Here is a 57,024-nt window from a genome sequence, read left to right on the forward strand (position 1 = left end):
ACCAGTAGGAATGATGTTGATGTAGATATCATTATGTCCGGAGCAATACCTCCAAACCCGGCCGAGCTTTTTATGAGCGACCGGATGGGGAACCTGTTAAAGAGGGCTAGTGAGATCTATGATTTTGTGATAGTAGATACTGCACCTACCATGATAGTTACCGATACCCTTTTAATTAGTCCTTTGGCAGATACTACACTTTATATTGTGCGGGCAGAGCATACCGATAAAAAACTCTTGGATTTTCCTAAAGGATTGAAGCAAGAAGGAAAGCTCAAAGGATTGGCAGTAGTACTCAATGATATCGATTATTCTAAATTCTCTTATGGAGCTAAATATGGCTACTCTTATGGTTACGGCTACGGTTATGGAGCCGATAAACAAAGTAGGTGGAAACGTTGGATGAGAGGATTAAAATCTTAACGGAATAAAGCCTTGCTTCTTTCTATAACAGGTTCAATTAATTGGACCTGTTTTTTATTTAGTTTGATCTTTTCAAGTTTTTCAAGATGCTCCAACCGGTGGGTGTCGCTGCTAATGAAGTCTATCATGCCGGCCTCCAGGAGTTGGTTCGCTGCTTTCTGCATTCCCGAACCATAATGTGGAGTGAGAGAGAGCATATTCATTTGAAAGCTGCAGCCCCGATCTTTTAGATCTTTATATTTTTCCAGATTTTTTGAGTGGTAATAAGCATAACGCTCAGGATGAGCCAGAATAGGTTTTTGCCCGTTGGTGAGGATATTAAAAAGAATCTCCTTTAAGTTTATGGGAGCCTGGAAATAGGACATTTCCACCAGAACGTTATTTCCCGTGATGGGGAGCATTTTTTCTCCTTCCTCCAGGGAATCCATCAAATGCTGGTCCATCATATATTCTCCGGCTGCGGTAATTTGAATATCTGAAGGCAAAACTGCTTTCAATTCTTCCAGTGCTTTGCCAATGGTTTTTCTGGTATTAGGATAGTATTCTCCCATTACATGCGGAGTACAAACAAAAGCTTTTACCCCGAATTGCCCGAACTTCTCAATCATCTCGACAGAAGCTTCCGGGTTTGGAGCGCCATCGTCTATGCCCGGCAATAAATGATTATGGAAATCGGTGAAACCCTCTAAAAGATCGACGAAGAATGTTTTTTTCTGAAAAAAAGAGATCATTTCGGAAATTTTGAGTGGTAAAATTACAGAATTTTAATTCATTTTAAGCATCTTTGGTGTGGCTTTAATTATCTGCGTATGAGATTGATCTTTACTCTTGTCTTCTTATTTATTTTTACTGCTGAAAGCATTTCTCAGGATCTTGAATATTCTGCTGAAATAAATGCTTCCGGCCTCATATATACTCAAGATGAATCGCCCTTTTGGCTGCATAGCAATCAGCGGGGAAGAATTGACGAACTCACTAATTTTTCAGGATGGATAAGCGCAAATGCCACCTATGGGCTGGGAACCCGGGCTTTCATGGAAATTGGCCTTGGCGGGCTATATCAGGATGGGTATACCGATAAATTTCAGCTGGATGAAAGCTATTTGAGTTTTCAGAATTCCTGGCTGGAAATCACTGCGGGAAGAAAACAAAAAAACGAATTATATCGCGGCATAAGTGCTTCTAATGAAAATATTCTTTGGTCTCTAAATGCGCGACCACTCCCAGGAATTCAAATTAAAACTAAAAAACCTGTATTTATTTCGGGCAGCAAAGGAATTGGGTTCACCGCGGCTCTCGAGGAATATTTGATGGATGATGCGCGTTATGTGGAAGATACACGTTTACATCATAAACGCTTCAGTTTGGTTTATCGACATTCAGAGCGCTTCGAATTTTCAGCCGGGTTGCAGCATTTCGTGCAATGGGGTGGGGTTCACCCCGAGTTTGGCCAACTCCCTGATTCTTTTTCAGATTACCTGGATGTTTTTATGGGGAAAGAAGGGGAAGATACTGTAGGAGGACAGGAAGCCAATGCTTTGGGAAATCATCTGGGAAGCTACGAAGTGAAACTTAAAACCCAGGTTCAAAATTATAAGCTCGAACTAATTTATAATCACTTATTTGAAGATGGTTCCGGTCGGGTACTTAGAAATACTCCTGATGGTCGCTACGGCATCTACCTGGAAGATCAAAACCCCGGAAAGTTAGTGGAGGCCGTGATATATGAGTTCTATTATACCAAAAATCAAAGTGAAAATAGCCCTTCTACTGATTGGATTGATAATTATTTCAATAATAACCTTTACCGATCGGGTTGGACCTATGAGAGCCGAATTTTAGGTGTACCATTTATAGGTTTGGATGAAAACCGCTTCAGAATCAATAATAATAAGCTTATCGCGCATCATTTGGGAATAACGGGCCTGGCTTTTGATACTCTGCCTTATAAATTCCTGGGAAGCTATCGCAAAAACTATGGCGCCAAAGCTGGAGGGAATATCCCTCAACATGATATCCTGTCTACCTATATAGATGTGAAGGTTTATTCCAATATTTTTGATGTTAATCTGCAGCTTGGAGCCGATTTCAATACGATGAAATCACCAAATTACGGGGCCGGGATTATTTTAAGTGCGAGTCTTCTTTAGACCAGTTTTTTACTAACCATATAAAGGATATTCTTGATAAAATCGTCCGCCATATTTACTTTAAACAGCAAGCTTAATGTATTAAGCAGTAGTCAAAACGCCTTGTCTCTATTTCTAGAAATGGATTTCCCGGAAAATGAAACAGATGATTTTCTGGGTTATTTTCCTGAAAACTTACACCAGAGTATCAGGGAATGTGCAAAAACTACCTTTGAGGGGCGCCTTACCCGTTTTGAAACCGAAGCCCAAAAGAATAAAAAAGTCCTGACATTTAGTTTTTCACCGATACTCTCTGAAAAGGGAACAATTGACAGTCTCAGCTTGGTGATAGAGAAAGATTCTGGAATTATAAATGAAGTTGAACATCAGTTGCGTAATGTTATAGAACACTCCTCTTTGGCAATTTTTTTAGGCAAGCCTTCGGGGGAAATAGTGGATATGAATAAGACCGCCTGTAAAATTTTCGGATATAGTCCGAAAGAGTTTCAGGAACTTGGAAGATCAGGTATTTTTTTGGAAAATGAGGAGTTTTTAGATGGTCTGAAAATTAGAGCTGAAAAGGGTGAAGTGGAAAGTGAATTAACAGGAATAAGAAAAAATGGGGAGCACTTCCCCTGTGAGGTTCATTCTGTAGTCTATAAAGATCACCGGGGTGAGTTGAGAACCAGCACAGGGGTTCTGGATATTTCAGAAAAAAAGAAACAGGAACAACGGGCGGCAAATAATCGGAAGGCTTTTGAATCGCTTTTTCATCATAACCCGGACGCCGTATATGCTTTTGATCTCGAAGGGAAGTTTATTAGGGTAAACCAAAGCTCTTTAAATTTAATTGAAAAGACGGAAGAGGAGCTGCTTAACAGTAGTTTTATTCCTTTTATTGATGAAAGAGATGTTCAAAAAGTTTTGCAACATTCCAGGAAAACAGCAAAAGGAGAAATTCAGCATTATAAAACTCATTTTATTGGCGCTCAGGGGACTAAAAGAGTGCTGGCTGTAACGAACTTTCCTATTTATGTGAATGAAGAAATTACAGGAGTGTATGGGATAGCAAAAGATATTACCGAACAGGTAAAGGCTGAAAAAATGCTGCGTGAAGAACGCAATATGCTAAAAGCTATTATAGATAATATTCCTGATTATATTTTTGTTAAGGACCTAGAACATCGCTCTATTCTCGCAAACCGAAAATTTCATCAAAATTTTCTTAATGTCAATTCTGAAGAGGAAGCTCTTGGTTTAACCCCCTTGGATTATTTTGAGGAGACTAAAGCCAGGGAATTAATTGAAGATAATGAGCGTGTAACTAAATCGGGAGAGTCTGTAATTAACCGGGAGGATGTTGTTATTAATAAAGATGGAAGCCGGGAAACCGTACTCCTAACCAAAGTCCCTTTAACTGATCGTGAAGGTAATATCACCGGTCTGGTGGGCATTGCCAGAAATATTACCTCTTTAAAAGAACAAAAAATAGAGTTGGAGAGACTCAATGAGGAATTGGAAGAGAGAGCAAAAGAACTTTCGGTTTCCAACCAGGAGCTGGAGCAATTTGCTTATATCGCCTCTCACGACCTGCAGGAACCCTTGCGAATGATAACAGGGTTTTTAGACAGGCTGAAATTAAAATATGAAGATCAGCTTGATGATAAAGCTTTGCAATATATTGATATAGCTCACGACGGGGCTTTAAGAATGCGGCAGTTAATCCTTGATCTTTTAAAGTTTTCACGTGCAGGTAGATTGGAGCATAAGCTGCAAAAAATTGATCTGAATCAACTTTTAGATGGAATCCTCAACCTTCAGCAGGAAACTATCCGGGAGACGAAAGCCAGAGTTATTTTTTCAGAATTACCTGTGATAATTGCTGAAAAAACTCCGCTTAGGCAGGTGCTAACCAATTTGATTGGGAATGCGCTAAAATATCAGGCTCCTGAGGTTATTCCTGAAGTAGAAATTAAAGTGCAGGAAAAAGATAAGCACTGGCTTTTCCAGATTTCAGATAATGGTATTGGAATTGAAAAGGAATTTCATCAAAAAATCTTTGTGATCTTTAAGCGCCTGCATAGCCGCCAACATTATTCCGGTACAGGTTTAGGCCTAGCGATCTGTAAAAAGATTGTTGAAAATATGGGCGGGGAGATCTGGGTGGAATCCAAACCTGGGATAGGTAGTAGTTTTTATTTTACGATCTCTAAATAAAATTAGTAATTTTATAAATGCCCTAAATATTTTATATAAGACTTTGATTATATTTCGAGGTCTGCTTTTTGCATGCCTTCGACAAGATTTAAACTAAGACCCTAAGCTTAACCTATGTTTCAAGAGAACGAAGACTTAAAGATTTTAGTAATTGAAGATAACTACGGTGATTTCGTTCTTATCCTGGAATATCTTACCGAGGAGTATTCAAATTTTAAGATTGAAAGAGCTGAAGATTTTAAAAATGGACGCAAACTCCTGGAGAGTAACGAGGAGTACAGTGCTATTCTTCTCGACCTTTCTTTACCCGATGTAGATAGTCCCGAGAAACTGGTTAAGGAAGTATTGAATCTTGCTATTTCATTGCCTGTAATTGTATTAACGGGATATGCTGATAAAAGTTTTGGTATGAAAACCCTCTCTTGGGGAGTTTCAGATTATTTACTGAAGGATGAAATCACTCCCTCTATTCTTACCAAAAGCATCCAGTATAGCCGGGAACGTAAGCGGGTTAGACGGCAACTGGAAGAATCTGAAAAAAAGTATCGAAATCTTTTTGATGCCAGTCCATTGCCTATGTGGGTTTTAGATAGGAATAGTCTTGAATTCCTGAATGTAAACAATGCGGCTATAGAGCTCTATGGGTATTCCCGAACTGAATTTTTAAAAATGAATATTCGGGATCTATGGGCAGAAGGGGAAACTATTGGCGAGGAAATATGGAGGGAAAATAAAGACAATTTTCTTTCATATAAAATTAAGCATCGCAAAAAAGGAGGAAAACTTCTTTATGTAGAAATAGAATCAAATCCTATATCCTTTAATGGTCAGGATGCCAGGGTGACCTTGGCCACTGATATTACCGGTAAAATGAAGGCTGAGCAGGAACTTTATCATAGTCAACAACGTTTTAAAGCCCTGGTGCAAGAGGGCTCTGATATGATTAGTATTATAGACGAGCAGTATCGGTATTCTTATGTTAGCCCTAGTGTAAAAAATATACTGGGTGTTGACACAGAAAAAATGGAAGGTAGAAATGTATTTGATTTTATACATCCCGATGACGAAATAAGTATTAAAAAGTACCTTAAATTTATTGGTGTTAAAAAAACACTGCAATTGCCATCCTATCGCTATAAAAACGGTTCGGGTAACTGGCGTTGGTTGGAAACCATAATGAGTGATCTAAGAGACGATCCTGCCGTTGGCGGGTTTGTCGCTAATTCAAGAGATATAACCCAGTTTGTAAATCAGGAGAAAGAATTAAGAGAGAGCCTGGAACGCTATGATACCGTTGCTAAGGCCACTAGTGATCTTATTTTGGATTACGATATTGAAAGCGATGAACTCAAATTCAATGAGGCAATTTCAGAAATTTTCGGGTATTCTCCCGATAGTATTGAACTCAATGGAAGCTGGTGGGCTTCAAAAATTCACCCTGAAGACTTTGGTCGAGTCAAAGCGCATGGAATAGAAATGATGAAAAAGAAACGAAAATTAATGCCTGCTGAGTATCGCCTGGCCTGTGCGGATGGAAGTTATAAATATGTACTGGACCGAAGTTATTTTTTAACCGATAGTTTCGGTAAACCTAAGCGTATTATTAGTTCAATCCAGGATATTACCGAACGCTATAACTATATTAAAGCAATTGAAGATAGTAATGAGAAGCTACGTGAAATTGCCTGGACCCAATCCCACGTGGTAAGAGCACCACTTGCGCGTATTATGGGTCTGATAGATTTGTTGAAAAATCATAGAGATAATATCGAAAACGTTGCCGAAATTCTGGATAATATCTTAATTTCATCAAAAGAATTGGATAAAGTTATCCGGAAGATTGCTAATAAAACAGAAAAATAAATTTCATTAAGCCCCAGGCTCCCAATCCTGCCCCCTATGAATTTAAAAGTACTTATTATTGATGATGATGACATAGTTGTTTTTATTGAGAAAAAATTAATGGCTAACAACAATATTTCAGACTGCCCTTTGGTTTTTAAAAGAGCTCGTCCGGCATTGGATTTTATTGCTGCTGAAGATCAAAAAAAGGAATATTTGATTCTGCTTGATATCAATATGCCTGGTATGGACGGCTGGGATTTTTTGAATGAATTGAATAATGAGCCCGATAAAGACAGGTATCACGTAATTATGGTGACTTCCTCTGTAGAAAATAGAGATAAGGAAAAAGCTACTAAATATTCAATGGTAAAAGGCTTTCTGGAAAAACCGATTTCCAATGATTGCTGCAGAATGATCAAGGATATTCCTGAAATAAGTCATTTTTTTGAAAAGGTTTAAACTTCCTTTTTTCGCGGATTAGAATCATCAATTTTTTTCTGGGCCCATTCCTTTTCTTTTTCTCCGGCATCGGGCTCTTCCTGAAGGATCTCCGCCCTGGGTTCATAGTTGAGTTTTATATACATAGGGAAATGGTCTGAACCAATTGGACGTTCACGTTCAATCTCCACAAGCGTGAAATCATTAGTGTGAAATACATGGTCCAGGGGCCAACGAAGTAGCCAGTAATCGGCATGGAAGGTATTGAAAAACCCCCTGCCAATGCGCGGATCAAGTAAACCACTCATTTTCTGAAATAACCTGGTAGTACGGGACCAGGCCACATCATTTAAATCTCCAATTACCAACACACCTTCTTCACTGGTCTTAATATCTCTTCCCAGCATCAGTAATTCGGCATCCCGGTTGGTAGAGGTTTTGCTTTCTGTAGGGCTTGGTGGTTTTGGGTGCAGGCAATGTAAATGAATTCGGGATTTATCATCTAACCTGAAGTAGGTATGAATGGAAGGAATATCATCCTGTACCAGGAACTTCACTTCAGTATCTTCCAACTTTAATTTTGAATAAAGATGCATCCCGTAAAGATTATCCTGGGGAACTTTCTCGGTATATTTATAAACGTCTTCGAGTTCTTCCAGGGCTTTCTCCCATTTCTTGTCAGATTCCAGAGTTAAAAAAATATCAGGATCACGATCTCTAACCAGGTCGATGAATCTCTGGTAAGACCTGTTTTCAGTTAAAACATTACTCACCAATACAGAAACCAAATAATCTGAATCACTTCCTTTGAATTTTACAACTTCTTTTTTAGCAAGAAAGGTGTAGGGATAGATCTTTTTGAACTGGTAGCCCAAACTAAAGATTAAAGCTGCGGTTGCTAGATAATGCCAGGTTTCCGAATAATCATAGTATAAAACTGAGGCCAGAAGCACGATCCCTACCAGGAAACAGATCTGGATTCTTGGGAAATCAAAGCCTCTTATCCACCATTGGTCAAAACGTGTTGCCGAAGCCAAACTGGGGAGCAACATCACCAAGGTAAAAAATAAGATAATAATATCGGTGATATTCATATTCTAAAAAGTATAAGAAAGGCCTAAGCCACGAGAGTTTAAACCAGTTCCATTAATATTAAAAGCAGCTGTAGGATACAGGTTCAGGCTTTCATTAGTTTTCTTGTGAATTTCGGGAACAAGAATACCTGTAGCGGCACCTACACCAAATGCCATCAAATTATCGGTTAGAAAATGTTTTCCACTTGTTGTTCTCAAATAGCCTACAAAAGCCGGAATAACCACAGCACCAGTCCAAACATACGGAATAGCTCTTGAATTTGGATTAAAATCCTGAAAAACCTTAGCAGTAAAAAAGGCCGCAGCCGAGGTTGCTGCTACATGCCCACCAAAAAAAGATCTTTGGGCATCGTTATCTCTGCGTTCTTTCATTGGTATACTTTCATTATAAACCAAAGGCCGACTTTTATGAACCGCTCCTGCTGTTATAGTAAACATAGCGCCTACCGTAGCCATAGTTTCCAGGTACAGCACAGATATTTGACCAAAATTATTTCTTTCAGCATCGCTGGGTAAAAAAGCTATAGGTAAAGCAAAGGAAGCATAAAAAGGAAAGTAACTCAGTTCACCGTCTGCTTTTGAATAATTCCCGGCTGCCCATCGGTCTATTTTCCAAATGTCTTCTTTGTCCAGCGCTTGCACTTCAGCTTCTGTTAATCCATCTTTGTTCTGGATCATAGTGACACCCACTGCATTAAGTCCGAGCCCCGTGGCTATCCATATTCCGTCTTTCAGAAGATCGGTTTTATAAGGGGATTCTTTCTCTTGTGATAGCGCAGAAGTACAAAAAATAACAACACAAATTATTAGCGTTAGCTGTCTCATAGAAATTCAATTTCTATTCAAATCTCATAACTATGTTCTTAAATTTAAAGCATTTAAGAAAATAATAACATGAAAACATAAGCTTTACTGAGAATAGTTTAATTGCAGCTGTCTATTAACAAAAGTTTAATTTATGTTAATCCTAAGGTCTTTTCGTTTGTGTTTAAAATGCAGTAATTTTAGAATATGAAGAAGCGGGAAAAAATGCAGAGGCGGGGCTTTGTCTTTAGAAAATTTGAAGAAGAGACTAAAAGTCCGTTTGAAAATCTTTTTGAAATATTCAAAGAACTTATTACTCATACCTCCGGAGACCTGGAGGAGGCTCTGGATTGGCTAAAACAGCTGGATGAGGAGTATAAACTCACCACAGAAGATTATACTTTGGATGATTTTGTGGAAGACCTTAAAAAGAAAGGTTATATCAGGGAAGAAGCTGAAGATGGGGGCGGGATGAGTATCACAGCTAAAACAGAACGGGCTATAAGAAAGCAAGCCCTGGATCAAATCTTCGGAAAGCTTAAAAAAAGCAGCTCCGGGAATCATCGTACCAACCATACCGGAAGGGGAGATGAACATACCGGAGATTTCAGAGATTATCAGTACGGGGATTCCCTGGACCGCATTTCTATGACAGAGAGTTTGCGCAATGCCCAGATCCATCATGGAATAGGTGATTTCAATATGACCGAAGATGATCTGGTGGTGGAGGAAACTCATTTTAAATCGCAAATGAGCACGGTACTCATGATCGATATTAGCCATAGTATGATCCTTTATGGAGAAGATAGAATAACTCCCGCCAAGAAGGTCGCTATGGCCCTGGCAGAGCTCATCACTACTCGCTATCCAAAAGACACCCTGGATATTATTGTTTTTGGAAATGATGCCTGGCAGGTTTCTATTGCCGATCTGCCGTACCTGAAAGTAGGACCTTATCACACCAATACCGTAGCCGGATTACAGCTGGCGATGGATTTGCTGCGCAGAAAACGCAATACCAACAAACAGATTTTTATGATCACCGATGGTAAACCGAGTTGTATTCGTCAGAAGGACGGCACCTATTATAAGAACCCTATGGGGCTAGATCCTTTTATTATTGATAAATGTTACAATATGGCACAACAGGCAAGGAAATTAAAAATCCCCATCACCACTTTTATGATCGCTCAGGATCCTTACCTGATGCAATTCGTGAGGGAATTCACCTATGCCAACCAGGGAAAAGCCTTTTATACCGGAATAAAAGGTTTAGGGGAAATGATTTTTGAAGATTATGAAACGAATAGGAAAAAGAGGATAAGGGGCTAATCAAACTCCCCGTTTTGGGTTTCAAAACACCCCTCTTTGAAGCTTTTGAAAAAAAATAGTTATGCTAAGGCAGCATAGTATTGGGAATTATATAGTGGATTTCTACTGTGCTTCCGAAAGGTTAATAATTGAGTTCGATGGACAAGCACATCTAAATAGCACCGCAGCAGAGAAGGGTCTTAAACAAACAGAATATTTAGAAGCTTTAGGCTTTAAAGTCATACGTTTTGAAAATAAAATGGTGTTTGACTTCCTGATTTCAGTATTAAAGGAGATTATAGATAACTTCAGAACTAAATAAAGCTCCTCCCTTTAAAGGAAGGTGTATAAATTTCGATAGAAATTAATAAGGAGGGTTTGAGCAAACAGAAACGCTAAACAGAAAAATGATGAAAATAGAAAACATAAAAACTTTAAGAGAATTAAAAGAATCTGGATATAAAAGCAAGAGCATTAAAGAAGAGCTCAGGCAGAATCTCAGGGAAAAGATAAAAAATGGAGAGCCTGCTTTTGAAGGGATATATGGTTATGAATATACTGTTATTCCTGAATTAGAGCGTGCTATTCTGTCAAAGCATAATATAAATCTTTTAGGTTTGCGGGGGCAGGCAAAAACCCGTCTTGCCCGGTTGATGGTTAACTTATTGAATGAATGGATGCCAATTGTGGAGGGTTCAGAAATAAACGATGATCCCCTAAACCCGATTTCAAGATATTCCAAGGAACTTATTAGGGAGAAAGGAGATGAAACACCTGTGTCCTGGGTGCACCGGGATGATCGTTTCTTTGAAAAACTCGCTACTCCTGATGTTACCGTTGCCGATTTGATAGGTGATGTAGATCCTATAAAAGCAGCGAATCTAAAGCTAAGCTATGCCGATGACAGAGTAATACATTTTGGGATGATTCCGAGGGCCAATCGCAGTATTTTTGTGATCAACGAACTGCCCGATCTGCAGGCACGAATTCAGGTTGCTTTATTCAATATTTTACAGGAAGGTGATATCCAGATTCGTGGTTTTAAGCTGAGATTACCGCTTGATATGCAATTTGTTTTTACCGCTAATCCCGAGGATTATACAAATCGCGGAAGTATAGTAACGCCCTTAAAAGACCGAATAGGTTCGCAGATCCTTACTCACTATCCTGAGTCTATTGAAGTGGCTAAGGCCATCACAAGACAGGAGGCTGGTTTTGAAGAGGAGCAGGAAAAAATGGTGCATGTACCAGAGCTAGCTAAAGATCTTTTGGAGCAGATTAGTTTTGAAGCCAGAAAAAGCGAATTTATAGACGAAAAAAGCGGGATTAGCGCCAGGATGAGTATCACTGGTTATGAAAATCTGTTGAGCACTGCAGAACGTCGCAGTTTAAAGATTGACGAAGATAAAACCACGCTGCGTTTTAGTGATTTTATGGGAGTGATTCCGAGTATTACCGGTAAAGTTGAACTGGTGTATGAGGGGGAACAGGAGGGAGCAGCGGCAGTCGCGCTACAGTTGATAGGGGAGGCGGTAAAAAGCCTTTTTCCTGATTATTTTCCGAAAATTGAAAAGCTTCAAAAGCCAAATGAAAGTAGTCCATACGATGATTTGGTGGAATGGTTCTTCGATCAAAGTGGTTTTGAGCTCCCGGATGAGCTCCCGGAAACCGAGTATAGAGAAAAATTAGATTCCATACCTGCTTTAGAGGCATTGATAAAAAAATATCAAGCTGAGATCGCAGAGGAGGATAAATATTTTCTGAAGGAATTTTTATTATGGGGTCTGGTAGAATATAAAAAGCTTAGTAAACAACGTTTCAGAAAAGGGATGCAATTTAAAGATCTCTATGGATCCTATATTAGTGGAATTTAATTGAATTAAACACAGGGAGTTGAATTCGTTTTTTGTTAATTCACTCCCTTTTTATTTATCAATAACTCAGAATATTCTCCTAATTATGGAATATCTGTATTTCTTGCTCTTAAGTTTTGTTTTCATTTTTCTTTCTTGTAAAAACATGTACATTTATCAGCATATTGAATGATTACATGCCAAAAATAAACCGCTATCATAACAGTTTTTCTTTTCTCCCCATGGGGGCTGTTATTACTATGATTGCCGGTATTACCCCGTTTGGGGTCTTCAGTATATAATTTCCGCCACAAGTACCTTCGTACATTTTCTAAATAACCTATCTTTTAATTTAAAATTTCAACAATGAATGTCCTGAAATTCGGGGGATCCTCCCTGGCATCACCGGAACGCATAAAACTGGTCGCCGAAACTGTAGAAAAGCATCTTAAAAATGATTCCACCTTGGCTGTTTTTTCTGCTTTTGGTGGCGTAACAAACGATTTGCTCGAAATGGCCGAAATGGCTGTAAAAGAAGATTCTGACTACAAAACAGTTCTTGAAAGAAATGAAAAACGCCACCTCGATGCGGTTAGAGAACTCATTCCTGTAAATGACCAAAGCGCTGTTTTAAGCAAAGTAAAGACCGAGTTCAATCGTCTTGAAACTTTGTATGAAGGGGTATATTTACTCAATGAGCTTTCTAATAAGACCAAACATGTAGTTTCAGGCTTTGGGGAGATTTTATCTTCCCTTATCATCAATGCCTATTTCAAAAGTAAGGGAATTGAAACCAGTTATGTCGATTCACGGGAGTTGGTGGTTTGCCGCAATACCAATGAAAAGGTACAGGTAAATTATACTAAAACCAACAGGAATATTAAGAACTATTTCTCGGGAAAATCAAAGGGTTTATTCGTTGCACCGGGATTTGTGGCCAAAAATGATGAAGGCGTGCCCAGTACCCTTGGTCGTGGTGGCTCGGATTTTACGGCAGCGATTTTTTCCGCTGCCCTGAAAACAAAACAGGTATATATTTATACCGATGTAAACGGGATGTATACCGCTAACCCTATGATCGTGCCCCAGGCGTATTCGCTGGATAAGATTTCATACGAAGAGGCGATGGAACTGTCACATTTTGGGGCCAAGGTCCTGTATCCGCCTACACTTCAGCCTTTGCTTGAACAGCAAATAGAAATTCATATAAAAAACACTTTTAAACCTGAAGAGCCCGGCACTATAGTGTCTAAGTCCAGTAAGGAAAATTTTCGTTGGGTCACAGGGATTACTCATATAGATTCCATTAAGCTGCTTAATATCGAGGGTAGTGGGATGGTTGGTATTCCGGGATTTTCAAAACGGTTTTTTGAGGTACTTTTTCAGGAGAATATAAATGTAGTGTTAATTACCCAGGCTTCTTCAGAACATAGTATTTGTGTAGCCGTTAAAGCTGATGAAGCCAAAGCCGCCAGGGAAGCCTTAAACGAGGCTTTTGAAGTCGAAATTCAGAATAAAAAGATAAAACCGGTTACCATAGAAGAAGATGTAGCAATAGTAGCACTCGTGGGAGATCGGATGAAAAGTCACCACGGACTTAGCGGAAAAATGTTTAGCGCCCTTGGGAATAATAATATCAATATCAGGGCGATAGCCCAGGGATCTTCCGAGAGAAATATTTCGGCGGTTATTGCGAAAAAAGACGTGAAAAAAGCGCTGAATACGCTACACGAACAATTCTTTGAAGTACCTTCAAAAGAACTCAACCTGTTTATCACGGGAGTAGGAAATGTAGGCGGAAAATTGCTAACTCAGCTTGAAAAGCAGGAAAAATATCTATTAGAGAAACTCCGGCTTAAAGTACGGGTTTTAGGGCTATCCAATTCCCGGAAGATGCTTTTCAATGAGGAAGGAATAGATCTGCAGAACTGGCAGGAGGCATTGAATAACGGAGAGCCAACCGATAAGAAAAACTTCTTTAAGAAGGTTCAGCAACTTAATTTGCGCAATAGTGTTTTTGTAGATAATACCGCCAGTGCTGAAATCTCCTCCTGGTACAGGCATTACCTGGCTAATTCCATCTCGGTGGTTACCTGCAATAAGATCGCCTGTGCCGATGATTATGTGAATTACCAGGAATTGCAGGATCTTTCCAGAGAGTATGGAGCATCCTTTCTTTATGAAACCAATGTAGGGGCAGGTCTACCTATTATTGATACCTTAAAAAACCTTGTGGCTTCGGGAGATCAGGTTAAAAAGATACAGGCAGTGCTTTCAGGAAGTTTAAATTTTGTTTTTAATAATTACAATGCCAGCTTTCCCTTTTATAAGACCGTTGAAAAGGCAATGGAAGAAGGCTACACCGAGCCGGATCCTAAAATCGATCTAAGCGGGGTAGATGTCGCGAGGAAGATTCTTATCCTTGCCCGTGAGACCGGGTTGAAACTGGAACTGGAGGATATTGAAAAGAAGAACTTCCTTTCTGAAGAAGCTCTCAACTCTGAAGACAATGAAGAGTTCTTTAGCTTGCTGGAAAGAGATGAAGAAAAGTTTAAAGAGATTTATAACAATGCTGAAAAGAATAATGCTCAGCTAAAATATGTAGCCCAGCTTGAAAATGGAAAAGCCCAGGTTGGTTTGCAGGAAGTGGGCCCAGAGCATCCCTTTTATAATTTAAGCGGAAGCGATAATATCGTTCTGTTTTTTACTGAACGATATCCGGATCAACCTCTTATAGTTAAAGGTGCCGGGGCCGGTGCCGATGTTACAGCCTCAGGGATATTCGCTGATGTGATAAGAATAGGAAAAAAATAGGTGATGAAAGAACTTAAAATTTTCGCTCCGGCAACAGTCGCCAATCTCTCCTGTGGCTTCGATGTGCTGGGATGTTGCCTGGAAAACGTGGGTGATGAAATGCTTATCAGGAAAAATAATCTACGGAAAATAAGAATCACTAAAATTACCGGCCAGGAATTACCCGTGGAACCCGAAAGAAACGTCGCCGGTGTTGCTGTCCTGGCATTATTAAAAGAAGCAGGAAGTAATCAGGGTTTTGATATTGAAATTGATAAAAAAATCAAAGCCGGAAGTGGGATAGGGAGTAGTGCAGCCAGTTCTGCCGGTGCGGTTTATGCCGTAAATAAACTACTGGGTGAACCATTTAGTAAAAATGAGTTGGTAAAATTCGCGATGGAAGGGGAACGCCTGGCCAGCGGAAACGCCCATGCAGATAATGTGGCACCCGCACTGCTTGGTGGTTTTAGTTTGGTGAAAAGTTACGAGCCCCTTGAAGTCTTACAACTTCCCAGTCTGCCCGAATTACGAATGGTGATACTCCATCCTTTAATAGAGATCAAAACCAGGGATTCACGAGCGGTGATCAGACAGACTGTGAGTTTACAAAAGGCAATATCGCAGTGGGGAAACCTGGCAGCCCTGGTAAGCAGTCTTTATACTGAAGATTATGATTTGCTGGGTAGAAGTCTGAAAGATGAAATTATAGAACCTTTTCGGTCTATTCTTATTCCGCATTTCGATAAATTAAAATCGATCGCTTTAGAAAATGGAGCTTTAGGTTTTGGGATTTCAGGGTCCGGCCCATCGGTTTTTACTATGTGTAGAGGAGAAGAAAATGCCGAAAATGTCAGGAAAAAACTAGAAGTCTTTTATGCCGATAAAAATATCGATTTCGAACTTCACCTTTCAAAAATTAATACTCTGGGAATAAAAGAATTATCATGAAATATTTCAGTTTAAATAACAGGGGAAACACCTCAAACTTTGAAAATGCCGTTGTAAAAGGACTCGCGCCAGATAAAGGTTTATATTTTCCTGAGGAAATTCGACAGTTACCGCAAAGTTTCTTCAATAAGATTGATGAATTATCACAAGCGGAGATCGCTTTTGAAGTGATAAAGGATTATGTAGGAAAAGAGATTCCGGAAAATGAGCTTAAAGAGATCATTGAGCAGACACTGGATTTTACTTTCCCTGTGGTTCCTATAGAAGATAAGGTTGGGGCCCTGGAACTCTTTCACGGCCCGACTCTGGCCTTCAAAGATGTTGGGGCCAGATTTATGGCAGGTTGTCTGGGCTATTTTGTAAAAAAGGGGAATCTTGGAAATATTACAGTGCTGGTTGCTACTTCCGGTGATACTGGAGGGGCCGTGGCGCACGGTTTTCTTGGGGTTGAAGGAATAGACGTGGTGATCTTATATCCTAAAGGAAAAGTCAGCGGTATTCAGGAAAAACAGCTTACTACGCTTGGGCAGAACGTTCGCGCCCTGGAAGTAAACGGGAGTTTTGACGATTGCCAGGATATGGTAAAACGAGCTTTTTTAGATGGAGAAATTCAGGAAAAAAGACGATTAACTTCGGCTAACTCTATTAATGTAGCACGCTGGTTACCCCAAATGTTCTACTATTTTCTGGCCTGGAAACAATTAAAAGACAAAAAGAAAGAATTGGTATTTTCTGTGCCTAGTGGAAACTTCGGTAACATCTGCGCCGGACTGATGGCCCGGGAAATGGGCTTGCCTATTAAGCATTTTATTGCAGCTAATAATGCAAATGACGTGGTTACCCGGTATCTGGAGACCCAGGATTTTCAGCCAAAACCTAGTGTGCCCACAATTTCTAATGCGATGGATATTGGAAACCCCAGTAATTTTGTTAGAGTGCTGGAGATCTTTCAGAACGATTTCAGTAGTTTAAAGCAGGTCCTTTTTTCTTATAGTTTTAGTGATGAAGAAACCAGGAAGGCCATCAAAGAGGTTTATCAAAAACATAATTATGTAATGGACCCACACGGGGCTGTGGGATATTTGGGACTTCAGAAATTTTTAGAAGTGAATGCTGAATATTATGGGGTTTTTGTAGAAACAGCTCACCCCGTTAAATTTTTGGAAACTGTTGAAGCAGCAATAGGGAAAAAAATAGAAATTCCTGATAAGGTCAAAGTCTTTATGAACAAAGAGAAGCATTCTGAAGAGATCAGTAATTATGAGGATCTAAAGAGTTATTTAATGAAATAAAAAAATCCCGGAAATTTCGATCTCCGGGATTCTTTAAAATTATATCGGTTCTTTTAATATTTGGCGGGCTCTCCTTCTTTTGGTAAAGAGTTTTCAATAAAATCTCTGATGTCGTCATTGGCGTTCCTGAGGTCTTCAGCCCGAAGATACATCATATGCCCGCTTTCATAGCCTTTAAAACTTAGCCGATCTTTCATTTTTCCGCTTTTATCGAGTTGCCACATAGAATATTTTGCATTGAAATAAGTAGTAGCTCCATCAAAATATCCGGATTGGATCAATACGTCTAAATTAGGATTCTGGGCCATTGCCTGTCTCAGGTTCTCCCCGGTATTGTCTCCGCTGCGGTCCCAGGGATGCACGGGGCCAAACATAAAGTACTTGAGATCTGTTTTGAAATTAAGTTCTTCCCTTAGGTAATGGTTTATTGCAGGAGTGAAAGAATGCAACCAGGAAGTGAGTTCAGAGTTATAATCGGGAGAATCGCCGGCTTCCCTCTCATCAAGACCGAGGTATCGGGAATCCAGTCTTCCCACCGTGTAACCGCTGTCTTCTCTTAAAAGTTCTTTCCAGAAATAACGGATTGGCACTTCAAGATTATTCTGCAGGATCACATTTTCAGAAATACCCGAATAATAAGCCATTTTTTCTGCGGCTTGTTGTTTTTTACTGGTTTCGGTAAAGCCACCTTTTATTAACACCGGCAAAAGTTCATTAATGGAATATTCTTCTACCTCGGCCAGTAGGTCGTCCAGTTCCTTGTCTTGTAATTCCTGCGGAAGGGCATTATGATACCAGGCGGCTGCTGTAAAGTATGGCAGGCGATTGGCAACTTCTACCGGGCCTTCCCGGTCAATGCCTATTTCGGTAGGAGACACCAGGATAACCCCGTTTAGGTACATCCACTGGCTGTTTTGCAATTCCAGGGCAAGGCCTGAAACCCTTGTGGTGCCATAGCTTTCTCCAATAAGATATTTTGGAGACAACCAACGATTATTTCTGGTGACAAAGGTATTAAGCCATTCTGCCAGGTATTTTATATCAGCCTTTACTCCAAAGAATTTTTCACGTTCTATTTTTCCTTCCTCATCTGGGATAGGGCGCGAGTAACCGGTGTTTACAGGGTTTACATAAACGATGTCGGCAACATCCAGGATAGAGTGTGGGTTATCTTTTATGCCATATGGCTGAACAGGAAAACCTTCATTATCTATCTTTAAAACGCGTGGACCGGTATAGGCGATATGCATCCAAACCGAAGCTGAACCGGGACCGCCATTAAAAGAAATAACCAGGGGCCGGTTTTCGGTATTTTGAATGTCATTACGCTTATAATAAGTATAATAAAGGCTGGCAATAGGATCTCCGCTTTCGTTCCATACGGGTTGAGTTCCCGTGGTGGCGGTATACTTAATGTTTTGGCCCTTAATACGCACCGAATGTTCAGTAATTACGGTGGTGTCTACAGGAATCTCAACTTTTTGAGCATAAATACCGAGGGTAAAAAAAAGAAACAGAATTGTAGAAATATATTTCATGAAATCAGGTTTTAGTTGAATTTATACCGAAAATACACTGATTCAATGAATCCTACAAAAACTAACTCTATTAAAACTTAATCATCCTTTCTGGAATTAAGGTTATCATCTTTAAAAATGATGATATAGCTTAAGTAAATGCCCATCACCGCAGCGAGTAGAAAAAATACCATAGCCAGGCCGGGGTAACCAAAAATTGTGAAGTCTGAAGGAACCTGCATAAGCATTGAAGCTCCAATAATCATCGCAGCGATGATGAGCCCAAGTGTGATACGGTTGGCTACTTTTTGAAAGCCATCGGTAACCCTTTGTTCGTCTATGGCATCAATATTTAATTTAAACCTGTTATTGGCCAGGTTATCTGAAATTTTATTAATTCGCTCGGGTAAATTTTCCGCAAGTTTTTTAGTTTCCAGCACAAAGGAAAAAAAGTTCTCAGGTTTTAATTCTTCATACATTTTCTTGCGCATAATTTCATTCACATGCTTTCTGATTGCTTCTTTCAAATCGAAATCAGGGTCCAGCACTGCGATAATCTGATCCATATTCAGAAGTATTTTTCCGAGGATATTGACCTCTACAGGGATATGGATATTATTACGTGCTGCCTCCCGGTTAAGCTGAATTAGCAGTCTCCCGGTTTGCATATCTTTAGCGGTACTGGTTTGGCTATCCATCACCAGGTCGCTTATCTTTTTATTGAAATTTTTTACGTCGGCCTTATCCGGATCATATTCACTCATATTCAGTAAGACATGTGCTGTGTCCTGGCCGTTACTCCGGCTTATTGCAATTAATAGTTGAAGCAAGTCTTCCTGAAGGCCAGGGGTGAATTTAGCCACCATTCCCAGGTCTATAAGTGCAATTTTATCATCACTGGTAAACTGGATATTTCCCGGGTGAGGATCGGCATGAACAAAACCATCGTTTATAACCTGTTGTAGATAAGCTTCAACGAGTTCATCAACAATAGGACTATAATCCACTTCCAGTTGCTTTAAGGGTGATATGGAAGTCACCTTCCGCCCGTCTATGAAATCCATCGTCAGCACTTTGGAGGTAGAATAATCTAAAATAGGTTGTGGTACGATGAGGTTTTTGAAGTGTTTTAAATTTTTACCAAGGCGAAGAAGATTTGTAGCTTCCCGGTTATAGTCAAGTTCCTGTAGCAGGATTCGCCTAAGTTCTGCAAGTACATTATCAAATGCATAACGCTTGGCTACCTTACTGTGTTTTACCGCCATTTCTGCCAGTTCCTCCAGGGTGTCCAGGTCTTCCAGAAACTTTTTTCTTATCCCAGGACGTTGGATCTTTACCGCTACCGGTTTTCCGGAACGCAAAACAGCCTTATGGACCTGTCCAATAGAAGCACTGGCCAGTGGTTTTTCTTCAAAAGTTTCGAATGCTTTTGAAATACGGGTTCCAATTTCCTGCTCAATAATTTTATGAACATCTTCATATGGGATTGGAGGAACGTCGTCCTGGAGGCTTGCAAGGGCCTTTAAATAGTTGTCTGGAAGCAGGTCGGGTCGGGTAGAAAGTAATTGCCCCATTTTAATATAGGTTGGCCCCATATTTTTGAGATCTTCTACCAACTCTTCCGGAGTTTGTTCATAGTCTGTTTCCTTTTCCTCATCATTGGGTTCATCCTCCAGAGCTGAATTCGCTGTTTGGTGGAATAATTCACTATTCCAGTATTTCAGCATAAATCCAATGAACTTTCTATAGCGTTCCAGGTTGTCGGGGAGTACAGACATAAGTTTTAATTAGTTTGATTGTAGATTAAAGATATCTATTTAAAATCTTACCCCCAATAACAAGGCTTTTCAATTATGTCTTTTTGGGAAATATTTAAAATATTAAGGCATAATTCTCTACTATTTTCCTTCAAAACTTAATAAGAAAGCTCTTTGTTAAGTTTGTAGATACTCTGTGGATGTCCAAAAATATATAGCAGGTCGCCTTGCTCAATAACAGTTTCGGGTCTTACTTCCGTAAGATAGTGGGTGTCACGTTTAATGGTGAGGATGGTTAAATGAAATCTTTTTCCAATTCCAGCTTCCCGAATGCTTTTACCTACAATACTGCTGTTTTTTCGCTGAACGCTTATGGTTACAATTTCTTTATTAGGAATATGTAAATGCTGCAGGAATGGTCTGTGTGGTTTTTCCTTAAGGGAAGTTAGCATCTCATAATCTGAAGATCGAATGTTATTGATAAAATCCTGAATCTCGTTATAAGGCACCAGATATTTCTTTAATACCCTGGTGAATATCTCTATGGAAGTTTCAAACTCCTCCGGGATTACCTCGTCGGCTCCTAGTTTCAGGTTTTCTTCTATTTCTCTTACGTAGCGGGTTCGCACGATTATAAAAGCAGTATTAGTAAAACTCCTTATATTACTGATTATCTTTTTGGTCGCACCAGGATCAGAAATTGCGATAACAACTACCCGGGCTTCATGAATATTCAGATGTTTAAGAATTAAGGGGTTAGTAGCATCGCCGTAAATTATGGGTTCCTCTTTTTGTTTTGCCTTGTGAAAAGAATCGGGGTCTATATCAACTATCAGATAAGGTATTTCAGCTTTCCTGGCGGCTTTAGAGATATTTTCACCGTTAATCCCGTAACCCACGATAATCAAATGGTCTTCCAGTGGTTTTTTTGATTCTTCTTCAGAGACAGAGATCTTCTTTAAATGTTCTAGCCGTCTTCTCACCGCTGCCGGTATAGGCGCCTTCAATAAAAAATACGTTATGTCAGGGGAGGCCGAAATCAGGAAAGGTGTTAAGCCCATACTTATTATTGAAATTGCCAGGAAATACTGGTAAACATTATCTGGAATGAGATTGCTTTCCACCCCAACCCCGGAAAGTAATAAAGAAAACTCCCCCACTTGAAAGAGACTGAACATCGTCATCAAAACAGTTCGGGGAGGATATTTTAAAACTAATACGGTACCAGCGATTACCATCATTTTTAGCAACACCACGCCAATAACAAGAAGCAGGATATAAACAATATTTTCAATGAAGAAATTAAGGTTTAAAAGTGTTCCTACCGAGATAAAGAAAAAACTGATGAATATCTCTCTGAAAGGGAGCACGTTCACCGTAGCCTGGTGACTATATTCAGATTCTGAAATAATAAGTCCGGCAAAAAAAGCACCCAGAGCCAGGGAAAGACCGGCAGAAGAAGTAAGCCAGGCAATAGCGAAAATAAATACTACAACTGTTAAGATAAAAAGTTCCCGGCTTTTGGTTTTAACCACCATAGAAAACACTTTGGGAACTATATATTGGGCAAGTAGATAGATCACCACTCCTAAAATTAAGAATTTAAGGATAAGGATTCCTACAGTTTCCATGATGTTATCGTCCCCCCCGGCCAGTAAAGGTGTAAAAAGCATCATGGGCACCACAATAATATCCTGGAAGATCAGGATCCCTAAGCTTATGCGTCCATGTGGGGCAGTGATCTCCCCTTTTTCCTGAAGTATTTTTAGAACTATGGCCGTACTGCTTAGGGAAAAGAGAAAACCTACAAATATTGCTGTATTTAAGGGTAATCCCATAAGATAAGCAAGAGCAGTGGTAATAATAATGGTACCACCTACCTGAATACTTCCACCCAGAAGTACCGTGCGTTTCATGGTAATAAGTTCCTTTAGCGATAACTCAATACCAATAATAAACAGCAGAAAAATGATTCCGATTTCTGAAAGCAACTCTACCTCATGCTGACTGCTGATAAGGTTAAAGGCATACGGTCCGGCAATAATCCCCGCGATAAGGAATCCCATTAAGGATGGTACTTTCATTTTCTGAAACAAAAGTATGATCAGAATTGAAAGTCCAAGAATGATGACAATATCCTGTAAAATTGGGATTTCCATTGATCTCGGGAATTGGTTGGTGTTGAGGGTCTAAGTTAACAGATTTAGGTGTATATCTAAAATAAAAAAAGCGGCAGGAAAACCTGCCGCTAAATGCTTAAATTAAAATCTATTAACCTTTTAACCAAGCTTCACGCAGTTTTACCTGCGCTTTATCATCGTCTTTTTCTATAATTCTTGTAGAAGTAGTAGTGGGTTGATGAGTGGTGGCAGTTAAGGTAATTTCTTTTCCGTCACGCATCACCACAAAAGTAACCTCTTCACCTTCTTCCCAGGATTCGGCAGTCATTACCATATTATAAGCGTTCTGTATATTGTATTCCTGGCCGTTTATAGATTTAAGAATATCTCCCCCTTCGATGCCTAGTTCATTCAAAAAAGAATTAAAGCCTATATTCTCTCTGAAGAAAAGCTCTCCGGTGTCTGGATTCCCATCGATATAAGGAGTTTGCCCTGCAAGGAAATAACCGGTGGTGGTTTCATACTCTTCTTCAACCAAGCCAACTTTTTCTAAAAATTCGTTGTAGGGAATAGGAGTGGAGCCAGTGATATACTTGTCAAAAAACTCCTGGATTTCAGGATAGGATAAATCAACAATCACCTCTATTAATTGGTTATCATCAAAAGGTTGATTTTTCCCATATTTTTCAGAAAGCTTTTTCATAAGATCAAGCAGGCCGATCTCGCCATTACTTAATTCCCTTAACCTTATATCCAGGGCCATACCTATCAGGGCTCCTTTTTGATAAACATTATAATAGCTGTCTTTATACTCCGGCTCAAGTATATTTTTACTCATTTCTGTAAAGGGCATAGTATCATCAAAATTCTGAGAAATCTCAATCTTCTCAGAGATCCGCTTATAAAATGCTTCGTTATCGATAAGTCCCTGGTTTACCTGAAATAAATTTGCAAAATATTCGGTTACACCTTCATACATCCAAAGGTGTTGTGACATTTCAGGATTGTTATAATCGAAATAATGAATTTCTTTAGAATGAATATTTAAAGGTGTAAGGATGTGAAAAAATTCATGGGAAACCACATCGGTCATGGTTTTCTGCAATTGTTCCGGTTGCATCATTTCTGGAAGCACTACTACCGTTGAGGTATGGTGCTCCAGGGCTCCAAAACCGCGTGCATCCTGTTTTTCGGTATCTGAAAGGTAAAGTAGGATCGCATATTTCCCCGTATTGTCTATCTCACCTAAAAACCTCTTTTGAGCTGAAATCATTTTTTCAATTCCCGGTTTAATGTCTGCTGAAGTATATTTTTTGTTGGGGGAATAAACATTTACCAGCACTTCCATATCTTCAACCTTAAAGGAAGTGGTATCGGGAAGAGAATACATTATTGGGTTATCTATCACTTCAAAATAACGATCCAATAGGAAGATGTCAGTTTGATAATCTGTTGTTGCAAGCCCGTTGGTTATATCGGCAATTCTCAAGGCAGTTCCCGGAATTATGCTTTCAGGACGCTTAATTTCGAGTCGGTATGGTTCTTCATTTAAATCCTCGAAGTAGCCAACAAATCCGTGAAGGTTGAGTACAAAATTTTCATCCTTAGCGATATTGGTTCCGCTGGGAGAGAACACCCCTTCTTCGCCTTCAATATCGTAGGTGTCGTTTACAAAATAGATGAGCTTATCTAAATCTGTCGCATTCAAAATAACCCAGGTGTTTTCATCTTCCTGGCGAAATTCCATCTCATTGCCTTTATAATCAAGTGCCGTGAAATCTACAATAAGTTTTCCATAATCGTCATTGGAGTAAGTCCCGGGAACGGTTTTAGGGATGTAGAATTTTATTTCCTCTCCGGTTAATCTATCCGGGTCAACACTTACTTTTACCTTATCATCTTTTACGTTAACCAGATCCAGGCTTGCAATGATTGGTTGTTTGGCTTCGGGTTCTATTTGAGTGGTCTTACAGGAAATCAAAGTACCCAGCAGGGCAAAGGTGTATAGAATCTTTTTCATTATAAAAGCTGACTTTTTTCAATTAGACTAAGAAAAACCTAAAAAGTTACATTTAAAGGCGATTTTATTTAGGAAAAGCATAAAAAAAAGCCACCATAGTCAAATGGTGGCTTTTATTCAATAGGGAAAGGTGATTATTCTCTTATATGACCATCCCCTAAAACATAATATTTATTAGTCACCAGTTGTTTTAAACCAAGGGGACCACGGTGATGGAGTTTGTCGGTGCTAATTGCCAGTTCTGCACCAACCCCCATTTGTCCACCATCGGTAAAACGAGTAGAGGCGTTATGGTATACAGCGGCACTATCTACCTGCTCCATAAAAGTTTTGGCTTCTTCTTTATCGGTGGTAATGATTGAAGCAGAATGCCCTCCAGAATATTTATTGATCTTGTCAATAGCCTTATCTAATCCGTCAACACTACCGAGTACGATTTTCATTGCGAGAAATTCTTCATACCAGGTATCTTCGGAAGAAACTTTTTCTTCGTCGGAGAGGACTTTAGAAACTTCCTCGTCTACAAGAATAGAAACTTCATTTTCCCTGAACATTTTCTGAAGCTCTTTCAGTTTATCTTCATAGCCTGGGATGTTTTTGTCTACCAGTACCTTATCAAGAGCGTTGCAGCCTGAAATCTTATCGATCTTAGCGTTAAGCATAACCTTTTTGGCAGTCTCAAAATCGGCATTTTTAGAAACATAAAGGAAGTTGTTTCCCCGTCCACTAACGAGTACGGCTCCTGTGGAATGTTCTTTAACGAAAGCGATCAAACGTTCGCCACCACGCGGTACAACAAGATCTATGTGTACAGGGGGATTTTTAAGAAATTCCTGGGTTTCGGTTCGGTCTAATTTTAGCATCTCGATCCAGCCAGTATCCAATCCATTTTCCTGCAGGGCTTCGTGCCAGCATTGTTCCAGGATCTTGTTGCTGTGGAATGCTTCTTTTCCTCCTTTTAGATAGATCTTATTATTCGCTTTAAAAGCCAGCATAGCAGCTTCGATAGTTACATCGGGCCTTGATTCATAAATGATCATTATAGTACCGAATGGAGCTGTTTTATTGGTAATATCCAGGCCGGTATCCAGGCGACGATGTTCTATGGTTTTACCCACAGGGTCTTCCTGTTCCATCACCTCTTTAACAGATTGGATCATAGAATCAACTTTTTTCTCATCTACGATAAGTCTGTCATACATAGCCTGATCGCTTTTTCCAAAAGCTTCAAGATCCTTTTTATTAGCTTCAATTATTTCTTTGCGCTTTTTATCCAGAATTTTCATCATGGATTGCAGCACATTATTTTTAGTTTTTGTGTCTATCAACTTCATATTGAAATTTTTAAATTTTATTATTTCTTATTAACCGGGAAATTATGCGGTGAACTTTGTTCCCACTGGTTTTCCGGCAATTATATCGAGTATAACATTAGGGCGTTTACCGTTAGCGATATATGTGGTGATATTCTTGGCGGCGGTACCCTTAGCGATTTTGATTTTGGATTCCATTCCGCCACGGCCTTCACCTTCACCTTTATCAGATTCCTGAACGTATTTTTCAACGTTTTGGTCGATTTGTACCTTATTGAGTTTTTCTGAATCTTCATGATCAGGATGACCGGTATAAAGACCCTCTGTATCACTAAGGATGATAAGTGCATCTGCCTGAATCAATTCTGCAACAAGACTTGCGAGTTCATCATTATCAGAAAACATAGACATGGTTACAGATACTGCATCATCTTCATTAGCAATAGGAATAATTCCCTCAGATAATAGTGATTCATAGCAGTTAATCATGTTCTCACGGTGAATTCCAGGGCTGAAATCCCTTTTAGTAGCAAGCACTTGCGCACAACGCATTCCGAAATCGTGGAATATGCTGTAATAGTGACGCATCATTCGTGGTTGACCTACCGAGGAGAACACCTGTCTTCTTTTGGATGGATCGGTGATTTTTACGTCTCCCAGAATTTCTTTACCTGCTATTGCAGATCCTGAGGACACAAGCACTACCATAATATCTTCCTCATATAAGGTGGCGATTTGTTCTACTAGATTTTTTAATACAGGTTGTAGAATTCTATTGTCTTTGTTGGTCATTACATTTGTTCCAACTTTTACAACTATTCTCTTTTTTTCCATTTCTATAATTTTGAAATAAAACTTATTGTTACTCTTTCCCTAGTTCAACAGCTCTGTCAAAGGCAGCATAAGCAGCATCTTTAATAAGCTCTTTAACGTTGTTGTCTTCCATAGAATCAAGAGCGGCACGGGTTGTACCTCCTTTTGAGGCTACGCGTTCCATCCAGGTTTCCGGAGAAAGATCAGATTCGTTAAATAATTTAACCGCCCCTTCAAAGGTTTGGCTAACCAGTACTTTAGAATCATTTTTAGAGAAGCCCATTTTAAGAGCTGCTTCAAGCATAGACTGCATGAAGTAAAATACATATGCGGGACCACTTCCTGAAATACCTGTGGAGGCATCTATAAAGTTTTCAGTTTCTACATGGATGGACTCTCCGGTAGTATCAAGTAAATTCCTAACCATAAGTAGTTCTACCCGGGTAACTTCTTCAGATTCGGTATAAGAGGTCACCCCTTTTCCTACCTGTGCTGGTAGATTAGGCATTGACCTTACCACCTTTTTAACCCCAAGACCTTCCTGGATTTTAGAAAGGGTAACTCCTGCCATAAGAGAAACAAAAATTTGTTCATTATTTACCATTGGCCGTATTTCTTCGAAAAGACTTTCGCAGTGATATGGTTTTACCGCCAGGAAAACGACATCGGCATTGGGTAGGCATTCTTCAATATCGTCGTAAACATCAAAATGGTCTAATTTGCTTAAGCTGGTAATAATATCAGCCGATTTATCGAAGATCATTAAGTTTCTGCGGTTTAATAAACTGGACTTTGCCATTCCTTCGGCATAAGTTAGTCCCATATTTCCGGCTCCAATAAGTAATACTTTCATGTATTGTTTTTTTGGTTAATTTTTATGTGGCTTTACAGCCTGTTATTATTTCAACGATCAATTATGGCACAAAGACTATGCAAGCTTTCGGAAGATCTCCTTCATTGAAAACTTTACTGATAGTAATTTAGAGTATTTTGAGCGCTTTTGGTCCTGAAGAAAGGTTAAAACTAATTTAAATTTTGTGGAAATAACCGGTGACTTCTTGCCAAATCTGCTGTTTATCCCAGGAATAGTAATGATTTATAAAAAAGTTAGAATTTAAGTGCTTATACTAATTCCTGAAGTAAATGCCGTAAACCGGAATTTCTAAGTTTCTGTCCATCTATGTTATTGAGTTAATCGATTGATTATAGAAAAAATCTATTCATAGGGATGAACTGCAATAATGGCAGATTTGTATTACCTGAAAAGTCACGAAAAGGTTTTCGTTTTGTTTTTTTATTGAGGAAGAACGCCATCCCATTTAAGCCTGGAAATTAATAAATCTACATATTGCCTAATGGTCTTTCTTACTCTTTTCGGGTTTTTAAGGTCAATCTCTCCCTGCCATAAAAGTTCCCTTTGGCGGTTTTCTGGGAGGGTGTAAATAGAAGTTTCAGTATGATAGACCTTTGAATCGCCGTTGATATTATCGCCATGGAAAATTCCCTGGTTGGCATAGTAGTCACTCTTAAAACTTCGATAACTTCCTCTTAAATTGTGAAGACTGCTGCGTAAATCCTTATGTGATTCAACCTGGATTATTTTGCTTAACAAGACAGTATTGTAACCTTCTTCCAATAAATGTTTCTCCAGGTTATTTAGCTGTTGTTCAGTGCTTTCCCCCGGTGCAAGCTTTCCATTTAATACAGAAACACTAGCCACCGCTTCCACATTGTTTTTTTTAAACTCTTTCTGAAGTCTGGTCTCAAAGGATTCCCGGAATTCTGTAAGAGGAGTCATCCCTATGATCAATATTTTTTCAATTTTTGGTTTTTCAGCTCGATAAGGGGAATGGCTCTCCACCAGGCGTGCTGTGCTGCAAGCTGTGAAAAAAACAAAAGAAAGAATTAAGGGAATATATCTCATCGAGGTTTTTTTCTTATTAAAGTTACTAGAATATTTTGGTCCCTAATTCAGAAGCCTTTTTTGCTTCTGTTTTTTTAAGGCACCGGAAACATTCTGGAAAATATCTTTTTTTAATTGTTTATAGGATTCAGAAAAGCTATTAATCTCTTTTAAAAGAGTTCTATGTTCTTCCTTATACTTTTTTTCTTCTTCCGGTTGATCTATTCCATCAACTAAAATGTCCAACCCGTTTTTATGTTTTGATACTTTCTCAATAAGGGTCTTCATCTTCTTTTTTGATTCGGTTAATCTATCAATTAAGGTCTTAACCTCCTCAATTAAGTTAGATTCAATAATCGGTAGGGTATACTCTCTAAGCATATCTTCAAAAAAAAGATGCTCATCTTCAATAAATGCAAGGCTGGAGCTCCATTGCTGTGCACTATAGTGCATTTCTTCAGGGCTTTTCCATTCGATATACCTGAATTTTTTTTGATCCTTCATGACTTTTAATTTTAGGTGAATAATTACTCTTTTGTGATCAAGAGATCTCCGGTATAATTAAATATTTGTGATTGCAAATCTTTAAATCCGGCAATGAATTTTGTGAAATTTTCTTTTAATTCTGAATGTTGCTCACGGTAAAAACTCTCACAACTAATATCATCGCAATCCTTCATGCCATCAAGGTCGTTTTTATGATTGTGGGCCTCCCGGTTTAATATGAAAATAGCCTTACGGTAGGCATCCAGTTTTTCTTTAAAACTTTCGAACATTTCAAACATATTGGGTTGTCTGGCTTCAAAAATATCAGCCTGGAGAAATTTTGTAAGAAAACGAATATGCTCCGTTGTACTGAAGATTTCATAAAGCCAGGCATCGGTTTCCTTTTGCAGTACCTCCGTGCTTCCTTCCCTGTCGTTAAATCGTTTTTTGAAAGAAGTTGCCATAAGATTCAGAATTACATACTTCTAAATTTACAACAAAAAACAGCTTTGTAAAATGATAATTATCAAAAGATTATAAACTTTCAGGAAGCAGAAAAACTTTCATTTAGTTTTGGGATTGAAGCATTCCAATTGTATACATCCTTGAGTTTAACTCTTAAGGCATCGCTGGAATGTGGCTCGCCATGAACCAGAAAAACCTGCTCGGGAATATTTTTGATTTCGCTTGTCCAGGCCAGAAGTCCAGATTGATCAGCATGCGCGGAGAGACTGTCTATATGTTGTATTTTGGCCTTAACCTGGCAGTATTTGCCAAAAATCTTAATCTCCTGGCTGCCTTCAAGAAGCTGTCGCCCTCGTGTGCCTTCAGCCTGAAAACCAACCAGCAGCACAGTGGTTTCAGGTTTTTCGAGGTAATATCTCAGGTAAGTAAGCACCCTGCCACCTGTAACCATTCCACTTCCGGCAATTACAACTTTAGGGTGGTTATAGTCTATGGTTTTCCAGGTATCTTTATAAGAGGTGATTATTTTAAAATGCCTCTTCATCTCCCGGAATTCATTTTTATCCAGCTTATGCCATTGAGGGAAACGTTCAAAAACATCCAGTACTTCATTTCCCATAGGGCTGTCTATAAAGATTGGAATATTGGGGATTTTATTCTTCTTATAAAGCTGCCATAGTTTATACATCAGGCTTTGGAGACGTTCAACTGCGAAACTTGGAATAATAAGACTGGCGTTGTTGTTAATTACATTATCAATTTCTGAACTTAAAATTTCATCTACGTCTTCCTCAGGATGCCGGCGGTCGCCATAAGTGCTTTCCAGAATTAGATAATCTGCCCATTGAGGCCTTCCAGGGGGTTCGAGCAAAAGATCTTGCTCTCTGCCAATATCACCCGAAAAAACCCATAATTTCCCAAATACATCTAATTCTATGAAAGTCGATCCAAGAATATGCCCGTTTTTTATAAATCTAACCTTTATGTTTTCTGAAAGCTTAATCCAATCTTCAGGTTCCACTTTTTCGAATAAAGTGATCGTCTTTTCGGCTTGTTCCATATTATAAAAAGGGAGGGCCGGAGAATGGCTGCTGAAACCTTCTTTATTGGCCTTTTCAGCATTTTCTTCCTGAATTTTGGCGCTGTCCCGTAAAATAATTGAGGCGATTGCCAGGCTAGGAGAAGTTCCCAGGATTGGTCCTTTAAATCCTTGCATAAGCAACCGGGGTAAATAACCCGAATGGTCTAAATGTCCGTGAGTGAGAAGCACGGTATCAATATTTTTTGGAGGAAAAGGAAAATCCTCCCAGTTTAATTTTCTTAATTCCTTAATGCCCTGGAACATCCCGGCATCTATCAGGATGTTATACCCAGGGGTTTCCAACAGGAATTTTGAGCCGGTAACCGTTCCCGCTGCACCATAAAAGCTTATCTTGACTTTATTGCTCATATTCAGGCTTTACATAAACTTTGCATTTCTTCTAGGATGTGTTTTTTTCGGTTTGAAGAAATTCCCAGATGATCGAGGTAAAAATCATCGTTCACCAGGTCACGACATAGCACCACATCCCGACTGAGCAGGAATTGTTTCTCACGTTTATTCAGTAGAACAGATACGGTGATAGGATATAACCCAGTTTTATCTATACGTTCTTTTAAGCTATTTCCCTTGGGATAATCCCAACTTAATAGCTTTAAGCCTACACATTTAGCATATCTGGTGGCATCTTTAGTAAACCTGGTATTGGTAACTACCCAGCCTTCAGAAAAGAAAAATGGATGGTTCTTTTTGTTCTTATTGAATTTCTCAATATCTCTAAATCGGGAATGTATATATAGTGGAACCTTTACATCACAGCTTTTTCCAGGCGTACTGTGAAACTTACACTCCATTAGTAAAGTTTCATTCTCCCGGTTAGCGATAACATCTACTTCGTGGGTTACACAGGCGCCTTGAAAAATATCGCCAACTTCCACATTGTATCCACTATATTTTAGGACTGCTCCTACAAATTTTTCAAAAGGGAAACCGGTTGGACCAAGCTCATAAATGGCATTTTTTAATTTATAGCGGGAAGCCAGAAGGTGGTCCTTATTTTTTAATAAGCGGAAAGCCCGGTTATAGATCTCTTTAGTTGAAATTCCTGGATAGAGCTCCTTCCTGAGCTTAGAAAGGACCTTTTCAATCACTTCCTTGCCGGCACCGGTACGGCCCAGAGAGGCGGCAACCTTTTCTTCAGAAAAAAGTGCTTTCTGCCCAGAGGCTTTTATTATTTTTAATTCAGAAGTATCCATAGGCTAGGAACCCGGCATTAATTTATAAAAATTAGAATAAGCGCGGCAAATACCTTGTTTCCGGAAGCACTAAAATTGGAACTTTCGGTTTTTTTGAAATCTCGTGTAAGATTGACCTGGAGAATATCTTTTTGAAAAAGCCTGGTTTCTCCCTATTCAGTATCAATAATTGGCTGCCACGACTTTCGATAAAGGTAATAATGCCTTTTGTGACAGAAATATTGGTTAAGGTATGGAAACTGTGAGAGATATTCCGAAGCAGATCCTGGAGATGTTCCCTATTGTTTTCCTGCTCTTCGTCTAAATGTTCATGCTCCTGAATGTATAATATTCTTACCGCCGCAGAAAACCTGTTGGCAATTTCATTAACATAATTCACCCCGGCCTGGGAACATTTGTAGCGAAAATTAGTAGCAAATACTACCTCCTTTTTAATTTCGGGAACAAAGAGGGCATTCTCCGGAACAATTAAAACAGGGCAGGTATTACAATTATCTGAAACGTGAATGGTGTTGCTTCCAAAAATACGATTTTCAGGATCACCTGAACCTTTGGTGCCCATGACCACCAGGTTGATATTATATTTTTCTATACCCCATTTAATAGCTTCGGTAACACTATTATACATGGAAACAATCTTGAAATGATGATTTGGATTTTCGTTCATAAGGCTAAGACCATCAAGGAGTTTTTCCAGACCATCTTTAGACTGTTCATGGGCGAGATCGTAGGCAGGTTCACCGGGCTCGGGAACCATTATGCTGGTTGTTGTAAAATAGTCTGTCTGAAAAGCATTCAGCAGGTAAAAGGTACAAACATCTTTCTCAAACAAATGAATACTATACTCCAGAGCCTTCCAGGCATTTTTGGAGAAATCGGTGGGGACAAGGACATTTTTCATAGTTAAGAAGAATATTTTCCTGAAGGGATTACCAGAAAAGGAACTTTTATATGAAATCCAATTTTATTGATCACAGGCCTGAAAAGCAGGTTTTCAAAGAATGAATGCTTGTTGTTAATCATTACCAGCATATCTGTAGGATGCTCATTCTGAAAGTTATAAATTGCCTCTGTAAGCGCTTGTTTTTCTTTGCTGTAGAATTGATGCTTAAGCTTTTCCATATGGGTGGCCAGCTTTTTCTTATTCTGCTCTTTTTCCGGAGATAATTCTTCTTTGGTCAGCACATGAAGGATATTCAGCCTGGAATCATAATTTTTAATTATATCCTTTAAGAGCTGAAATTGCTGGCTACTATAATCAAGCTCATAGTCTGTAGGAAAAAGAATATTGTCTGGTTTGGTATATTCATATTCTGAAGGGATTGCCAGGATAGGGCATTTTACCTTTTTTATAGCCTGAACGGTATTGGTTCCCATCAAAACCTCCTGGGCTCCCGTAGCACCTTGTGTGCCCATTACTACCAGATCTATGTTTTTTTCTTTTACCTGGTCTTTTATTTCCTCGATCAATAAATTGAAAGCAGAGATTAATTCAAAGTGGTGATTTGGATTTTTATCTACTGCGGTAATGCGCCTTTTTACCTTTTGGAGACCCTTTTTTGAATTGTCCCGATAAATTTCTTCTAATCCGGGTTGGGTAGTGCTATATAGGATATATTCTGTGTCGTATAAAACCGGAGTAAAGGTGTTTAACAGATAGAAGGTACATTCTTCATCCTTGAACAAACTCACCGCATATTTCAAGGCGTTTATGGAGTTTGTAGAGAAATCGGTTGGCATTAAAATTTTTTTCATCTCATGAGGTTTTAGGAGTTAAACACTTTCCCGGTTAAAATTCTGCAGAACCAGTAACGGTATTTTAGGATTCAGACTGATCTTGTCTAATGTTCCTTCAAAAAGTATATTTTCCAGTTCGCTGTGCCTGGAGTTAACCAACACCAGGATATCTATTTCTTGTTTTTCAATAAATCCCATGATAGTTGATACTTTATCTGCTCCATCTACCTGATGAGTTTGGAATTTTATATTATGAAACTGCTCTTTCAGAAAGTTCAGATTATCTTTTTGTCTAAATGACTCTACAGGATATTTAGAGATATATAAAGAGTGAATCTCTGAACCAAAAACCCGGGCGATTTCGCTTACGAGTTTTAATTCTCTTCTTTGATAGGGAACGAGGAAATTTGTAGGGAAAAGAATATTCCTGGGAGTATTGTATTTATAACCTGCAGGAATTCCAAGTACCGGGCACTGTACATATTTCATCACCAATAAGGTGTTTGTGCCAAAATTTATATTGCGATCGTCTGATTTTCCCCGGGTTCCCATTATACAGAGATCGGCATTTTCAGAATCTACAAGATCATTCACCTCGTCTACCAGGGCGCCAAACGAAGCCACCTTATGATAAGTATGATGGGGATTAGGAGATATTTTCCTGATTTTTTTAAGGGTCTCTTCGAGTTTTATCTCGGCGTGGCTTAAAACTTTCTCTTTAAGCTCATCCATTAAGCTTCGGTTTAAAACCTTTTCATCGTTATATACCTCATCGGCATAGGCATGCAGGAGAAAAAATTCACAGGTTTCGTATTTCAGCAACTCTGCTGCATATTGAAGTGCATTGAAAGCATTTTCTGAAAAATCGGTTGGAAATACTATTTTTCTCATGTTTTCCTGGATTTGTATGTACTCAAATTTAACAGAATTAGGTGCCGTAAACTATGACGAAAATCAGTAAACCCCCCTGTTTATAAAATCATTAAGAAAAGAATGGAGGATTTTAGATGATGTTTATCATTTTTTAATTTAAGTCTGTTCGGTATCTTTAGTTATTAACTCTTAAAATAAACACGATGAAACCTATTCGCCTAATCCTTATTCTCCTGGTACCATTTTTTATGGAGGCTCAGGAATTAAAAGACCTTAGTTATGTTGGCTCTCTCCATGAGGGATATGCACCGGTGAAAAAGAATAACCAGTGGGGTTTTATTGATGCCTCAGGAGAATTAGTGGTTGACTTCAGAAATGATCTTATTGAAAACGAAAAAGTCTCAACAGCCCGTGATCTGGGGGTTGCTACTCAAAAAGTACCGGTAATGAAGGAGAACAGAGCCATAATTAAAAAAAATATCGAAGGGATAAATTACTATGGTTTTATAGATGAAACCGGAAAAGTGGTAATAGAACCTGAATTTCTAAATGTGTCTTTATTCAATGATGGGAAGGCCCTGGCTCTGAAACTTGCAGAAGAAGAATTGGGGAAAAATCCAGTACTGGGAAAAAGAATGATTTCTTATAAATATGATGTAGTATTTATTGATAAGGATGGAGAAGTTTTACAATATTTATCGGGCCCATTTCCCGTTTCGGTTACTAAGAGGAAACTCCGGGAAGCGCCTCCAATTACGGCCAGAATCCTCACAGATAACCTTATAAGTGTTCGGGGGCCTGATAAAAGCTGGCAAATATTTACACATTAAAAAAAAAGGGCGAAAATTTTCGCCCCTTTTTTCTGTCCATTTTGGTCTAAGAAACTTTAATGGTCTTTTGTTTTTTAGAAGCTTCGGTTTCTTCCTTTTTCTGAAGGATCATTTTAAGGATTCCGTCTTTATAACTGGCCTTCACTTCCTTTTCTTCATCAATACTGTCGGGTAAGCTCATAGATCGGGAAAAGCTGTTATAACTGAATTCCTTTTTTACAAATCCTTCTTTCTCTTCTTCAGATTTCTCTTCTCTTTCTGCAGAGATTGTCAGGATTCCATTTTCCATTGTTACTTTGAAATCATCCTTTTCAAGTCCGGGGGCAGCCAATTCGATTTCATAATCTTTTTCGTTATCCTTGATATTCACTGCAGGACTGAAATCGAAATCTTCTCCATTAAAAATGCGATTTAAATTATTCAGTTTCCTGGTGTCCATCAATTCAGAAAAAAACGGATCATCAGTAAATAATGAGGTGCCCCACATTGGGCGCCGACGTTTGTTGGATTTAATTAGTGACATAATATTAAAATTTTAGGGTTAATAAATCATATCCCTAATGTATTTAATAGTAGGGGTTTGGGTAATGATAAATATCAATCTTTAAAAAATAATGAAATTTATATTGAAATGGATAATACTCCTTGAGTAGTAAAAATAAAAAGCAGAAAACTGAAAATTTTCTGCTTTTTATTGGAGTACTATGTTCACTTAGGTAATCATTAAGGAAAATTTATTCCTCTATGAATGCTTAAATTCGCGATTAAACTGTGAATTATTAACTCCAGAAATTTGATCTTTTTAGTTCTATAAAAACCTCAAGATCAGATTTGTTTTTTGTTGAGCACTAAGATAACAGACTTGTAATTTATAAAAAATGACAAATCTCATCTAATTAAAATTTAACATTTCATCAGTTTCCCGTGTACTTAATTTTTTTGATTAGTCTAAATACTTAGGTTTTGTTTAATCCATTGTACCGATTAACCATTTAAAAAAATCTAAAAAACGCTCATCTATTTATTTTCTTTTATTTCACCCGCCTTCTTGAGCGCGAACCTGGTGAAAAAAGGTGCGGTAAGTTCAAAAATAATGGTGGAGCCCAGGATGATATTGAGCAGGAGCGCTGCTATTTCCTGCATTCCTGGATGATCTGAAGCCTTGATGGCAAGGCCAATAGCTACGCCAGCCTGTGGAAACAAACAAAGACCTAATAGCCTTCGCGGCTGTTTTCCTGCCCCACCAATCAGCATTCCTATATAACTGCCCGTATACTTTCCGGCAGTTCGTAAGATCATGTAGGTAAAGACTAAAAGAGCGGATGAAAACATTATTTGCAGCTCAAAATGGATGCCGGCAAGTGTGAAGAAAAAAATAAAGACCAATTCTTCCATATGTTTAAGAGGAAGTATCCATTCTGCACGTCTTTTTGGATAAAACATGACGGAAACAAAACCAAGGCTCATACAGCTTAGGAGCATTGAAAATGCAAACAATTCAGATAGCCCCAATACCAGCAGTATAAATCCTAATATAGTTACCAATCGAAGCTCTTCTTTTTTTAATCTATTTCCCAGGTACCCTAGTAAAACACCAAGTATACTTCCCAATAAGAGTGCGCCACCTATTTCTTTTAGTCCTTCCATGAGGCTACTGGAAAATCCTCCTTCGGTCACTGTTCCTAAAACAAGGGTAAATAGAATTACGCCAATAGCATCATCTATAGCTATCACACCTAACAAAGTATTGGTTAATTTACCTTTAGCTCCATATTCTTCTATAATCCCAAGACTGGCGGCAGGGGCTGTTGCGGTGGCTATTGTACCAATTATCAATGCCATGGTAAAATCGATCTCTTTGAGAAAACCAAAGGCCGAACCAAGAAACCAAAGTCCCAGCGCAACAAAGATGATGGCTCCTAAGGACTGTCCCAGGACAGCTGCCATTATAGTACCTTTTTCTTTTTTCAGGCTTTGAAGGTCAACCTCAGATCCAATAATATAGGCGATAATCCCTAATGCAATATTTGTGAGAAAAGGCGACCAACTCGCAGTGGAAAAATGGAGCATATCTCCCAGAATGCCTGGAGAAAAAATGACTCCAATAAGAATGTAAGCTACTACTCTTGGGAGATTCACTTTTTCGGCAAGAAGTCCGGCGAGAGATCCAATACTAAGCAGAATCCCTAATATAATTATCGGAGAAAAGTTTTCGTACATCGCTAAGCTTTTTTCAATTTTTAAAAGCTATTGTACTAAAGTTAATCATTTGAAGTGATGATTCCTTGTAGCTTAGCTGAAAAGGTAATTTAGTAAAAACAGAAACAGGAGACCAAAGTCTCCTGTTTCTTTAAGAAGGTATTAAAATTATTTCTAATTCTATTGTGATACCAGTGATCTTACCCGAAGTAAAATTTGTGTATCGATTAGATAATATCTTTGATACCTTCTCAATTTGATTTTTAACATCAATCAAGTACTTAAAAATCAAATTTCATTTTATTTAGATTGGCAGTTAACTGCTGCTTTCTGTGGTCTAAATTATTAATTATGAGTTGCGTAAAAAATGACATTTGTCATTTCCGGTATATTTAACAATTTATTAGCATACAGGTTTTTATGCCCGGCTTTATTAGCGTAAAAAGAAACAGGAGAACAAAGTCTCCTGTTTCCTAAGAAGGTATTAAATATATTTTCCAACTTTTTGATCGACACCAGTGATCTTACACGAGGTAAAATTTATGTGTCTAGTTGAAAATATCCTTTGATACCTTCTCAATTTGATTTTTAACTCCAATAAAGTACTTAAAAATCAAATACTGTTATTTTTTAAGAACGGCAGCTAATTCTTGCTTTCTAAGGTCTAAATTACCAAATCATTGTGTCGGGAAAAATGACAATTGTCAATTTTAATTCTTTTAACAAACAATTAATAATCAGGTGGTTCTATTTTATGCTGTTTAGTTTTTGCATATTCAGGATCTTAATATTCCGGCCCTCAATGTCTATGATCCCGCTTTTTTTCAGACTTGACAAGCTGCGAATAAAGCTTTCGGTAGAAATACCTGCTACACTGGCAAGATCGGTTCTGGAGACTCTAATGCCTTCTCGTGCGCTTTCGGGAATAAGTTCAGCAAACTGTCTTATTGTGCTGGTGGTTTTTCTTAATACTGAAGCATAGGCCATTTCAAGAAGATGATTTTTTATAAGGGAGAGGTTATCAGATAGTAACTGGGCAACTTCCAGGGTTAAATGTTGACTGGAATTAAGGATTTCCTGGAATTTAAGGCTGGAAAGTCGGTAAAAAAAACTGTTTTCCAATGCAGTAGCGGTTTCCGGGTAAAAAGAAGTATCCATAAAGTAATAAATTCCAAAAATATCTGAATTTTTATACAACCCGGTTATTAGCTCCTTACCATATTCATCCATGCGATGGGTTTTTATTAACCCATATTTAATAAGGTATACATAATTTGCATTTTTGGCTTCCCTGTAGATTTCCTCATTCTTCTCAATTTCAAGACTTTCCCCCGCCTTTTCAAAATAGGTCTTTAATTCATCTAAAGTATTAATCTTATTATTTTTGGGAGTTTCGTCTTTCTTTTTCTTTGACTTTTCATGTTTTGATATGCGTGTACTTATTGTGCGCAAAAGGTCTTTTTCGAGAAAAGGCTTGGTAAGATAATCATCGGCTCCCATGTTCATCCCCAATCTTACATCTTCTGCTTCAGATTTAGCCGATAAAAAAATAAAAGGTATCTCCCGGGTTTCTCTATGCCGGTATAAATTTTTTAGAAGTTGATAGCCATCCATAACAGGCATCAAAATATCACTGATTATGAGATCGGGCTTAAGGCGTAACGCTGTTTCCATTCCTTCCCTGCCGTTTTCGGCAGTGAAAACACGGTACTTCTCCATTTCCAGGAGTTCCCGGATGTTTTCCCGAAGTATCTTGTCGTCTTCTATGATAAGGATTTGTTTCATTACAAAAGATATTATTCAAATGAACAGCAATTACATAAATTCGGGTACGAAATACGTTGGGGGCGAAAGAACAGCTTATACTAAATATACTGAGTATCAGAGTATAATCCTGGACATAAATATACACAGAAAATATTATAAAATTCAGTAGAAATTAAAAATTTCTGTTTAACGAACCTACCAGTTGAGCTTAAGCTATAACTGGGTTTAGCAATAACTCAGCTTAAATTACATTGGTAACCCGTACCAGCCTTGATTTTTATCATTTTATAGATAAACTTAGAGCAGTATGTTTATAGGTTTTAAGCTTAACTAATATAGAATTATTTTAATTAAGCCAGGTTCTTTAATCAAAAGCTTTTCGTAAATTTAGGAGGTATAAACACCGTAAACCATGGGAAGAGATATCCATAGCTATACCGCCGATTCTTTTTATATTCATTTGGGAAAATTGTTCTATGCCATTGCAGCAGCCGATAAGGTGGTGAGAGAACAGGAAATAAAGACTCTCAGGGAGATCGTTGAAAAACAATGGCTTAAATACGATGAATTTGAAGATGAGTTTGGGACCGATGCCGCATACCAGATTGAGATATTTTTTGACTGGCTGGATGAAAACGATCCCGAACCGGGAGAGGCTTATTCTGATTTTGAAGATTATTATAAAGAACATCAGCGATTATTTACACCTGAGGCGAAACAAATGATTTGGAAAACCGCCGATGCTATTGCTGCTTCTTACTCTGGGAAAAATAAATCTGAGCTCATCCTGCTCTCCAAATTAAAATCACTATTAAAATAGTAATAAGATGATTGTCAATACCTGTCAAAGCTGTGGATTAGCCTTTACAAAAGAAAGGAGTGGTACAAACAGGGATAAAACTTTAAATAGTGATTATTGTATAGATTGTTTTAAAGATGGTGAATTTACAAATCCTCACTTAAGCTTGCACCAGTTGGAAATTCAACTTTTGGAGATGGCTGAAATACATAACGATATCTCCCTGGAAGAAGCGCAGCAAATTATTAGAAAGCTGCCTGAACTTAAACGCTGGAGAATGGAGAATATCTAAGGGTTAATATTCTTAAAGCCTACCTTACTTTTCGGGATGGGAACTTCCCATTTTATCATTTCTTTTAAAAATTCATCTATTTTTTCCACTATCAGATGCTCTGTAATAGCTGAGGGGGGATAGACTCCCATTTCAACCATGTCATTTTCTACAGGCATCCAGGTTTCCGGAAGAGGGAAGACGGTGAGGATCTCAATATCTCCATTATACATTTGGGAGAATACCAGGGCACCCCCCTGCAGAAACTGGTATGTGGGAATTTGATTTGTTTTTAGCAGTAATTCCGGCGGAAAGGAATTGAAACTTATATTAATGGCTTCATTGGTATGTATCCAGCTTAATCGCTGTACTTTCCATCCGATATCATATTTTTTTTCTACTTCGTTTAAAACTTTATTGATAAGATCTTTTACTTCAGTGTCCCATTGTATGCGCTTGTTTACAAGGGTGTCGATGGAAGCTTTATATTCGTTTACCCGCTCCTCAAGATGTTCAATCTTCATTTCAGAACATTTTAAAATTTCTCGTTGAAGCTTAATAATGGTACTTCAATACAGGATTGCATACGTTTTACCAGGTCTCTGTGAAACAAACCACCTTTTTTTGCTTCGGGCTTTCGTTCCAGCATTACAACCATATCAGCATCCAATTTTTCGATATTTTCTTTCAGAGACTTCAAAATATTATCTGAGAAAATTATTTTAAACTCTATATCTGAGTATTCCACTTTTTCAGCCAGGTTCTTTTTAAACCATTCCAGTAAATTATTTGTCATTGTCTCATCCTGATCGCTTACATGTAAAATGATTAAGTTTGGTTGTTCGGGATCCAGGAGACTGAGTAATTCTTTTAAATTAATTATATCTCTTTGTTCAAAATCTGTTGTGTAAACCACATTTTTAAGTCCGGTAAACACATAATTTGGTGGCACCGCCAGTAAAGGATAGGGAGAGATTTCCAACATATCCTTTGTAGAGCTTCCCAGGAAAAAATCTTTAAAGTTGCCCGAGCCACAAGCGCCCATTATAAGCATTCTTATTTTCATATCCCGGGTGAAATCCATGATGCCTTTTGTTACTGAAGAAGCTACCGTAACTGCTACCGTTAGGTTTAAATCTGAAAGGTCTTCATCTAAATTTTCGCTGCAAAATTCTTTCAGTTTAGCCTTAAGTGCAAGTCTTGCTTCTTTTTCGTTATTTCTCTTGGTCACTTTCAGTTCAGAAAGGGTGGCAACGTGTAAGGCGATCACATCGGTATTGAATACTTCACCCAAAGCCACGGCATATTTTAGTGCAGCTACCGAATTTTTGGAAAAGTCTGTGGTGTAAACAATCTTTTTCATCTCAAAATAAGTTTACATTAAATTTAAGTCCAGATATTTACATAAATTATGATATTCCTCAGCTTAATTAAGGTTCATGGGTTTCGGCTTCTTTTTCTTTTTGCCTTTCCAGTCTGCGAAAATAACCTCTGAAAAAGAAATTATGTTTGAGCGCTTCCATATTCTGATCGAATTTATGGGTGGCATCCTCGATATTCTCAAGACTTCCATCAAGATGGTTTACAAAAGAAGTGTCGGTAAGCATAAAGTTTATCACCCCTTTTCCGGTCTTTATATCTGATGTAAAAGCACTGATGTCCCTGGTTATTTTGTTGATCTCAACAGAAGAAGAATCCAGGTTGGACAGGGTGGAAGCGAATCTTTGAGCTGAAAGGCTGTCATTTAACAGAAGTCCGGCGAGATTTTGGTCAAAGTTTACCCGGGACAACAAATTGTTAAGCCTGTTGACACTAGTAATGGTCGATTTCGTGGTTTGTCTTAAATTGCTAATACTCTCTTTAAGATCTTCAGCCATCTTATCATCCTTGATCAAAGAACCGGCCACGCCTTCTCCGCTGTTGATAGCATTAGTGATCTTCAAAAGATCTGAAGTGAGCAATGCGGCATTTTCATTGGTTCTGTTCAAGGTAGATAGCATATCGGCAGTGGCAACCTGGCTAATAGATTCGAGGGTGTCTCCTTGTTGTAATGGTCTGGTTCCAGGGCCTTCACCAGGTATAATGTTTACTATCATACTTCCAACCAATCCGTCTGAATTGATGGTTGCCAGGGCATTTTCCCTCATTTGTTTTGCCGTTTCTATATCCAGGAACATGTTTACTGCAATACTGGTGTCATTCATCATAACAATTTGTTTTACCGTTCCTACATCCAGCCCGGCAAACCTCACGTTATTTCCTACCTGTAAACCATTTACATTTTTAAATACCGAAGTAACCTGCAGGCTATCTCCAAACAAATGTTGGCGATTTCCAATAAAGAAAATTGCCAGGGTGAAAATGATCAATCCGCTAATAACGAAAATCCCAAGGCGCAGATATGTTGATGATTTTGTTCTCATATTTTTTCTATTTAAAAAAGGCCATTATTTTAGGGTCTTTAGATTCTGATAATTCTTCAAAACTACCTTCGGCATAATTAACTCCATCGAGTAATAGAATCATACGGTTTGAAATTACTCTTGCACAATCTACATCGTGAGTAATGATTAAAGATGAGGTCTTATATTTTTTCTGAATATCCAGCATAAGCAAAATAATTTCCTTAGCCGTAATAGGATCCAGTCCTGTAGTGGGTTCATCGTATAAAATTATTTTTGGTTTAAGAATAAGTGCCCGTGCCAGTGCAATACGGCGTTGCATCCCTCCGGAAAGTTCAGCAGGCATCATGTCTATAGTATGAGGTAGCCCTACATTTTTCAAAGCTTCCAAAACCAACTCATCAGTATTCTCAAGATTAAATTTATGCGTATGCCTTCGTAGCGGAAACTCCAGGTTCTCCCTAACCGTCATCGAGTCGTATAAGGCGCTTCCCTGAAACAGAAAACCAATATCGGCCCTTAGCTCATCCAGCTCCTGTCTTTTCATCTTTGAAATATCTCTTCCCAGAACTTCTACTTTTCCCTTATCTGGCTCCATAAGTCCTACCAGGCATTTGATCATAACCGATTTCCCTGAACCCGATTTTCCCATAAGTACCAGGTTTTCTCCTTCTAAAAGCTCGAGATTAAAGCCGTTAAGTACCTTGGTCTCACCAAAGCTTTTATAGAGGTTGTGGATATTGATTACCGTATCTTTAGCTTCTTTCTTCACAGCGCTTATTGATAAAAAATGTCGGTTATAAAAACAGCTATAAAATCTATAATGAACAAGAGCATGGAAGTGAAAACCACTGCCGAATTAGATGCTTTTCCTACCCCGGCCGTTCCTTTCTTACTATTATAGCCCTTAAAACATCCAACCAGGCCTATGGCAAATCCAAAAAAGAAGGTTTTTATAGTTGCCGGAAAAAGGTCGCTAAATTCCAGGGTATTAAAAACCTGGTTAAAGTAAAGGGTAAAAGAAACATTCCCTTTTAAATTTTCAACAAGAGCTGAACCGAGGAGTGCAATAAAGTCTCCCAGAATCACTAAGATCGGGACCATTAGGGTAGTGGCAAGAATGCGGGTAACTACAAGAAATTTAAATGGATTGGTTCCCGATACTTCCATCGCGTCTATTTGCTCGGTCACTTTCATAGAACCTAATTCGGCACCAATTCCGGAGCCTATGCGTCCTGCCAGAATTAGCGCGATTACAACCGGGCCAATCTCCCTTACAATAGAAATACTTATCATTGAGGGCATCCAGGAAACCGCTCCAAATTCCATTAAAGTAGGCCTGGACTGAAGTGTAAATACAAGACCCAAAATAAAACCGGTAACACCAACCAAAAGCATAGATCTGTTACCCATGTTATAACTCTGGCGTAGAAATTCCCTGAATTCAAAAGGCCGGGAGAATAACTCCTGGAAAAATCTTCCGGCGAAACCAGTTAGTTCTCCAATCTCTATAAAGAAAGCAGAAATATTTTTTCTGAAACTATAATTGCCGTCCATATAAATATATTGCAGCTTAAAGTTACAATAGAAAGGCCAATTTATCTATGATTTTGGTCAGTTTAGATGATGAAGATGATTTTCGGAGAAGAAAGGAGTAATCAACTCTGAAGATAATCCTACAATTTTTAATTCGGGTTAACCTGGTATAATTCCATCTTAAATTTTAAAGGAAGTTTGAGATAAATGCAAAATAGTGCTCTTATATAAGCATAATCAGAAAAAATATTGATGATTTTTAAGGATATTTGTAGATTTTTAAATGTTAATTGTTGTGAAAAAGTTAAAAAACGTCAGTAAATATGGCATATGGTGCCATATTTTTTAATTTTAACCCTTATTTTTGATTTTTTGTACAAGTTTTAATTAACCTACTCCTGCTATTTTAAGATGACAAAACCTATTGATTCCTCCCAGAGTGGTGCCTTTCCCCCTGTTGTAGAAAGTCAGGAACCCAGGATTATAGCCATTGGCGCCAGTGCCGGTGGGTTAGAAGCTTTAAAGTCATTTTTTGACAATATCTCTGAAACCGACAAAAATGCCTACGTGGTAGTTCAGCATTTATCCCCCGATTATAAGAGTATGATGGGGGAGTTATTGAAGAAAAACACCAATCTTCCTATAGTAGAAATCTCCGATAGTTTAAAGCTGCACCAGGGACATATCTATTTAATTCCTCCGGTTAATAATCTTGTTTTGGAAAACGGGAAACTTCATCTGGTAGATAAGCCTAAAGATCAAAGCCTTAATCTTCCCATTGATAAATTTTTTGAATCACTGGCAAAATTCAAAAAGGAGAAAGCTATTGGAGTAATTTTAAGTGGTACGGGGAGTGATGGAACCAGGGGAGTAAGAGCTATAAAGGAGAATGACGGGATGATTATGGTGCAGGATCCTGAAGAAGCAAAATTCGACGGGATGCCTCAAAGCGCCATAAATACAGGGCTTGTAGATTATGTGCTTCCTGTAGAGAAAATGGGGCAGGAACTTAAGAATTTTATTTCGGCACCTTCAATTCTGAATTTTAAAGATGGAGATGTTTCTTTGGATGAAAATAAGCTGGATGCGATCCTGCGATTTGTAGACGAAAAAACCGGCCTTGATTTCAGAGAATATAAACGGGCTACCCTGGCACGGCGAATTTCCAGAAGGATAAATGTGTGTAAATGTGAATCCCTTTCAGAGTATTATGCCTATTTACAAGACAACCCTGAGGAAGTAGATATTCTATACCGGGAGTTTTTGATAGGAGTTACTAAATTCTTTAGAGACGAAAAGGTATGGGAAATACTTATAGGTAAAGTGATTCCTGAATTGGTTGCCAGAAAAGAAGATGGTGATGTGCTCAAGGTATGGGACGTTGGTTGTAGCAGTGGGGAAGAGGCCTATTCTTTCGCTATGGTTCTGAATGAAGAGATTGAAAAGCAGAATAAAAAAATAGACCTTAAGATCTTCGCTACCGATATTTCTGAAAAACATCTGGAAATTGGTAGTAGAGGCTTTTACCCCGAAAGTATTGTTGCAGATATAGACAATGCGTTACTTCTAAAATATTTTGTAAGCAAGGCTAATGGGTACCGGGTTGTGGATAAACTACGGAGCATGGTTGTTTTTTCAAGACATAATATCATTAAAAACCCTCCCTTTAGCAAAATGGATATGGCCGTTTGCCGTAATCTGCTTATTTATTTTCAGCCGGGAATTCAGAATAAAGCCCTGAACATGCTTCATTATTCTCTGGTTAAGAATGGTGTCCTTGTTTTAGGCACCAGTGAAAGCGTCTATAATCAAAAGAATAATTTCACAGTAGTAAACAGGGCCGCTAAAGTTTATAAAAACCTTCACCCGAGTAAACGTTTGAAATCTGATATTTCTCAACCTGAGCATATCAATAAGGTAAAATCTCAAAAATCTGTACCACCTCATTCCAGCCGCCCTGCTACGAACCCTGTCAAAACCAGGCTTAAAGATGAGCTGAATGATGCCATTATGGAGAATTTTGGAGGGGCTTCTGTACTCCTTGATTCCAACTATAACGTCTTGCAAGCTATTGGTGAATTCAGGAAATATGCAAAGATGCCAGAGGTAGGTTTTACTATAAACCTGCTGGAGATGTTGGAAGGAGATCTGAAGTATATCCTGCAGACTACCCTTAAAAAAGCAAAAACCATCAACAAGAAGGTGAAGTATCCAGCCGCGCTATTTGATGATAATGGCGAGAAAAAATCGGTGGATATTATTATAAAACCTAATACTGATAAAAAACTTGAGAACCATGTTAACTATGTGGTAACTTTTATAGAAAAGGAAGTTTTTGAAGAGGATTTAGAAAAACTTGATAAGATTACCCTTACCAACAGGACGAAAGAGTATGTCTCCAGTCTTGAGGAAGAGTTAAAACAAACCAAAGAAGAACTCAATATTTCGCTTGAGGAAATTGAAACCAGTAATGAAGAATTGCAGGCCGCCAATGAGGAGTTGCTTGCCAGTAATGAAGAGCTGCAAAGTACCAACGAGGAATTACAAAGCGTAAACGAAGAGATAAACACGGTTAATGCTGAAAATCTTCAGAAGGTAGAAGACCTCGCGGCACTTAATGCAGATATGAATAACCTGCTGGAAAGTACCGAAATAGGTACCATTTTTCTTGATAAGGAATTAAAGATAAGGAAATTCACCCCAGCCATAAAAGCCCATTTCAACCTTATTGCTGCCGATGAAGGCCGACCTATAAACCACTTTACCGTTAGTATGGGGAAAAATAACCTCATTACCCGTTGTAAAAGGGTTTTAGAGACTGGTAAAACTCTGGAAAAACACGTGGTAACTGAAAACGGACGTCATTACCTAAGGCGAATTTCTCCATATATAAATTCAAATGAAATTATTAATGGGGTGGTAATCACCTTTATTGACATTAGCAGTATTGAGAAATCGAGAAACAGGCTTGTAGCCAGTGAAAAACGCTTTAAAACTTTCTATGAAGAAGATCCGGTATTGCACATTAGTGTAGATCCTCAGAGTTCAATTATTTTACAGTGCAATAACACCGCGGTTCAGGAATTAGGTTACGAATCTAAAGAAGACCTTATCGGGAAACTGGTTTATGATCTTTATGATGAAGAGGCCCAAATAAAGGCTTTAAAATCCAATAAAGAATTTCAGGAAACCGGAGAATTGAAGAATATCGAGCAGGATATGCTTAAAAAATCCGGAGAGCTTTTACCGGTAATTCTCAGTGCCACTGCCGAAAAAGATGAAAAAGATAAAGTTGTTACGATAAGGTATACCTGTGTCGATATTTCGGCTCAGAAAAAAGCCGAAGAAAAACTTAAACGACAAAAATCTGATTTGGAACGTGCTAATTACGATCTCGAACAGTTTGTATCTATTTGTTCTCATGATCTTCAGGAGCCTTTGTCTACCATAAAATTTGGTAGTGATGTCTTAGGAAAGATCTATTCCAAAAACCTCGATGAGAAAGGGCAGAATTACCTTTCCTACATCAAAGGTGCCTCCACCAGGCTCGCCGGCCAAATCAAGGCACTCTTGGAACATTCACGCATCGGCCGAAATGGTGAGAAAAAACTGGTGGATATAAAGGAGATGGTTGAAGTAGTAAAATATGATCTTGGAAAACGAATAAAAGAGACAAAAGCCAGGGTTTCTTCCGGAAAGCTTCCTAAACTTAAGGTTTATGAAATTGAATTGCGATTATTGTTTCAGAATCTAATCGGCAATGCTATAAAATATACTCCTGAAGACCGAAATCCGGAGATACGAATCTCAGCCTTTAAAGAAGGTCAATTCTGGGTTTTTTCAATTATGGATAATGGGATGGGTATTTCAGAAGAGGATCAGAAAAATATCTTTACCATTTTTAATAGGGTAGAAGCCAATGATACCGAAGGTACCGGGGTTGGTCTTGCTCACGTAAAGAAAATCATAGAGTTACATGAAGGTTCCCTCTGGGTAGATTCTCAGGTTGGGATTGGAAGTACCTTTTATTTTAAAATTAAGGAGTAACCCCAAATGCTGGAACACCAAAATCCATCCACAGAAAATAGATATTCCAGCATGCTAATAAGCTTCCTCCCATTTTTATTTACAATGAAATAATGATAACGACTCCCTTACGAATTCTCCTGGTTGAAGATAGCGAAAACGATATTTCCCTAATCAAGAAAAATATAAATAAAATTGTAGAAACAGCTGAATTTGAGGTAGTGGATAACCTTTCGGGCTACCAAAAGAAGCTTTTGAATTTTGTTCCCGATGTTGTGATTTCAGATTACAACTTACCCAGCTGCGACGGTTTCGAGATCCTGGAACTAACAAGGTCTATAGACCCGGAAATGCCATTTATTTTTTTAACCGGAACAATAGAGGATGAAAATCTTGCCGCACATACCTTCCTTGCCAGGGCAAGTGGATTTATTTTAAAAAAACATATCCATTCCCTTGATGAGAAATTAAAGCCGCTTCTTAAAAAAGTTGTTTACAATATGGTGGTCCATGATGATCTTCGGGAACAAATAAGGAAAAATAAGATCGCAGTAAACCAGATTTATAATTACCTTGATAATCTTCATAATGATAATGAAGAACAACAAGGAAATATAGACACCCTCAAAAAGAATATAGAAGACTATAAATCAGGGAAAGAAGATGCTGAAAAATCTTAGGGAGGCAACCAGGCAATTACATGAAGAAATAGAACAGGATAATCTTGCCGCAAAAATAATGTCTCACGAGATAAGTCTTGGTGAATATAAACTCCTTTTGCTTCAGAATTATATTGCTTATAAGATTACCGAAGAACAAATTAGTAGCCATTTGGATAATTGGAAATCTGATAAATCCCTTCGGTTAAAGAAAGATCTTGAGTTTCTGAATGTTGATACTTCGGTTTTAGTTGGTTTCAACAATCGGTTTAAAATAAGTAATAAAACCGAGGCGCTAGGCGCGACCTATGTGGTGGAGGGCTCAGCTCTTGGCGCACTGCAAATTTCAAAAGAACTACCACATTGCCAATCCGTGGCTAAATTAGATAAACCCCATTATTTTAACGCAGAAAGAAACTCTATGGAAGCTTGGAACAGCTTTCTAAAACGCCTGCGTAACTCAGAATTTTCAGAAGAAGAAAAGAGTATTGCTGCTCAAAAAGCACAGGAAACTTTTAGGTTTTTTGGCGAGGTTTTCAAACTGGATATAACAGCGGTAAACTTCCAGGAATAACTTTTTATCTTGGTTCATTTGGGCTTTTTACTTAGGTTTACCAATCTTTAAATTTAACGCCCTGATAATGATTGTACAAAATCTTCGGGGGCTGATTTGCTTAATTCTGGCCCTTGGTATTAATTTTAGTTTTTTTGCCCAAAATGGGCGTATTCCTGTGCGTGCCGAAAATGGGATGGTGGTCACAAGCCATCACCTGGCTTCAAAGGTAGGAAATGATATTCTTGAACAGGGTGGAAACGCGATCGATGCCAGTGTAGCTACAGCTTTTGCCCTGGCCGTGACTTTGCCTTCAGCAGGAAACATTGGAGGTGGTGGCTTTTTGGTTTACTACGGAAATGATGGGCACAAAACTACTTTTAACTTCAGGGAAAAAGCACCGCTGGCAGCATCAGCAGAGATGTTTCTGGGAGTAGAAGGAAAGGTTAAAGATAACTCCAACCATGAGGGAATACTCTCAGTAGGGGTGCCGGGTACAGTAGCGGGATTGTATAAAGCCCATCAAAAAATGGGTAGTCTTCCCTGGGAAGACCTGGTAGCTCCCGCGATTAAGCTGGCTGAAGAGGGATTTCCTTCCACTTATAATATGAACTGGTTTCTTAACTGGGCCAGGGAGCATAAAGATGAAGATATTTATAAGGCTACTGCAAAAGCTTTTTTGAAGAATGGGGAAGAGATATATAAGCCGGGAGAAATTTGGATACAAGCCGACTTGGCTGAAACCCTGAAACGAATTCAAAAGAATGGCGCCGATGGATTTTACAAAGGAAAGACGGCCAGGCTCATTGTGGACTATATGAAAAAACACAACGGACTTATCACAAAAGAAGATCTGGCCCGTTATGAAGCCGAAGAACTGGAGCCGATAACAGGTACCTACCGGGGTCATGAAATTGTCTCTATGCCGCCACCAAGTTCCGGTGGAATTGCCCTAATAGAAATGCTCAATATTATTGAAGCTTTTAATATTAAGGAGATGGGACATAATTCGGCTGCTTCCCTTCACTTGCTAACTGAGGCAATGAGACGTGCATTTTCTGATAGGGCTTTGTACCTCGGCGACCCGAATTTCAATCCTGATATGCCTGTAGAGAAGATTACCTCCAAGGATTATGCTGCGAGATTACGATCAACTATTGAATTAGATAGAGCTTCGGTGAGTGATTCAGCTAATTTTTCAGAAGCTCATATAAAATATGAGAGTCCGCAAACCACACATATTTCTGTTGTAGATAAAGAAGGTAATGCAGTTTCCTTAACCTACACCTTAGAATATAGCTATGGCTCTAAAATTACTGTGGATGGTGCCGGTTTTCTTCTGAATAATGAAATGGGGGATTTCAATCCTATTCCCGGCTACACCGATACTACAGGGTTAATAGGAACCAAACCCAATCTCGCTGCACCCGAAAAAAGAATGCTCTCCAGTATGACACCCACTATTGTAGGCAAAGATGGTAAACCTCTTATAGTAATTGGAAGCCCCGGTGGACGGACCATTATTAATACCGTATTTCAGGTTATTGTTAATGTGATAGACCACGAAATGAATATTGCCCGGGCAATAGAAGCACCAAGGATACATCACCAATGGCTTCCTGATATCACCTCTTTTGAACGCTATGGGATCTCACCTGATACCCAAAAGCTTTATGAAGAAATGGGACATAGGCTTAGATACCGAAACAATCAGGGACAGGCTATGGGTATTTATATAGACGAGGAGGAAGGCGTGATCTACGGCGCAGCCGATTCCCGAAGTTATGATTCAAGGGCGGTGGGCCACTAAATTATTCAGAAATAAAAAAAGCACCGCGGAATTATTCCTGGCGCTTTTGCATAATCTATGGCCTAAAGTTTATAATAATATTAAAATAATTGGTGCTTTAATGTTTTATCTTGAAAGGAAAGAATTAACCAAAAAAGATAAAGCTATGAGTAAAGTGAATTTAGCTGTGATTTATTACAGCGCGACTGGAACAAATCATCAACTAGCCAGGTGGGCAGAAGAAGCGGGCAAAAACTCCGGAGCCGGGGAAGTGCGCTTTCGGAAAATAAAGGAAACAGCACCAAAAGAAGCAATCGCACAAAACAAAGACTGGGAGAAGCATGTTGAAGCAGCAAAAGATATTACCGAAGCCAGCTTAGACGATCTGGAGTGGGCAGATGCCATTATCTTTAGTATCCCTACCCGTTATGGAAATATGCCATCACAGGTGCAACAGTTCATCGATACTACCGGCGGACTATGGTCGCAGGGAAAGCTTGCCAGTAAGGTCGTTAGCGGAATGACCAGTGCAAGTAATCCCCACGGAGGGCAGGAAACTACCTTAATGTCTTTATATAAAACAATGTTTCACTGGGGAGCCATCGTAGTTGCTCCCGGCTATACCGATAAATGTTTATTTGAATCGGGGGGAAATCCTTATGGGCTTAGTGTCACTGCCGGAAAGGATACTCTTGACGATAAAATTAAAAATGCTGTTTCACACCAGGTAAAAAGATTGGTGGAAACTACCGGGAAGTTAAAGTCTTAAATTTTTTTGGTCTCAATAATAAAGGCGGTTCCTAAAGGGCCGCCCTTTTTATTATATTTAATCCAAATTGAATCTCTGATGAAAAAGTTTCTTCTCTTGCTGTTCCTGGTGCCGGGTCTTCTCCTGAGCCAAAACGATCAAATAGTTTATGATTTATTAATTGAAAATGCCACAGTTATTGACGGTTCGGGAACGGATAAATTCAGGGCACATGTTCTTGTTCATGAGAACGAAATTGTTCAGATTGAAAAGAATACCAGCCTGGAATTTACAGCGCAAAGAACAATTGATGCCGAAGACCTTATCTTGAGCCCCGGGTTTATTGATAGCCATTCTCACGGGGATCCTTTGAAAACTCCCCATTTTAAGAATTTCCTCGCAATGGGCGTCACTACCATCACCTTGGGCCAGGATGGATACAGTCCCAGTGAAAGAGATCTTGGTAAATGGGGAAATAAGGTTAAAAAGATCCAGCCTGCAACAAATATCGCGATGTTCGTCGGGCATAATACGCTAAGGCAGTTATCAGGGGTTAATTATGACTCTGTGCCCGGGGAGCAGGGGTTGAAGGAAATGGAAAATCTCCTTCAAAATGCGATGGATGCAGGAGTTTTTGGAATGACCACTGGCCTGGAATATAATCCCGGGAACTTTTCCGGAGATTTAGAGCTTGAAAGATTGGCAAAAATAGTAGGTATAAACGGCGGCTTAATCATGAGTCATATGCGGAATGAAGATGATACTGAGCTTGAGAATTCCATTAAAGAGCTACTTGCCCAGGGAAAATATTGCCCGGTTCACATCTCACATATCAAATCGGTGTATGGAAAAGGGGAACAGCGCGCTAATGAGATACTCAGCCTGCTTGAAGAGGCTAGGGTAGATGGTATTGAAGTAACAGCCGATCTTTATCCGTATTCTGCGAGTTATACCGGAATTGCCATTGTATTCCCGGATTGGGCCAAAAAGCCGAATGATTATAAAAGCGTCTTAAAAAACCGCAAAGCTGAATTACAGGAATTTCTTCGGAATAAAATTGCTGAACGTAACGGGCCCGAAGCGACCTTAATAGGGTCCGGAAAATTTAAAGGGAAAAGCCTTGAGCAGATCGCGAAGGAACTCAATAAGCCTTTTGAAGATGTGCTTATTGAAGATATTGGCCCATACGGGGCGGGAGGAGCATATTTTATTATGGACAATGAATTACAGGAGACACTAATGCAACATGAACTGGTGAATATTTGTAGCGATGGAAGTCCAACGATGAGACACCCCAGGGGTTATGGCAGCTTTGCTAAGATCATCGAAACTTTTGTTGTAGATAAAGGGACCTTCTCCCTGGAAGAAGCCATTTATAAAATGACCGGGATGCCCGCGGACCTTTTAGGATTTAAAGATCGCGGACTTATAAAAGTAGGCTATAAAGCCGATCTTTTGCTTTTTGATCCTTCAGAAATAAAGGAAATGGCAACTTACGAGGAACCGCATCAACTTGCCGTTGGCTTCAAATATGTTCTGGTTAACGGGAATATTGCAAAGAATGATTCTGAATTTTCAGAAGAAAGAAATGGAAGACTTCTTCGAAGACCTTAATAATCAAATTGATCTAATTCAATCACCTGGCCTGCATCCATATTTGAAAGTTTTTCGTTTCCCACCCGAATTCTTACCAGCCTTAAAGTAGGAAATCCTACCGCGGCCGTCATTTTCTTTACCTGACGGAATTTGCCTTCGGTAAGGATTATAGAAACCCAGGTTGTGGGACCGTGACGCTCGTCCCTTATCTTTTTAGCACGTGGAGGAAAAACCGGTCTTTGCTCTAATTTAAAAGCCTTACAGGGAAGACTTTGATAGTTTTTACCGTTAATGCTTATCTCTACTCCCTTGCAAAGCTGTTCTATAGCTGCTTCGGTGATCTCACCATCAACCTGCACATAATATTCCTTTTCAACTTTATTGCCTGTAATGGTGGCGCTTGCTTTACCATTTGTAGTAAGCAGTAAAAGGCCTTCTGAATCCTGGTCCAAACGTCCCACAGCCATGGTGCCTTCAGGAAAATCATATAAATCCCCTAAAAGCTTTTTCTTTTTCCTTGGCTTTTCGTTGGTGATAAACTGGCTTAGATACCCGTAAGGCTTGTAGATCTTGAAGTAACTTTGCAAAGCTGTAGAGTTTAGCGTAGGACGAGTTTTTTTACAAGCTCGCGTCCCAATTCCTCATTGAGCATTTTTATGATCCTGGCTTTTCCATAGCTTAATTCTTCCCGTAAAACCGAAGAACTCAACTGCACATATAAAGTTTCATTTTGCAGTTTTAAGCCCGTGGTATATTTCTCGATGGCTGGGCCCATTTCACGGTTCCAAACATCCCTTACGTTAACCTTGTCAAGCCCTGATTGAAGTTTATTCTTGTCTACAAAATCTTTTAGCACCTCGCCTATGCTCAAATTCTCATTATTTCTCCGGTTATTCTTTTTCATCTTCTTCAGCAAATAATGGGGTGAATTTTTTATAATGGTAAATGATTCCATCCTTATTCAGGATACTCATTTTTTCTTCGTCTGCTTCTAACAGCGTTTCTTTCCATTCATCGAAAGGAGTCTTGTAGTAAAGACGTAGGCTGTCGTTTTCAATTTTTATTCTTAGCTCCTCGGCGTGTTCACTGGTTTTATAACTTCCATCAAACTGAGGCTGTAATTTTTTTCTGAATCCGGTGCTATCTGTTATCTCGAAATAATCAATATTTTCATTTATTGAATATTTCCTCACCGAATCACCAGGGAGCTCAACTTTATCGATTTCCCAATAGCCTTCGATATATTTTATCTGCTCTTCGGGATTCTGATTTTTACAGCTTAAAAGTACGATTCCGATAAGAGAATAAAGAATTAATTTATTCACAATTTGAAGATTTTATAGGTTTGGTTACTGTTCTGTACGACTTTCTCTGTCCTGTCGGCGTGGGTGTCACTAATAAAGATCTGTCCTAATTCTTTTGTTGCGACCAGGGCCACAATATGAGCAACACGTTGTTCATCGAGTTTGTCGAAAATATCATCCAGCAATAAAATAGGATTTACTTTGCTTAGCGCCTTTATGAAATCGAATTGAGCCAGTTTTAAAGCAACCAGAAATGATTTTTGCTGACCTTGTGAACCGAATTTTTTGATAGGGTGGCCTTCTATCTCAAAACTGAGATCATCTTTGTGCGTGCCTACACTGGTGTATTGCAGCGCCATATCCTTCTGAAGATTTTCTTCAAGAAGATTGGCTAATGGTTTTTCAAAAAGCTGACTCTTGTAACTGATATCTACTTTCTCCTTGTTCGCAGTGATATCGTTATATCGTTTATTGAAGATTGGAATAAACTCTTTAAGGAATTTCTGCCTTTTCTCAAATAGATATTGCCCTAGCTCACTAAGTTGTAGGTTATAAACCTCCAGCGTGTCCCGGTCAAAACTATGATTTGCCCCAAAATACTTCAGCAGGGAATTACGCTGGGCCAGAATTTTCCCATACTGAATCAACTTGTTGAGGTAAAGCTGGTCACTTTGGGAGATAACGCCGTCTATAAATTTTCTTCGGGTTTCACTCCCTTCAATTATAAGGTCGCGGTCGGCAGGAGAAATAATTACGGCCGGAATAAAACCTATATGGTCACTAAATTTCTCGTAGGGTTTATTGTTTCTTTTGATCAACTTTTTCTGGCCGCGTTTGGCACTTACTACTATTTGTTCGGTTTTGTCAAGCTTTTCAAACTCTCCTTCTATCACAAAAAAGTCGGCATCGTGGTTTATATTCTGGCTGGTAATAGGGTTAAAATAGCTTTTTCCGAAGGCAAGATGATAAATACTGTCTAAAACGTTGGTTTTTCCAACCCCATTATGGCCAACAAGACAATTAATTTTTTGATCGAACTCAAATGTAGCCGAATCGAAGTTCTTATAATGAAGTAGGTTAAGATGTTTTAGATGCATAAAACTCTGAGGTTCAGCCGGGTGGTTTTTGTTAAAATTTTCTTTATAAAACTAAGCGAATGACCCTAAAATATTAAAAAAATACAAATATTTTCCCTTTTAATTTTCAATAAAAATCCTATTTTTGCGACGCATTAAACAGATTTTATGGCAACTTACAAGAAAAAGGGAAATAAACCATCTAATAAGGAAGAACGAAGAAAAAAGGTTGAAGAGGAATCTACAACTGCTGAAGTATTTAACACCCTTGATGAAGGAGCCTCAAAGACTGAGACCTGGGTGGCCGATAATCAAAAGTATATCTACATTATAGTAGGGGTAGCCATTGTGGTTGTGTTAGGTTATTTAGGTTGGGAACGTTTTATACAGGAACCAAAAGAGACTGAAGCGGCAAACGAAATGGCTCAGGCTCAAAATTATTTTACAAATGCGATGAATAGCGCAGGAGCTGAGCGTGACTCACTTTACAACATGTCTCTTAACGGAGGTGAAGGAAAGTATGGTTTTCTTGATATCATAGAAAACTACGGGGGAACAGACGCCGCCAACCTTGCAAGATACAATGCGGGATTTGCTTATCTGCACACCGGGAAATACCAGGAAGCTATAGATCACCTTGAAGATTTTGAAAGCGATGATGAAATTCTTGCGGCTTTGGCTGTAGGAGGAATTGGTGATGCTTTTATGCAGCTGGAGCAACCGGAAGAGGCTTTAGATTATTATGATAAAGCAGCTTCTATGCGTTCTAACGAATTTACCACTCCTAAATTTTTATTGAAAGCGGCGATTACTGCGCTTGAGATAGGGGAGAGTAATGAAGCAGAAGATTACCTTACTAAATTAAGAGATGAATATCCAGAGAGCCCGGAGGCCGATCAGGTTCCGGTGTATTTAGGACAGGCTCAGGCTAATAACTAATTATATGGCTACTGAAGGAAAGAATCTTTCAACTTACGATAAAGACACAATCCCAAACGCGGAAGACTTCCGGTTTGGGATTGT

At 38.8% G+C, this 57,024-nt stretch carries 50 protein-coding genes and 2 pseudogenes; 22 read left to right on the forward strand and 30 right to left on the reverse strand.

Going from position 1 to position 57,024, the window contains the following annotated elements; genetic code table 11:
- Positions 1-423: pseudogene (locus tag VIM94_RS01665) on the forward strand (tyrosine protein kinase); the annotation flags it as partial.
- Here the strand turns inward: VIM94_RS01665 and VIM94_RS01670 are convergent.
- Entirely contained in the window at positions 420-1,154 is a 735-nt protein-coding gene (locus VIM94_RS01670; protein WP_332037555.1) for a tyrosine-protein phosphatase, read from the reverse strand. The pseudogene VIM94_RS01665 and the gene VIM94_RS01670 overlap by 4 nt on opposite strands.
- Positions 1,155-1,232: 78 nt before the next feature.
- Here VIM94_RS01670 and VIM94_RS01675 point away from each other — a divergent pair, with 78 nt between their 5' ends.
- The 4 genes from VIM94_RS01675 to VIM94_RS01690 all read left to right on the forward strand — a co-directional run bounded on the left by VIM94_RS01675 (position 1,233) and on the right by VIM94_RS01690 (position 7,073).
- Positions 1,233-2,573 (forward strand): capsule assembly Wzi family protein, encoded by a 1,341-nt coding sequence (locus VIM94_RS01675; protein WP_332037556.1) that lies wholly within the window; start codon positions 1,233-1,235, stop codon positions 2,571-2,573.
- Positions 2,574-2,693: 120 nt separating this feature from the next.
- The gene (locus VIM94_RS01680) at positions 2,694-4,769 is read left to right on the forward strand and encodes a PAS domain S-box protein (protein ID WP_332037557.1); all 2,076 of its coding nucleotides are present in this window, start codon (positions 2,694-2,696) and stop codon (positions 4,767-4,769) included.
- Between the two features lie 114 nt (positions 4,770-4,883).
- The gene (locus tag VIM94_RS01685) at positions 4,884-6,632 is read left to right on the forward strand and encodes a PAS domain S-box protein (RefSeq protein WP_332037558.1); all 1,749 of its coding nucleotides are present in this window, start codon (positions 4,884-4,886) and stop codon (positions 6,630-6,632) included.
- Between the two features lie 36 nt (positions 6,633-6,668).
- On the forward strand, positions 6,669-7,073 hold the full coding sequence (locus VIM94_RS01690; RefSeq protein WP_332037559.1) for a response regulator: 405 nt from the start codon (positions 6,669-6,671) through the stop codon (positions 7,071-7,073).
- Here the strand turns inward: VIM94_RS01690 and VIM94_RS01695 are convergent.
- Positions 7,070-8,146 carry an endonuclease/exonuclease/phosphatase family protein gene (locus tag VIM94_RS01695; RefSeq protein WP_332037560.1) on the reverse strand — a complete coding sequence of 359 codons (1,077 nt, stop codon included), beginning with the start codon at positions 8,144-8,146 and terminating at the stop codon, positions 7,070-7,072. The two genes, VIM94_RS01690 and VIM94_RS01695, sit on opposite strands and share 4 nt — an antisense overlap.
- 3 nt (positions 8,147-8,149) lie before the next feature.
- On the reverse strand, positions 8,150-8,971 hold the full coding sequence (locus VIM94_RS01700) for a phosphatase PAP2 family protein (RefSeq protein WP_332037561.1): 822 nt from the start codon (positions 8,969-8,971) through the stop codon (positions 8,150-8,152).
- Between the two features lie 186 nt (positions 8,972-9,157).
- Here VIM94_RS01700 and VIM94_RS01705 point away from each other — a divergent pair, with 186 nt between their 5' ends.
- The 6 genes from VIM94_RS01705 (at position 9,158) to thrC (ending at position 17,147) form a co-directional block, all read left to right on the forward strand.
- Complete coding sequence (locus tag VIM94_RS01705; RefSeq protein ID WP_332037562.1) at positions 9,158-10,282, forward strand: vWA domain-containing protein; 1,125 nt, start codon at positions 9,158-9,160, stop codon at positions 10,280-10,282.
- Between the two features lie 61 nt (positions 10,283-10,343).
- Positions 10,344-10,583, forward strand: coding sequence for an endonuclease domain-containing protein (locus tag VIM94_RS01710; RefSeq protein ID WP_332037563.1), 240 nt, complete (start codon positions 10,344-10,346; stop codon positions 10,581-10,583).
- Positions 10,584-10,671: 88 nt separating this feature from the next.
- Positions 10,672-12,135 carry a magnesium chelatase gene (locus VIM94_RS01715; protein ID WP_332037604.1) on the forward strand — a complete coding sequence of 488 codons (1,464 nt, stop codon included), beginning with the start codon at positions 10,672-10,674 and terminating at the stop codon, positions 12,133-12,135.
- Positions 12,136-12,480: 345 nt separating this feature from the next.
- Positions 12,481-14,928 carry a bifunctional aspartate kinase/homoserine dehydrogenase I gene (gene thrA, locus VIM94_RS01720; protein ID WP_332037564.1) on the forward strand — a complete coding sequence of 816 codons (2,448 nt, stop codon included), beginning with the start codon at positions 12,481-12,483 and terminating at the stop codon, positions 14,926-14,928.
- A gap of 3 nt (positions 14,929-14,931) precedes the next feature.
- Positions 14,932-15,855, forward strand: coding sequence for a homoserine kinase (locus tag VIM94_RS01725; RefSeq protein ID WP_332037565.1), 924 nt, complete (start codon positions 14,932-14,934; stop codon positions 15,853-15,855).
- A complete protein-coding gene (gene thrC, locus VIM94_RS01730; RefSeq protein WP_332037566.1) occupies positions 15,852-17,147 on the forward strand; it encodes a threonine synthase in 1,296 nt (431 codons plus the stop codon). Before VIM94_RS01725 ends, thrC begins: the two co-directional genes overlap by 4 nt.
- Positions 17,148-17,200: 53 nt before the next feature.
- Here the strand turns inward: thrC and VIM94_RS01735 are convergent, their stop codons facing one another.
- The 15 genes from VIM94_RS01735 to VIM94_RS01805 form a co-directional block, all read right to left on the reverse strand.
- Entirely contained in the window at positions 17,201-18,685 is a 1,485-nt protein-coding gene (locus VIM94_RS01735; protein WP_332037567.1) for a S10 family peptidase, read from the reverse strand.
- A 77-nt stretch (positions 18,686-18,762) separates the two neighbouring features.
- Positions 18,763-20,442 (reverse strand): ABC1 kinase family protein, encoded by a 1,680-nt coding sequence (locus VIM94_RS01740; protein ID WP_332037568.1) that lies wholly within the window; start codon positions 20,440-20,442, stop codon positions 18,763-18,765.
- A 137-nt stretch (positions 20,443-20,579) separates the two neighbouring features.
- Positions 20,580-22,580, reverse strand: coding sequence for a cation:proton antiporter (locus tag VIM94_RS01745; protein ID WP_332037569.1), 2,001 nt, complete (start codon positions 22,578-22,580; stop codon positions 20,580-20,582).
- Positions 22,581-22,692: 112 nt separating this feature from the next.
- The gene (locus VIM94_RS01750) at positions 22,693-24,561 is read right to left on the reverse strand and encodes a peptidase M61 (protein WP_332037570.1); all 1,869 of its coding nucleotides are present in this window, start codon (positions 24,559-24,561) and stop codon (positions 22,693-22,695) included.
- A gap of 134 nt (positions 24,562-24,695) precedes the next feature.
- A complete protein-coding gene (locus VIM94_RS01755) occupies positions 24,696-25,895 on the reverse strand; it encodes a glutamate-5-semialdehyde dehydrogenase (protein ID WP_332037571.1) in 1,200 nt (399 codons plus the stop codon).
- Positions 25,896-25,937: 42 nt separating this feature from the next.
- On the reverse strand, positions 25,938-26,708 hold the full coding sequence (gene proB / locus VIM94_RS01760; RefSeq protein ID WP_332037572.1) for a glutamate 5-kinase: 771 nt from the start codon (positions 26,706-26,708) through the stop codon (positions 25,938-25,940).
- Between the two features lie 28 nt (positions 26,709-26,736).
- Positions 26,737-27,540 (reverse strand): pyrroline-5-carboxylate reductase, encoded by an 804-nt coding sequence (gene proC, locus VIM94_RS01765; protein WP_332037573.1) that lies wholly within the window; start codon positions 27,538-27,540, stop codon positions 26,737-26,739.
- Positions 27,541-27,981: 441 nt separating this feature from the next.
- On the reverse strand, positions 27,982-28,611 hold the full coding sequence (locus VIM94_RS01770; RefSeq protein WP_332037574.1) for a hypothetical protein: 630 nt from the start codon (positions 28,609-28,611) through the stop codon (positions 27,982-27,984).
- A gap of 42 nt (positions 28,612-28,653) precedes the next feature.
- Positions 28,654-29,094, reverse strand: coding sequence for a hypothetical protein (locus VIM94_RS01775; protein ID WP_332037575.1), 441 nt, complete (start codon positions 29,092-29,094; stop codon positions 28,654-28,656).
- A 23-nt stretch (positions 29,095-29,117) separates the two neighbouring features.
- Positions 29,118-29,540: a hypothetical protein gene (locus VIM94_RS01780; RefSeq protein ID WP_332037576.1), complete on the reverse strand. Its 423-nt coding sequence runs from the start codon at positions 29,538-29,540 to the stop codon at positions 29,118-29,120.
- A gap of 80 nt (positions 29,541-29,620) precedes the next feature.
- Complete coding sequence (locus VIM94_RS01785; RefSeq protein WP_332037577.1) at positions 29,621-30,991, reverse strand: MBL fold metallo-hydrolase; 1,371 nt, start codon at positions 30,989-30,991, stop codon at positions 29,621-29,623.
- Between the two features lie 2 nt (positions 30,992-30,993).
- Positions 30,994-31,836: a restriction endonuclease gene (locus VIM94_RS01790; protein ID WP_332037578.1), complete on the reverse strand. Its 843-nt coding sequence runs from the start codon at positions 31,834-31,836 to the stop codon at positions 30,994-30,996.
- Positions 31,837-31,867: 31 nt separating this feature from the next.
- Positions 31,868-32,737: a universal stress protein gene (locus VIM94_RS01795; protein ID WP_332037579.1), complete on the reverse strand. Its 870-nt coding sequence runs from the start codon at positions 32,735-32,737 to the stop codon at positions 31,868-31,870.
- Between the two features lie 2 nt (positions 32,738-32,739).
- A complete protein-coding gene (locus tag VIM94_RS01800; protein WP_332037580.1) occupies positions 32,740-33,591 on the reverse strand; it encodes a universal stress protein in 852 nt (283 codons plus the stop codon).
- 18 nt (positions 33,592-33,609) lie between these two features.
- Positions 33,610-34,464 (reverse strand): universal stress protein, encoded by an 855-nt coding sequence (locus VIM94_RS01805; RefSeq protein ID WP_332037581.1) that lies wholly within the window; start codon positions 34,462-34,464, stop codon positions 33,610-33,612.
- Positions 34,465-34,649: 185 nt separating this feature from the next.
- On the opposite strand from VIM94_RS01805, the gene VIM94_RS01810 reads away from it, so the two are divergent.
- Positions 34,650-35,276, forward strand: coding sequence for a WG repeat-containing protein (locus VIM94_RS01810; RefSeq protein WP_332037582.1), 627 nt, complete (start codon positions 34,650-34,652; stop codon positions 35,274-35,276).
- 46 nt (positions 35,277-35,322) lie between these two features.
- Here the strand turns inward: VIM94_RS01810 and VIM94_RS01815 are convergent, their stop codons facing one another.
- From VIM94_RS01815 to VIM94_RS01825, 3 genes are all read right to left on the reverse strand, one after another.
- Complete coding sequence (locus tag VIM94_RS01815; protein WP_332037583.1) at positions 35,323-35,799, reverse strand: Hsp20/alpha crystallin family protein; 477 nt, start codon at positions 35,797-35,799, stop codon at positions 35,323-35,325.
- Between the two features lie 494 nt (positions 35,800-36,293).
- Positions 36,294-37,496 carry a cation:proton antiporter gene (locus tag VIM94_RS01820; protein WP_332037584.1) on the reverse strand — a complete coding sequence of 401 codons (1,203 nt, stop codon included), beginning with the start codon at positions 37,494-37,496 and terminating at the stop codon, positions 36,294-36,296.
- A gap of 726 nt (positions 37,497-38,222) precedes the next feature.
- A complete protein-coding gene (locus VIM94_RS01825; protein ID WP_332037585.1) occupies positions 38,223-39,260 on the reverse strand; it encodes a response regulator in 1,038 nt (345 codons plus the stop codon).
- 394 nt (positions 39,261-39,654) lie between these two features.
- Between VIM94_RS01825 and VIM94_RS01830 the strand changes: the two genes are divergently transcribed.
- Both VIM94_RS01830 and VIM94_RS01835 read left to right on the forward strand, forming a co-directional pair.
- Positions 39,655-40,062 carry a hypothetical protein gene (locus VIM94_RS01830; RefSeq protein WP_332037586.1) on the forward strand — a complete coding sequence of 136 codons (408 nt, stop codon included), beginning with the start codon at positions 39,655-39,657 and terminating at the stop codon, positions 40,060-40,062.
- Between the two features lie 7 nt (positions 40,063-40,069).
- Entirely contained in the window at positions 40,070-40,333 is a 264-nt protein-coding gene (locus VIM94_RS01835; protein ID WP_332037587.1) for a zinc ribbon domain-containing protein, read from the forward strand.
- Here VIM94_RS01835 and VIM94_RS01840 read toward each other — a convergent pair.
- The 5 genes from VIM94_RS01840 to VIM94_RS01860 form a co-directional block, all read right to left on the reverse strand.
- A complete protein-coding gene (locus VIM94_RS01840; protein ID WP_332037588.1) occupies positions 40,330-40,836 on the reverse strand; it encodes a hypothetical protein in 507 nt (168 codons plus the stop codon). The genes VIM94_RS01835 and VIM94_RS01840 overlap by 4 nt on opposite strands.
- Positions 40,837-40,847: 11 nt before the next feature.
- Entirely contained in the window at positions 40,848-41,675 is an 828-nt protein-coding gene (locus VIM94_RS01845; RefSeq protein ID WP_332037589.1) for a universal stress protein, read from the reverse strand.
- Between the two features lie 67 nt (positions 41,676-41,742).
- Positions 41,743-42,735, reverse strand: a complete 993-nt coding sequence (locus VIM94_RS01850) for an MlaD family protein (protein ID WP_332037590.1) — start codon at positions 42,733-42,735, stop codon at positions 41,743-41,745.
- A gap of 7 nt (positions 42,736-42,742) precedes the next feature.
- Complete coding sequence (locus VIM94_RS01855) at positions 42,743-43,486, reverse strand: ABC transporter ATP-binding protein (protein ID WP_332037591.1); 744 nt, start codon at positions 43,484-43,486, stop codon at positions 42,743-42,745.
- Positions 43,487-43,491: 5 nt separating this feature from the next.
- The gene (locus VIM94_RS01860; protein ID WP_332037592.1) at positions 43,492-44,271 is read right to left on the reverse strand and encodes an ABC transporter permease; all 780 of its coding nucleotides are present in this window, start codon (positions 44,269-44,271) and stop codon (positions 43,492-43,494) included.
- A 390-nt stretch (positions 44,272-44,661) separates the two neighbouring features.
- Between VIM94_RS01860 and VIM94_RS01865 the strand changes: the two genes are divergently transcribed.
- The 6 genes from VIM94_RS01865 (at position 44,662) to VIM94_RS01890 (ending at position 53,639) form a co-directional block, all read left to right on the forward strand.
- Positions 44,662-48,297, forward strand: a complete 3,636-nt coding sequence (locus VIM94_RS01865; RefSeq protein ID WP_332037593.1) for a chemotaxis protein CheB — start codon at positions 44,662-44,664, stop codon at positions 48,295-48,297.
- A gap of 92 nt (positions 48,298-48,389) precedes the next feature.
- On the forward strand, positions 48,390-48,956 hold the full coding sequence (locus VIM94_RS01870) for a response regulator (protein ID WP_332037594.1): 567 nt from the start codon (positions 48,390-48,392) through the stop codon (positions 48,954-48,956).
- Entirely contained in the window at positions 48,940-49,509 is a 570-nt protein-coding gene (locus tag VIM94_RS01875; protein ID WP_332037595.1) for a biliverdin-producing heme oxygenase, read from the forward strand. The genes VIM94_RS01870 and VIM94_RS01875 overlap by 17 nt, the downstream gene beginning before the upstream one ends.
- A gap of 67 nt (positions 49,510-49,576) precedes the next feature.
- Complete coding sequence (gene ggt, locus VIM94_RS01880; protein ID WP_332037596.1) at positions 49,577-51,298, forward strand: gamma-glutamyltransferase; 1,722 nt, start codon at positions 49,577-49,579, stop codon at positions 51,296-51,298.
- A gap of 145 nt (positions 51,299-51,443) precedes the next feature.
- Positions 51,444-52,046 carry an NAD(P)H:quinone oxidoreductase gene (gene wrbA / locus VIM94_RS01885; RefSeq protein ID WP_332037597.1) on the forward strand — a complete coding sequence of 201 codons (603 nt, stop codon included), beginning with the start codon at positions 51,444-51,446 and terminating at the stop codon, positions 52,044-52,046.
- A 78-nt stretch (positions 52,047-52,124) separates the two neighbouring features.
- A complete protein-coding gene (locus tag VIM94_RS01890; RefSeq protein WP_332037598.1) occupies positions 52,125-53,639 on the forward strand; it encodes an N-acyl-D-amino-acid deacylase family protein in 1,515 nt (504 codons plus the stop codon).
- Here the strand turns inward: VIM94_RS01890 and VIM94_RS01895 are convergent.
- From VIM94_RS01895 to recF, 4 genes are read right to left on the reverse strand one after another with little or no spacing between them, the layout of a single operon-like run.
- On the reverse strand, positions 53,636-54,208 hold the full coding sequence (locus VIM94_RS01895) for a pseudouridine synthase (RefSeq protein ID WP_332037599.1): 573 nt from the start codon (positions 54,206-54,208) through the stop codon (positions 53,636-53,638). The genes VIM94_RS01890 and VIM94_RS01895 overlap by 4 nt on opposite strands.
- An 11-nt stretch (positions 54,209-54,219) precedes the next feature.
- Positions 54,220-54,525 (reverse strand): DUF721 domain-containing protein, encoded by a 306-nt coding sequence (locus tag VIM94_RS01900; RefSeq protein WP_332037600.1) that lies wholly within the window; start codon positions 54,523-54,525, stop codon positions 54,220-54,222.
- Positions 54,512-54,946, reverse strand: a complete 435-nt coding sequence (locus VIM94_RS01905; RefSeq protein WP_332037601.1) for a lipocalin family protein — start codon at positions 54,944-54,946, stop codon at positions 54,512-54,514. Before VIM94_RS01905 ends, VIM94_RS01900 begins: the two co-directional genes overlap by 14 nt.
- A complete protein-coding gene (gene recF / locus VIM94_RS01910; protein ID WP_332037602.1) occupies positions 54,943-56,022 on the reverse strand; it encodes a DNA replication/repair protein RecF in 1,080 nt (359 codons plus the stop codon). The genes VIM94_RS01905 and recF overlap by 4 nt, the downstream gene beginning before the upstream one ends.
- Before the next feature lie 147 nt (positions 56,023-56,169).
- Between recF and VIM94_RS01915 the strand changes: the two genes are divergently transcribed.
- Both VIM94_RS01915 and VIM94_RS01920 read left to right on the forward strand, forming a co-directional pair.
- On the forward strand, positions 56,170-56,940 hold the full coding sequence (locus VIM94_RS01915; RefSeq protein WP_332037603.1) for a tetratricopeptide repeat protein: 771 nt from the start codon (positions 56,170-56,172) through the stop codon (positions 56,938-56,940).
- Positions 56,941-56,944: 4 nt separating this feature from the next.
- Positions 56,945-57,024, forward strand: a pseudogene (locus tag VIM94_RS01920) (6,7-dimethyl-8-ribityllumazine synthase); the annotation flags it as partial.

Origin of the sequence: Salegentibacter sp., from assembly GCF_036568425.1 — a bacterium.
Classification (GTDB): domain Bacteria; phylum Bacteroidota; class Bacteroidia; order Flavobacteriales; family Flavobacteriaceae; genus Salegentibacter.

What these genes read in the sequence shown, in the direction of transcription:
- VIM94_RS01805 (WP_332037581.1), bottom strand. Translation starts at nt 34,464, where the DNA reads ATGAGAAAAATAGTATTTCCAACCGATTTTTCAGAAAATGCTTTCAAT.
- VIM94_RS01915 (WP_332037603.1), top strand. Translation starts at nt 56,170, where the DNA reads ATGGCAACTTACAAGAAAAAGGGAAATAAACCATCTAATAAGGAAGAA.
- VIM94_RS01790 (WP_332037578.1), bottom strand. Translation starts at nt 31,836, where the DNA reads ATGGATACTTCTGAATTAAAAATAATAAAAGCCTCTGGGCAGAAAGCA.
- VIM94_RS01875 (WP_332037595.1), top strand. Translation starts at nt 48,940, where the DNA reads ATGCTGAAAAATCTTAGGGAGGCAACCAGGCAATTACATGAAGAAATA.
- VIM94_RS01865 (WP_332037593.1), top strand. Translation starts at nt 44,662, where the DNA reads ATGACAAAACCTATTGATTCCTCCCAGAGTGGTGCCTTTCCCCCTGTT.
- VIM94_RS01785 (WP_332037577.1), bottom strand. Translation starts at nt 30,991, where the DNA reads ATGAGCAATAAAGTCAAGATAAGCTTTTATGGTGCAGCGGGAACGGTT.
- VIM94_RS01770 (WP_332037574.1), bottom strand. Translation starts at nt 28,611, where the DNA reads ATGAGATATATTCCCTTAATTCTTTCTTTTGTTTTTTTCACAGCTTGC.
- VIM94_RS01755 (WP_332037571.1), bottom strand. Translation starts at nt 25,895, where the DNA reads ATGAAGTTGATAGACACAAAAACTAAAAATAATGTGCTGCAATCCATG.
- VIM94_RS01775 (WP_332037575.1), bottom strand. Translation starts at nt 29,094, where the DNA reads ATGAAGGATCAAAAAAAATTCAGGTATATCGAATGGAAAAGCCCTGAA.
- ggt (WP_332037596.1), top strand. Translation starts at nt 49,577, where the DNA reads ATGATTGTACAAAATCTTCGGGGGCTGATTTGCTTAATTCTGGCCCTT.
- VIM94_RS01890 (WP_332037598.1), top strand. Translation starts at nt 52,125, where the DNA reads ATGAAAAAGTTTCTTCTCTTGCTGTTCCTGGTGCCGGGTCTTCTCCTG.
- VIM94_RS01850 (WP_332037590.1), bottom strand. Translation starts at nt 42,735, where the DNA reads ATGAGAACAAAATCATCAACATATCTGCGCCTTGGGATTTTCGTTATT.
- VIM94_RS01700 (WP_332037561.1), bottom strand. Translation starts at nt 8,971, where the DNA reads ATGAGACAGCTAACGCTAATAATTTGTGTTGTTATTTTTTGTACTTCT.
- VIM94_RS01840 (WP_332037588.1), bottom strand. Translation starts at nt 40,836, where the DNA reads ATGAAGATTGAACATCTTGAGGAGCGGGTAAACGAATATAAAGCTTCC.
- VIM94_RS01820 (WP_332037584.1), bottom strand. Translation starts at nt 37,496, where the DNA reads ATGTACGAAAACTTTTCTCCGATAATTATATTAGGGATTCTGCTTAGT.
- recF (WP_332037602.1), bottom strand. Translation starts at nt 56,022, where the DNA reads ATGCATCTAAAACATCTTAACCTACTTCATTATAAGAACTTCGATTCG.
- VIM94_RS01780 (WP_332037576.1), bottom strand. Translation starts at nt 29,540, where the DNA reads ATGGCAACTTCTTTCAAAAAACGATTTAACGACAGGGAAGGAAGCACG.
- VIM94_RS01710 (WP_332037563.1), top strand. Translation starts at nt 10,344, where the DNA reads ATGCTAAGGCAGCATAGTATTGGGAATTATATAGTGGATTTCTACTGT.
- wrbA (WP_332037597.1), top strand. Translation starts at nt 51,444, where the DNA reads ATGAGTAAAGTGAATTTAGCTGTGATTTATTACAGCGCGACTGGAACA.
- VIM94_RS01830 (WP_332037586.1), top strand. Translation starts at nt 39,655, where the DNA reads ATGGGAAGAGATATCCATAGCTATACCGCCGATTCTTTTTATATTCAT.
- VIM94_RS01870 (WP_332037594.1), top strand. Translation starts at nt 48,390, where the DNA reads ATGATAACGACTCCCTTACGAATTCTCCTGGTTGAAGATAGCGAAAAC.
- VIM94_RS01690 (WP_332037559.1), top strand. Translation starts at nt 6,669, where the DNA reads ATGAATTTAAAAGTACTTATTATTGATGATGATGACATAGTTGTTTTT.
- VIM94_RS01900 (WP_332037600.1), bottom strand. Translation starts at nt 54,525, where the DNA reads ATGAAAAAGAATAACCGGAGAAATAATGAGAATTTGAGCATAGGCGAG.
- VIM94_RS01815 (WP_332037583.1), bottom strand. Translation starts at nt 35,799, where the DNA reads ATGTCACTAATTAAATCCAACAAACGTCGGCGCCCAATGTGGGGCACC.
- VIM94_RS01745 (WP_332037569.1), bottom strand. Translation starts at nt 22,580, where the DNA reads ATGGAAATCCCAATTTTACAGGATATTGTCATCATTCTTGGACTTTCA.
- VIM94_RS01835 (WP_332037587.1), top strand. Translation starts at nt 40,070, where the DNA reads ATGATTGTCAATACCTGTCAAAGCTGTGGATTAGCCTTTACAAAAGAA.
- VIM94_RS01740 (WP_332037568.1), bottom strand. Translation starts at nt 20,442, where the DNA reads ATGTCTGTACTCCCCGACAACCTGGAACGCTATAGAAAGTTCATTGGA.
- thrA (WP_332037564.1), top strand. Translation starts at nt 12,481, where the DNA reads ATGAATGTCCTGAAATTCGGGGGATCCTCCCTGGCATCACCGGAACGC.
- VIM94_RS01825 (WP_332037585.1), bottom strand. Translation starts at nt 39,260, where the DNA reads ATGAAACAAATCCTTATCATAGAAGACGACAAGATACTTCGGGAAAAC.
- VIM94_RS01800 (WP_332037580.1), bottom strand. Translation starts at nt 33,591, where the DNA reads ATGAAAAAAATTTTAATGCCAACCGATTTCTCTACAAACTCCATAAAC.
- VIM94_RS01680 (WP_332037557.1), top strand. Translation starts at nt 2,694, where the DNA reads ATGGATTTCCCGGAAAATGAAACAGATGATTTTCTGGGTTATTTTCCT.
- VIM94_RS01695 (WP_332037560.1), bottom strand. Translation starts at nt 8,146, where the DNA reads ATGAATATCACCGATATTATTATCTTATTTTTTACCTTGGTGATGTTG.
- VIM94_RS01705 (WP_332037562.1), top strand. Translation starts at nt 9,158, where the DNA reads ATGAAGAAGCGGGAAAAAATGCAGAGGCGGGGCTTTGTCTTTAGAAAA.
- thrC (WP_332037566.1), top strand. Translation starts at nt 15,852, where the DNA reads ATGAAATATTTCAGTTTAAATAACAGGGGAAACACCTCAAACTTTGAA.
- VIM94_RS01810 (WP_332037582.1), top strand. Translation starts at nt 34,650, where the DNA reads ATGAAACCTATTCGCCTAATCCTTATTCTCCTGGTACCATTTTTTATG.
- VIM94_RS01715 (WP_332037604.1), top strand. Translation starts at nt 10,672, where the DNA reads ATGAAAATAGAAAACATAAAAACTTTAAGAGAATTAAAAGAATCTGGA.
- VIM94_RS01795 (WP_332037579.1), bottom strand. Translation starts at nt 32,737, where the DNA reads ATGAAAAATGTCCTTGTCCCCACCGATTTCTCCAAAAATGCCTGGAAG.
- VIM94_RS01750 (WP_332037570.1), bottom strand. Translation starts at nt 24,561, where the DNA reads ATGAAAAAGATTCTATACACCTTTGCCCTGCTGGGTACTTTGATTTCC.
- VIM94_RS01670 (WP_332037555.1), bottom strand. Translation starts at nt 1,154, where the DNA reads ATGATCTCTTTTTTTCAGAAAAAAACATTCTTCGTCGATCTTTTAGAG.
- VIM94_RS01860 (WP_332037592.1), bottom strand. Translation starts at nt 44,271, where the DNA reads ATGGACGGCAATTATAGTTTCAGAAAAAATATTTCTGCTTTCTTTATA.
- VIM94_RS01845 (WP_332037589.1), bottom strand. Translation starts at nt 41,675, where the DNA reads ATGAAAAAGATTGTTTACACCACAGACTTTTCCAAAAATTCGGTAGCT.
- VIM94_RS01675 (WP_332037556.1), top strand. Translation starts at nt 1,233, where the DNA reads ATGAGATTGATCTTTACTCTTGTCTTCTTATTTATTTTTACTGCTGAA.
- VIM94_RS01735 (WP_332037567.1), bottom strand. Translation starts at nt 18,685, where the DNA reads ATGAAATATATTTCTACAATTCTGTTTCTTTTTTTTACCCTCGGTATT.
- proC (WP_332037573.1), bottom strand. Translation starts at nt 27,540, where the DNA reads ATGAAAGTATTACTTATTGGAGCCGGAAATATGGGACTAACTTATGCC.
- VIM94_RS01725 (WP_332037565.1), top strand. Translation starts at nt 14,932, where the DNA reads ATGAAAGAACTTAAAATTTTCGCTCCGGCAACAGTCGCCAATCTCTCC.
- proB (WP_332037572.1), bottom strand. Translation starts at nt 26,708, where the DNA reads ATGGAAAAAAAGAGAATAGTTGTAAAAGTTGGAACAAATGTAATGACC.
- VIM94_RS01685 (WP_332037558.1), top strand. Translation starts at nt 4,884, where the DNA reads ATGTTTCAAGAGAACGAAGACTTAAAGATTTTAGTAATTGAAGATAAC.